The 46,233-nt window shown below is 71.4% G+C and carries 32 protein-coding genes, 5 tRNA genes and 1 riboswitch (1 of these 38 only partly in view); of the genes, 19 read left to right on the top strand and 18 right to left on the bottom strand.

What is annotated here, in order from left to right; translation table 11 throughout:
* On the bottom strand, positions 1-960 hold the start of the coding sequence (gene hrpA / locus ACFWM2_RS34305) for an ATP-dependent RNA helicase HrpA (RefSeq protein WP_383288060.1). 3,009 nt of this gene lie to the left of the window's left edge; only the first 960 of its 3,969 coding nucleotides appear in the window; it begins with the start codon at positions 958-960; the stop codon falls past the left edge of the window.
* A 169-nt stretch (positions 961-1,129) separates the two neighbouring features.
* On the opposite strand from hrpA, the gene ACFWM2_RS34310 reads away from it, so the two are divergent.
* Positions 1,130-2,182: an ABC transporter permease gene (locus ACFWM2_RS34310; protein ID WP_383288179.1), complete on the top strand. Its 1,053-nt coding sequence runs from the start codon at positions 1,130-1,132 to the stop codon at positions 2,180-2,182.
* Between the two features lie 87 nt (positions 2,183-2,269).
* Here ACFWM2_RS34310 and ACFWM2_RS34315 read toward each other — a convergent pair.
* The 4 genes from ACFWM2_RS34315 to ACFWM2_RS34330 form a co-directional block, all read right to left on the bottom strand.
* Positions 2,270-2,343: transfer RNA gene (locus tag ACFWM2_RS34315), tRNA-Phe, on the bottom strand.
* A 24-nt stretch (positions 2,344-2,367) separates the two neighbouring features.
* A tRNA-Asp gene (locus ACFWM2_RS34320) sits at positions 2,368-2,442 on the bottom strand.
* Between the two features lie 49 nt (positions 2,443-2,491).
* Positions 2,492-2,564 (bottom strand) — tRNA-Glu (locus ACFWM2_RS34325).
* Between the two features lie 147 nt (positions 2,565-2,711).
* Positions 2,712-4,295 carry a metallophosphoesterase gene (locus tag ACFWM2_RS34330; protein ID WP_383288063.1) on the bottom strand — a complete coding sequence of 528 codons (1,584 nt, stop codon included), beginning with the start codon at positions 4,293-4,295 and terminating at the stop codon, positions 2,712-2,714.
* Positions 4,296-4,379: 84 nt separating this feature from the next.
* On the opposite strand from ACFWM2_RS34330, the gene ACFWM2_RS34335 reads away from it, so the two are divergent.
* The 4 genes from ACFWM2_RS34335 (at position 4,380) to ACFWM2_RS34350 (ending at position 10,216) form a co-directional block, all read left to right on the top strand.
* Complete coding sequence (locus ACFWM2_RS34335; protein WP_383288065.1) at positions 4,380-4,730, top strand: metallopeptidase family protein; 351 nt, start codon at positions 4,380-4,382, stop codon at positions 4,728-4,730.
* A gap of 1,471 nt (positions 4,731-6,201) precedes the next feature.
* Entirely contained in the window at positions 6,202-8,367 is a 2,166-nt protein-coding gene (locus ACFWM2_RS34340; protein WP_383288068.1) for a DEAD/DEAH box helicase, read from the top strand.
* A 133-nt stretch (positions 8,368-8,500) separates the two neighbouring features.
* Positions 8,501-10,036 carry an amino acid permease gene (locus ACFWM2_RS34345; RefSeq protein ID WP_383288071.1) on the top strand — a complete coding sequence of 512 codons (1,536 nt, stop codon included), beginning with the start codon at positions 8,501-8,503 and terminating at the stop codon, positions 10,034-10,036.
* Between the two features lie 107 nt (positions 10,037-10,143).
* A tRNA-Lys gene (locus tag ACFWM2_RS34350) sits at positions 10,144-10,216 on the top strand.
* 278 nt (positions 10,217-10,494) lie between these two features.
* On the opposite strand, the gene ACFWM2_RS34355 is transcribed toward ACFWM2_RS34350, so the two are convergent.
* Entirely contained in the window at positions 10,495-11,265 is a 771-nt protein-coding gene (locus tag ACFWM2_RS34355; RefSeq protein ID WP_383288074.1) for an XRE family transcriptional regulator, read from the bottom strand.
* A gap of 454 nt (positions 11,266-11,719) precedes the next feature.
* Between ACFWM2_RS34355 and ACFWM2_RS34360 the strand changes: the two genes are divergently transcribed.
* The 3 genes from ACFWM2_RS34360 (at position 11,720) to ACFWM2_RS34370 (ending at position 13,649) form a co-directional block, all read left to right on the top strand.
* The gene (locus tag ACFWM2_RS34360) at positions 11,720-12,184 is read left to right on the top strand and encodes a glycine-rich domain-containing protein (RefSeq protein ID WP_383288077.1); all 465 of its coding nucleotides are present in this window, start codon (positions 11,720-11,722) and stop codon (positions 12,182-12,184) included.
* A gap of 77 nt (positions 12,185-12,261) precedes the next feature.
* Positions 12,262-12,936: a class I SAM-dependent methyltransferase gene (locus tag ACFWM2_RS34365; protein ID WP_383288080.1), complete on the top strand. Its 675-nt coding sequence runs from the start codon at positions 12,262-12,264 to the stop codon at positions 12,934-12,936.
* A 173-nt stretch (positions 12,937-13,109) separates the two neighbouring features.
* Complete coding sequence (locus tag ACFWM2_RS34370; RefSeq protein WP_383288083.1) at positions 13,110-13,649, top strand: NUDIX domain-containing protein; 540 nt, start codon at positions 13,110-13,112, stop codon at positions 13,647-13,649.
* Between the two features lie 138 nt (positions 13,650-13,787).
* On the opposite strand, the gene ACFWM2_RS34375 is transcribed toward ACFWM2_RS34370, so the two are convergent.
* The 3 genes from ACFWM2_RS34375 to ACFWM2_RS34385 form a co-directional block, all read right to left on the bottom strand.
* On the bottom strand, positions 13,788-14,342 hold the full coding sequence (locus tag ACFWM2_RS34375; RefSeq protein ID WP_383288086.1) for a DUF6817 domain-containing protein: 555 nt from the start codon (positions 14,340-14,342) through the stop codon (positions 13,788-13,790).
* A gap of 78 nt (positions 14,343-14,420) precedes the next feature.
* Positions 14,421-15,068 (bottom strand): GTP cyclohydrolase II, encoded by a 648-nt coding sequence (gene ribA, locus ACFWM2_RS34380; RefSeq protein ID WP_383288089.1) that lies wholly within the window; start codon positions 15,066-15,068, stop codon positions 14,421-14,423.
* A 175-nt stretch (positions 15,069-15,243) separates the two neighbouring features.
* A complete protein-coding gene (locus ACFWM2_RS34385; RefSeq protein ID WP_383288092.1) occupies positions 15,244-15,756 on the bottom strand; it encodes a MarR family winged helix-turn-helix transcriptional regulator in 513 nt (170 codons plus the stop codon).
* Between the two features lie 73 nt (positions 15,757-15,829).
* Between ACFWM2_RS34385 and ACFWM2_RS34390 the strand changes: the two genes are divergently transcribed.
* The 6 genes from ACFWM2_RS34390 (at position 15,830) to ACFWM2_RS34415 (ending at position 22,709) form a co-directional block, all read left to right on the top strand.
* On the top strand, positions 15,830-16,984 hold the full coding sequence (locus ACFWM2_RS34390) for a dihydrofolate reductase family protein (protein ID WP_383288095.1): 1,155 nt from the start codon (positions 15,830-15,832) through the stop codon (positions 16,982-16,984).
* 302 nt (positions 16,985-17,286) lie between these two features.
* On the top strand, positions 17,287-18,513 hold the full coding sequence (locus ACFWM2_RS34395) for an alginate lyase family protein (RefSeq protein ID WP_383288098.1): 1,227 nt from the start codon (positions 17,287-17,289) through the stop codon (positions 18,511-18,513).
* Positions 18,514-18,623: 110 nt separating this feature from the next.
* Positions 18,624-18,697: transfer RNA gene (locus ACFWM2_RS34400), tRNA-Met, on the top strand.
* 329 nt (positions 18,698-19,026) lie between these two features.
* A complete protein-coding gene (locus tag ACFWM2_RS34405; protein ID WP_383288182.1) occupies positions 19,027-20,154 on the top strand; it encodes a PP2C family protein-serine/threonine phosphatase in 1,128 nt (375 codons plus the stop codon).
* 255 nt (positions 20,155-20,409) lie between these two features.
* Positions 20,410-20,567, top strand: a riboswitch (cyclic di-AMP (ydaO/yuaA leader).
* An 11-nt stretch (positions 20,568-20,578) separates the two neighbouring features.
* Complete coding sequence (locus tag ACFWM2_RS34410) at positions 20,579-21,622, top strand: M23 family metallopeptidase (protein WP_383288101.1); 1,044 nt, start codon at positions 20,579-20,581, stop codon at positions 21,620-21,622.
* Positions 21,623-21,761: 139 nt separating this feature from the next.
* Complete coding sequence (locus tag ACFWM2_RS34415) at positions 21,762-22,709, top strand: aldo/keto reductase (protein WP_383288104.1); 948 nt, start codon at positions 21,762-21,764, stop codon at positions 22,707-22,709.
* Positions 22,710-22,916: 207 nt separating this feature from the next.
* Here ACFWM2_RS34415 and ACFWM2_RS34420 read toward each other — a convergent pair whose 3' ends face one another.
* The 4 genes from ACFWM2_RS34420 to ACFWM2_RS34435 all read right to left on the bottom strand — a co-directional run bounded on the left by ACFWM2_RS34420 (position 22,917) and on the right by ACFWM2_RS34435 (position 28,311).
* Complete coding sequence (locus ACFWM2_RS34420; RefSeq protein ID WP_383288107.1) at positions 22,917-24,272, bottom strand: PrsW family intramembrane metalloprotease; 1,356 nt, start codon at positions 24,270-24,272, stop codon at positions 22,917-22,919.
* A 66-nt stretch (positions 24,273-24,338) separates the two neighbouring features.
* A complete protein-coding gene (gene trmB, locus ACFWM2_RS34425; protein ID WP_383288109.1) occupies positions 24,339-25,178 on the bottom strand; it encodes a tRNA (guanosine(46)-N7)-methyltransferase TrmB in 840 nt (279 codons plus the stop codon).
* 336 nt (positions 25,179-25,514) lie between these two features.
* On the bottom strand, positions 25,515-26,729 hold the full coding sequence (lhgO, locus tag ACFWM2_RS34430) for an L-2-hydroxyglutarate oxidase (protein WP_383288112.1): 1,215 nt from the start codon (positions 26,727-26,729) through the stop codon (positions 25,515-25,517).
* A gap of 157 nt (positions 26,730-26,886) precedes the next feature.
* Positions 26,887-28,311, bottom strand: a complete 1,425-nt coding sequence (locus ACFWM2_RS34435; RefSeq protein ID WP_383288115.1) for an MFS transporter — start codon at positions 28,309-28,311, stop codon at positions 26,887-26,889.
* 712 nt (positions 28,312-29,023) lie between these two features.
* Between ACFWM2_RS34435 and ACFWM2_RS34440 the strand changes: the two genes are divergently transcribed.
* The gene (locus ACFWM2_RS34440) at positions 29,024-31,105 is read left to right on the top strand and encodes an asparagine synthase-related protein (protein ID WP_383288118.1); all 2,082 of its coding nucleotides are present in this window, start codon (positions 29,024-29,026) and stop codon (positions 31,103-31,105) included.
* A gap of 828 nt (positions 31,106-31,933) precedes the next feature.
* Positions 31,934-35,254, top strand: coding sequence for a BTAD domain-containing putative transcriptional regulator (locus ACFWM2_RS34445; RefSeq protein WP_383288120.1), 3,321 nt, complete (start codon positions 31,934-31,936; stop codon positions 35,252-35,254).
* Here ACFWM2_RS34445 and ACFWM2_RS34450 read toward each other — a convergent pair.
* Both ACFWM2_RS34450 and ACFWM2_RS34455 read right to left on the bottom strand, forming a co-directional pair.
* A complete protein-coding gene (locus ACFWM2_RS34450; protein ID WP_383288123.1) occupies positions 35,241-37,163 on the bottom strand; it encodes a sigma-70 family RNA polymerase sigma factor in 1,923 nt (640 codons plus the stop codon). The genes ACFWM2_RS34445 and ACFWM2_RS34450 overlap by 14 nt on opposite strands.
* A 332-nt stretch (positions 37,164-37,495) precedes the next feature.
* Positions 37,496-38,260, bottom strand: a complete 765-nt coding sequence (locus ACFWM2_RS34455) for a TetR/AcrR family transcriptional regulator (protein ID WP_383288126.1) — start codon at positions 38,258-38,260, stop codon at positions 37,496-37,498.
* Positions 38,261-38,637: 377 nt separating this feature from the next.
* On the opposite strand from ACFWM2_RS34455, the gene ACFWM2_RS34460 reads away from it, so the two are divergent.
* Positions 38,638-40,038, top strand: coding sequence for an NAD(P)/FAD-dependent oxidoreductase (locus ACFWM2_RS34460; protein WP_383288129.1), 1,401 nt, complete (start codon positions 38,638-38,640; stop codon positions 40,036-40,038).
* Between the two features lie 124 nt (positions 40,039-40,162).
* Positions 40,163-41,845 carry a SpoIIE family protein phosphatase gene (locus tag ACFWM2_RS34465; RefSeq protein ID WP_383288131.1) on the top strand — a complete coding sequence of 561 codons (1,683 nt, stop codon included), beginning with the start codon at positions 40,163-40,165 and terminating at the stop codon, positions 41,843-41,845.
* 102 nt (positions 41,846-41,947) lie between these two features.
* Here ACFWM2_RS34465 and ACFWM2_RS34470 read toward each other — a convergent pair whose 3' ends face one another.
* The 3 genes from ACFWM2_RS34470 to ACFWM2_RS34480 form a co-directional block, all read right to left on the bottom strand.
* Positions 41,948-42,559 carry a dihydrofolate reductase family protein gene (locus tag ACFWM2_RS34470; RefSeq protein ID WP_383288134.1) on the bottom strand — a complete coding sequence of 204 codons (612 nt, stop codon included), beginning with the start codon at positions 42,557-42,559 and terminating at the stop codon, positions 41,948-41,950.
* Positions 42,560-42,632: 73 nt separating this feature from the next.
* Positions 42,633-43,475, bottom strand: a complete 843-nt coding sequence (locus ACFWM2_RS34475; protein ID WP_383288137.1) for a helix-turn-helix domain-containing protein — start codon at positions 43,473-43,475, stop codon at positions 42,633-42,635.
* Positions 43,476-43,736: 261 nt separating this feature from the next.
* Positions 43,737-45,014 (bottom strand): MFS transporter, encoded by a 1,278-nt coding sequence (locus ACFWM2_RS34480; protein WP_383288139.1) that lies wholly within the window; start codon positions 45,012-45,014, stop codon positions 43,737-43,739.
* A 172-nt stretch (positions 45,015-45,186) separates the two neighbouring features.
* Between ACFWM2_RS34480 and ACFWM2_RS34485 the strand changes: the two genes are divergently transcribed.
* Positions 45,187-45,741, top strand: a complete 555-nt coding sequence (locus ACFWM2_RS34485; protein ID WP_383288142.1) for a MarR family winged helix-turn-helix transcriptional regulator — start codon at positions 45,187-45,189, stop codon at positions 45,739-45,741.
* Positions 45,742-46,233: the final 492 nt, after the last annotated feature.

The raw sequence follows: 46,233 nt of genomic DNA on the forward strand, positions 1-46,233 counted from the left end.
CGTGAAGCGATAGTTCTTCTTGGTCAGCGCGTCCGCGGTGTCGCGGATCTCGCGCTCGCCCGAGAGGAAGACGAGGATGTCGCCCTTGCCCTCGCCCTGGAGCTCCTCGACGGCGTCGCAGATCGCGGTGATCTGGTCGCGGTCGGAGTCGTCACCCTCCTCTTCGAGGAGCGGGCGGTAACGGACCTCGACGGGGTACGTCCGCCCGCTGACCTCGACGATCGGCGCGTCGCCGAAGTGCCGGGAGAAGCGCTCGGGGTCGATGGTCGCGGAGGTGATGACGACCTTGAGGTCCGGGCGCTTGGGGAGGAGCTGCGCGAGGTAGCCCAGCAGGAAGTCGATGTTCAGCGACCGCTCGTGGGCCTCGTCGATGATGATCGTGTCGTAGGCGCGCAGCTCGCGGTCCGTCTGGATCTCGGCGAGCAGGATGCCGTCCGTCATCAGCTTGACGAAGGTGCCGTCCGGGTTCACCTGGTCGGTGAAGCGGACCTTCCAGCCGACGGCCTCGCCGAGCGGGGTGTCCAGCTCCTCGGCGACGCGCTCGGCGACGGTGCGGGCGGCGATCCGGCGGGGCTGGGTGTGTCCGATCATGCCGCGGACGCCACGGCCCAGTTCCATGCAGATCTTGGGGATCTGGGTGGTCTTGCCGGACCCGGTCTCACCCGCGACGATCACGACCTGGTGATCGCGGATGGCCGCGGCGATGTCGTCCTTCTTCTGGCTGACCGGGAGCTGTTCGGGATAGGTGATGGCCGGCACACGGGTGCGCCGCTCGGCCATGCGGGACTCGGCCCTGGTCGCTTCCGCCTCGATCTCGGCGAGCACGGCGGACCGGGCCTCGGGCTTGCGGATCTTGCGCGCGCCTTCGAGCCTGCGCCCGAGCCGGTGCGCGTCGCGCAGGGACAGCTCGGTCAGGCGGGCGGCGAGATCGCCGAGTACGGGGGCAGGATGCGTAGACATACGGGGCCCAGGATCTCACCTCGGCGAAATGACTGGCGAACGCTTTTGCGCCCGCGGGTGGCAGCCGGGGCGGTTGTGCCTGCTGAGGCCTCGTCCGCGCCGCTGCTCCGGCCGCGCTTCCCGCTGAGAAATATCCCTTGTACGGCTTTAGCGTGGCCGTATGTCCGAGATGCCGCACGGTGCCCATGGCAAGCCGCCCACCCGTGGTGACCGGTGGGCGTCCTTCAGGGAGTCACCGTTCCTGCCCGCGACCGTGCTGCTGCTGATCATCGCCGCCGCGGCGGGCCTCTTCGCGGGCTCGTACACGTACGCCATGGCGAACCCGACGCCGCACCATGTGCCGACGGCGGTGGTGGGCTCGTACGACCGGGCGAAGGGCAAAGCCTTCCTGGCCGGCATGGAGAAGGCGCTCGACGCCTCGCTGAAGATCCACACCTACGGCAGCAGGGCGGCGGCCGTCGAAGCGGTGGACGAGCAGAAGGTGTTCGCGATCCTCGAGACGCGGGAGGACGGCCGCGCCGTCACGCTCGATGTCTCCGGGGCGTCCGGCGCGTCGGTCGCGGAACTGCTGGAGGAGGCCGGGCCGGCCGTCGGCAAGGAGACGGGGGTGGCGGTCACCGTCCGGGACATCAAGCCCCTGCAGAAGGGGGACCCGCGGGGCCTCGCGATCTTCTACATCTCGCTGGCGGCCGTGGTCATCGGATTCGTCGGCGCGATCCAGCTGAGTGTGCACGCGAAGGCGCTGACTCCGCTGGAGCGCATCGGGTTCACGGCCGCGTACTCCCTGCTCGGGGGGTTCGTGATCGCGGCGGTGGTGGACTGGCTGCTGGGGGCGCTGGATCTGCCGTTCGTGGAGTCCTGGCTGATCCTCGCCCTGACCATGTTCACCTCCGGCATGGTCTTCACCATGTTCAACACCCTCTTCGGGCGCTGGGCGATGATTCCGACCTGGGGGCTGATGGTGCTCCTCGGCAACCCGTCATCCGGCGGCGCGGTCTCCTGGCCGCTGCTGCCGTCCGTGCTGGGCCTCATCGGCCGCTGGCTGCCGCCGGGCGGATCGGTCAACGCCCAGCACACGGCGGTGTACTTCGCCGGTCACCAGCACGCGTTCCCGTTCCTGGTGCTGGCGGCCTGGACCCTGCTGTCCTGCGCGGTCTTCTGGTTCTGGCGCCACCGGCACCCCGGCGGCCGGACGGCCGAGCCGGCGCACGCGGCGCACTGACCGACGCGGCCCCGGTGGCGTGGCGCCCAACACCCCCTGAGCGACAAAAACCCCCTCCGGTCACCCGGAAGGGGTTTTCATGAGGTGTGGCTGGGGCCGGGATCGAACCGGCGACCTATCGCTTTTCAGGCGATCGCTCGTACCAACTGAGCTACCCAGCCACGAGATTCCTTGCGGAACCTCAGCGGTCCTGACGGGATTTGAACCCGCGGCCTCCACCTTGACAGGGTGGCGAGCACTCCAAACTGCTCCACAGGACCTTGCTGTTGTGCGCGACATGCGTGAAACAGTGTCGCACACGGCTTTGCGTGCCCCCAACGGGATTCGAACCCGTGCTACCGCCTTGAAAGGGCGGCGTCCTAGGCCGCTAGACGATGAGGGCTATCGGCCCGCCTGGGCGCTTCTCAGCGCGTCGGGGACGTGAGAAGCATATGGGATGGCGGGAGGTATCGCCAAAACGGTTTACGGAACCGTTCCGCCTGCCCTGGGAGAGCGGTTCCGAGGGGGTCAGAGGTGCCGGCCGCGGGGGTCACGGGGTGCCGCCGGTGGGAGTGGGAGTGCTCGGCGTGGGGCTGGGGGACTGGGGGGCACCCGGCTGGTTCTCCGCCGGAAGGTGGCGGCTGACCTCGGCCGTTGTCAGGCCCAGGCCACCCAGCTTGATCTCGTCCCAGGCCTGGAGATGGCGGGTGTCACGGTCCAGATAGAGGATCGAGGCCTCGATCGGGTCCGGGTACTTGCCCTCCACCGCGCGCAGACCGCTGCCGCCCGTCGAGCCCTCGATACGCAGCCGCGTGCCGTACTTCATGACCTCCGTGTCCTCGTGGTGGACGTGACCCGCCAGCGCGAGGGGCACGTCGCCGTCCGTCTGCCGGGCCGCGACCGGGTTGTGGGCGATCGCGATGTCGACCGGAGCGCCCGCGTTCCGCTGGTCGACGAGGGCCGACGCCAGCCGCAGGCCGGCCAGCCGCTCCGCCGGGTCGCCCGCAGCCTGCACCGCGCGGTCCGGGGTGAATTGCGGATCCCCGATGCCCGCGAAACGCAGGCCGGCCACCGACACGGCCTTTCCGTCGTCCAGTACGTGCACGTTCTTCATGCGCTCCAGGTAGTCCTGGGTGAGGCGGCTGTCGTGATTGCCGCGCACCCAGACGTAGGGGGCGCCGAGGTCCGGGATCGGGTCGAGGAAGCCGTTCTCCGCGGCACTTCCGTGGTCCATCGTGTCGCCGGAGTCGACGATCACATCGATGTCGTACTGCTTCACGAGCGACGCGATGATCTTCCAGCTCGCCGGGTTCAGATGGATGTCGGACACATGCAGCACCCGGATCGTGGCCGGGTCCGGCTCGTACGCCGGGAGCGTCGACGTGACGTCGTACAGCTTCGTCACGTTCGTCACCAGGCGCGCCAACTCCTTCTGGTAGACATCGAATTCGGTCACGATGTTGCGGGCGTCGCCGACGAGGGACGGCGCCGAGGAGAGCAGCCCGGAGAACTTCGGTTCCAGGACCGACTTCGGGTTCCAGGTGGCGAACGCGGTGGCCCCGCAGGCCGCCAGCAGGGCCAGCGCCAGGCCGCCGGCCGCGAGGGCCCGGCGGGGGCGGCGGTAGACCGCCAGGCCGAGCGCGGTGGCGCCCGAGACGACCGCGATGCAGGAGCGTACGGCCAGGTCGAGGGTGCCGTGCTCCACGTCCCGCGCGACCTCGTCCTGCAGTCCGGACAGCCGCTCCGGGTGGTCGACCAGGGCCTGGGAGCGGACCGGGTCCAGCTGGTCGACGTCCACGTCAAGGCGGATCGGGGCCTGATGGCTGCGCAGCTCCAGGGCGCCGAGCGGGGAGATGTTGATCTTCGTGCCGCCGGTCAGGGACGGGCGGAGCGTCATCGTGGTGTTCATCGGGCCGACCGGCGCGCGGACGTTGCCGACGATCAGCAGGCCCAGCCAGGCGCCGAGCAGCACCACGGCTATCAGGCCGAGGGCCCGGGTGTACGGGTGCGGTTGCTGGACCAGTTCGACCACCGGGCGCGGGCGGCGGGCGCGGTAGTGCCGGGTCAGGGCGCGGGGTGCCGTACGGGCGATGTTTCGCATGCGGTGCAGGGCTGCGGCGGGGTCGCGGGCCATTGGTCCCGTATGCCCAGGTGCGGAGACGGATATGCGGTGGGCCGCCGACTCTCGTACGGGGCGGTCGTGCCGGACAATGGGCGTGTGCTGGAGATGACGCGCGAGGAGTTCGAGGAACTGGTCGCCGAGGCGTTGGACCGGATTCCGCCGGAGCTGACCCGGCTGATGGACAACGTGGCGGTGTTCGTCGAGGACGAACCGCCCGCCGAGGATCCCGAGCTGCTCGGGCTCTACGAGGGGACGCCGCTCACCGACCGCGGGGAGTGGTACGCCGGGGTGCTGCCGGACCGGATCACGATCTACCGGGGGCCGACGCTGCGGATGTGCGCATCGCGGGATGACGTGGTCGCGGAGACCGAGGTGACCGTGGTGCATGAGATCGCTCACCATTTCGGGATCGACGATGCGCGGTTGCATGCGCTGGGGTACGGGTGACGGTTTAGCGGTCCAGGGCAGTTGGCGCCGGTTATGCCGGTTGTGCCGGTTTAGCGGTGTGGTGCGCCGGGTGCCGGTTCTGTGGTGTGCGGTGCGCCGGGGTCGGTGATGCTCGGTCGCGCGGTGCCGGTTGGGGATGGTTGCGCCGGGTTCGTGCGGGCGCCGGGGTGGGCTCCGGGTGGCTTGGTTCCGGTGGTTCGCGGGTGGGGGCGCGTGTCTTCTTGCGGGCGCCGGGAGTTGGGCATGGGACTCCCCGATCCGCCCTCGGAGGTGGCTGCCCGTGCGCGCCTTGTACGTATCCGTCCGTCTGGCCGCCGCGGTCGTCGCCGTCGCCGCGGCCGCCGGCTGTATGAGCGTCGGCGACGACGGGAACAGGCCCGGGCCCTCGCACTCCGCGGGGCAGCGCGGTGGGGAAGGACCCGAGGGCGGGTCGGCGGTGACCGGCGGGGGCGTGGGGTTCCGGGCCGGCGGTGGCGAGAGCGGGGGTTCGGCCCGGCCGGGGGAGTCCGCGTCGGCTTCCGCGTCCGCTTCGGGGGCCGGGGGGCGGGACGGGGGCGCGAAGCCCTCCGCCGAGGCCACGTCCAAGGACGGGAAGGGTGGCGCTGCCGGCGGTGGCAGCAGCGGGGGCGGGGGCAGGCCGTCGCCGCCGGCGCCCACGAAGGGTGAGCCGAGTTCCACGGGTACGGCGGCCGAGCCGACGCCTCCGGAGTCCTCGCCGCCGTCGTCCGATCCGTCCGCGGAGCCTTCGTCGTCGGCGCATGAGCAGAGCACGCAGTTGGTGGAGCGGGAGCCGGCGCCTCGGGCGGGTGCGCCGTTCTCTGGCGGGAGCGCCTGATCTGGCGGGGCGCCTTGAGTGGGGTCGTTCGCTTTGTGCCGGTGGGTGTCGGTCGTCTGGTGCCGGTGGGTGGGTGGGTCGCTGTCCGGCGGTGGGTGGGTCGCCGTCCGGCGGGGGGTGGGTGCTGGTTCGTCTTGCCTCGCGTCGCGTCACGCCGGTGGGTGGGTCGGGTCCGTGCCGGTACATCCGCCCGTCGCCCTACCGGCTGTGCTGTCTTCTGGGGGCGCTCGCTTGCCCGTCCTCACGCATGGCGACGGGCATTTGATGTACCGGCACGGCCCCTTCGGTGCGTGGGCGACTGCGGGTGCGCGCCAGGGCGGTTCCCGACGCGGCCCGTTCGGCCGGTTCGCGGCTGCGGGTGCGTGTGGGTTGCGGCGGCACTCGGTGGGGCCCCGGGCGGGGTTGTTTTGGAGGGGCTGGAGGGCTCTGGCCTGGGGAAATGGGGGGCGGTTTGCCTTTGGGGGTGGGGGGTGCGTATGGTGGTAGATCGTTTGATCCCATTGCCCGGCGCCAACGCAGAGAGCGCCGCGTGGCGCGTACTCTCCCTTGCCGTGGCCGGACCGCATAGAGGCGGTCGATTGCGACTTCACGGAGTTTGGGCGCGTGCCGAAGAACTCCGGAAGGTTCGCATTTCGCATGTCTGTTTCCAGTACTGATCACTTCGTCGTGCCCGAGAACGCTGATGAGGTCGTCGAGATCGTCGAGGTTGAGGAGACCGTGGAGTCCGCTCCCGAGATCTCCTTCAGTGACCTCGGTCTCCCCGAAGGTGTCGTCCGCAAGCTCGCGCAGAACGGCGTGACCAGCCCCTTCCCGATCCAGGCCGCCACCATCCCGGACGCCCTGGCCGGCAAGGACATCCTCGGCCGAGGCCGTACCGGCTCCGGCAAGACCCTCTCCTTCGGTCTGCCGCTGCTGACGCAGCTGTCCGGCGGTCACACCGAGAAGAAGAAGCCCCGCGGCATCATCCTCACGCCGACGCGTGAGCTCGCGATGCAGGTCGCGGACGCCCTGCAGCCGTACGGCGACGTGCTCGGCCTGAAGATGAAGGTCGTCTGCGGCGGTACGTCGATGAGCAACCAGATGTACGCCCTGGAGCGCGGTGTCGACGTCCTCGTCGCCACCCCGGGCCGGCTGCGCGACCTCATCAACCGTGGCGCCTGCTCGCTGGCGAACGTCCAGGTCGCCGTCCTCGACGAGGCCGACCAGATGTCCGACCTGGGCTTCCTGCCCGAGGTCACCGAGCTGCTCGACCAGATCCCCGGCGGCGGTCAGCGCATGCTGTTCTCGGCCACGATGGAGAACGAGATCTCCACGCTGGTCAAGCGCTACCTGACCAACCCGGTCACGCACGAGGTCGACAGCGCTCAGGGCAACGTCACGACCATGTCGCACCACATCCTGATCGTTAAGCCCAAGGACAAGGCGCCGGTCACCGCGGCCATCGCCTCGCGCAAGGGCCGCACGATCATCTTCGTCCGCACCCAGCTGGGCGCCGACCGCATCGCCGAGCAGCTCTGCGAGTCCGGTGTGAAGGCCGACGCGCTGCACGGCGGTATGACGCAGGGTGCGCGTACCCGCGTGCTCGAGGACTTCAAGAAGGGCTACGTCAACGCCCTCGTCGCCACCGACGTCGCCGCTCGCGGTATTCACGTCGACGGCATCGACCTGGTGCTGAACGTGGACCCGGCCGGGGACCACAAGGACTACCTGCACCGCTCGGGGCGTACCGCTCGCGCCGGCCGCTCCGGCACCGTCGTGTCGCTGTCGCTGCCGCACCAGCGTCGGCAGATCTTCCGGCTGATGGAGGACGCGGGCGTCGACGCCACGCGTCACATCATCAACTCCGGTACGGCCTTCGAGCCCGAGGTCGCCGAGATCACCGGCGCCCGGTCGATGACCGAGGTGCAGGCCCAGTCGGCGGCCGACGCCGCGCAGGCCGCCGAGCGTGACCTCAAGGACCTCACCAAGCAGCTGGAGCGCGCGCAGCGTCGTGCGTCCGAGCTGCGCGAGGAGGCCGACCGCCTCATCGCCCGTGCCGCGCGCGAGCGTGGCGACGACCCGGAGGCGGCCGTCGCCGCCGCCGCGGAGCAGATCGTCGCGGAGGCGACCGCTGAGGCCGCCGCCGCGGCCGAGCAGCCCGCCGAGCGTTCGTCCTCGTACGACGCGTCGCGTCAGCGTCGTGACGACCGGGGCAACTACGAGCGCCGCGACCGCGGTGACCGTGGCGGCTTCGACCGTGACCGTCGTGACAACAACGACCGCGGTGGCCGTTCCTTCGAGCGTCGTGACAACAACGACCGTGGTGACCGTGGCGGCTTCCGTCGTGACGAGCGTCGTGACGGTGACCGTGGTGGTCGTACGTTCGAGCGTCGTGACAACAACGGTGGTGACCGTGGTGGTTTCCGTCGTGACGAGCGTCGCGATGGTGACCGTGGTGGTCGTACGTTCGAGCGTCGTGACAACAACGGTGGTGACCGTGGTGGTTTCCGTCGTGACGAGCGTCGCGATGGTGACCGTGGTGGTCGTACGTTCGAGCGTCGTGACAACAACGGTGGTGACCGTGGTGGGGTCCGCCGCGACAACGACCGTGGTGGCCGTCCCTTCGAGCGCCGCGACGAGCGTAGCGGTCACCGGGGCAGCGACCGTCCCTTCAACCGCGACCGCCAGGACAACCGTCCCTCCAGCGGTTTCCGCGCCGGCAGCCACGACCGCCCGTACGGCCGTCGTGACGACCACCGTGGCACCGGCACCGGTTCCTTCGGCCGCCGTGACGAGAAGCCCCGCTGGAAGCGCAACGGCTGACCGTCGGTGAAGCAGTGAAGTAGTGCAGCAGCGTGGCCCCCATCCGGTTCGGGTGGGGGTCACGATGCTTTTTGGCCAACCTGGTCCCTGAGTTGGCGCATGTCATGCTCCCGGCGAGGGAATCGCTGGGGGCATGACAGAAGACGCCAAGGCGAGTGGGCTGTCGGACGAAGAACGGCTTGCCCAGCTCGGCTATACGCAGGTTCTCGCCCGCCGCATGTCGGCGTTCTCCAACTACGCGGTCTCCTTCACGATCATCTCGGTCCTGTCGGGCTGTCTGACGATGTATCTGTTCGGCATGAACACCGGCGGTCCCGCCGTGATCACCTGGGGCTGGGTCGCGGTCGGACTGATGACGCTGTTCGTCGGGCTCGCGATGGCCGAGATCTGTTCGGCCTATCCGACATCGGCCGGTCTCTACTTCTGGGCCCATCGCCTGGCCCCACCCCGTACGGCCGCCGCCTGGGCGTGGTTCACGGGCTGGTTCAACGTCCTCGGGCAGGTGGCGGTGACCGCCGGCATCGACTTCGGCGCGGCCTCGTTCCTCGGGGCCTATCTGAACCTGCAGTTCGACTTCGAGGTGACGCCGGGCCGCACCGTGCTGCTCTTCGCCGCGATCCTCGTCCTGCACGGGCTGCTCAACACCTTCGGAGTCCGGATCGTCGGCCTCCTCAACAGCATCAGCGTCTGGTGGCACGTGGTGGGCGTCGTGGTGATCGTCGGTGCGCTCACCTTCGTACCGGACCACCATCAGTCGACGTCCTTCGTGTTCACGGAGTTCGTGAACAACACCGGCTGGGGCAGCGGCGTGTACGTGGTGCTCGTCGGACTGCTGATGGCGCAGTACACCTTCACCGGGTACGACGCCTCGGCCCATATGACCGAGGAGACGCACGACGCGTCGACGGCGGGGCCGAAGGGCATCGTGCAGTCCATCTGGACGTCGTGGATAGCGGGCTTCGTGCTGCTCCTCGGCTTCACCTTCGCCATCCAGTCGTACGACAAGGAGCTGGGCTCGGCGACGGGGGCGCCGCCCGCGCAGATCCTGCTCGACGCGCTCGGTGCGACGGCGGGCAAGCTCCTGCTGCTGGTCGTGATCGGGGCCCAGCTCTTCTGCGGGATGGCGTCGGTCACCGCCAACAGCCGTATGATCTACGCCTTTTCGCGGGACGGCGCGCTGCCGTTCTCGCAGGTGTGGCACACGGTGAACCCCCACACGCGGACGCCGGTGGCGGCGGTGTGGCTGGCGGCGCTGGGGGCGTTGGTGCTCGGGCTGCCGTACCTGATCAATGTGACGGCGTACGCGGCCGTCACGTCGATCGCCGTCATCGGGCTCTACATCGCGTACGTCATCCCGACGCTGCTGCGGCTGCGGAAGGGCGACGCGTTCGACCGCGGGCCCTGGCACCTGGGGCGCTGGTCCCGGGCGATCGGCATCGTGGCGGTCACCTGGGTCGTCGTCATCACGGTCCTGTTCATGCTGCCGCAGGTCTCGCCGGTCACCTGGAAGACCTTCAACTACGCCCCGATCGCGGTCCTGGTCGTCCTCGGCTTCGCCGCGACCTGGTGGGTGGCGTCGGCCCGCCACTGGTTCCTCAACCCCGACCACGCCCGCACGATCGCCCGCGAGGCCGCCCGGACGGGGGCCCCCGAACCGGTCGATCCGTAACCGCCCCACCCATTCCGACCCCCCGGCGCGGCCGGGTCACCGATACCCGATCGGAGTCCCGGCCGCGTCCGGCTATGCTCGGGGATGCATCGGCGCGACCGATGCGTGGACCCTTAGCTCAATTGGCAGAGCAGTGGACTTTTAATCCATTGGTTGTGGGTTCGAGTCCCACAGGGTCTACGGGAGAGCCCCCACCTCAGAGGCAATCTGAGGTGGGGGCTCGAGTGCTTTCGGGGTCTCGTTGATCGTTGGCCGGCCCCCTGCCGGCGCGAGGGCAAGGGATCATGCCTCAGGCATGGAGAGGCCCCCGACCGGCTGAGACGACGTGGCGTATGCCGAGGGCGGGCGGGATGCCGTTGCCCGGACGGTCGCCGTCGTGACGGGCCGCATCTCGGCGGCCGAGTCGCGCGACGCCGGCGCCGGCTCAGCGCTTGAGGGCCGGTTCGTCGTTTCCGGGGTCAGGCCTCGGGCGGTCGGTCGTAGGTGAGCAGGGTGGCCTTGTTCGTCGACGCGTCCTGAAAGACGAGTTCCCACGGACCGGTGTTGATGTCGAACTCCTTGCCGAAGCCCACCCACTTGCCGGTCATACGGCGGCCGGTCGGTTCGACGAGCAGCTGAACCGCCCCGTGGTATCGGGCGCCTCGGTAGTAACCCTCGGAAGCGGTCTGCTCCGTCCACGTACCGGTGGCTACGTGTCCGTCCACTTCCAGATCCATCGTCAGTGGCGAGTCAGGATTGGACGATCCGTTGGGCAGGGACCGAACGCTGAGGCGGTTGCCGTGCTGCAGAACCACCACGTGGTGCAGGCCGATGAAAGCCGAGTCGCGGCCGCTGGAGAAGTACTCGTAGCGCGAGAGCCAGACTCCGGAGTAGTTCCGTCCCGTGGCCTGCGGTACGGCCTGCGGTGCGTTCACAGGGGGCGCGACGCCGTTCGCTCCGGGCTCCATGTCGTGTCCGCCTCGGCCGTCGTCGGAGACGCGTGCCATGGCCACGGCACCGTTGAAGCCGAGGGACTCGATGGGCAGGCCGGTGACGTCCTCCAGCGCGCGGGCGTACACGGGCCTGGGGAAGGTAGTGGTCCCGGATTCCCAGCGCTGGATGAGCCGCTTGTTCGCGTCGTTGGGGATGCCGACCCGGGCGCCCGCCTCGCGGACGGCACGGGCGAAGTCGTCTTGGGACAGGAGCATGCCCATACGGACTGCTCGCAGCGCGCTGTTCGGAGTGGCCATGCAAATCACGGTAGCCCTCGGGCCGACTCAATGACACCGGATTGACGCCCTCAATGACGCCGCTTTGACGCCTGAACTGACGCCGCGCAACCGAGCGTGACTGCGCCACCTTGATTCCGTGACCGATACGGACAGCGCGAGCATGCATCCCGGCCTGCGGATCAGTGTCTACCGGGTCGACCCCCGGACGATGAAGCGCACACCGATCCGCGCGGGCACGCTCCCGGCGGCGGACGACGTCATCTTCAACATGGCGTTTCCGCCGTGTGAGTGCCCTCGATGCCGCGGAACGGGGAACCGATGAGCCCGGACAACGAGCCTGAGCTGTCCGCAGAGCCCCTCCGGCCGGCCCGGTACGGCTCCGGTCACCTGAGACTCCCGTCTGCTCCCGCAGGTCTGGAGCGGCGGGTCAACGCCCTCGACCAGGGGCATCCGTCCACAACAGGAGGAAGACGTGACCACAGCGTTAGCGCGTCCCGCGGGCACCACCGATCCGATCACCCTGCTCAACCCCGAACTGGCGAACCGGCTGACCCGGCGTGTCATCACCGCCCACCCTGAACTCAACAAGGGGACGGCACGCCGTATCGTCGGCCAGGCCGCCGCATTCGTCGCTGCTTCGGGCCAGCGGCGCGGCGCACCCCTCGTACCGAGCGAACTGGTCGACTACGGGTGGCACGCGTTCATCCTGCACACCGTCGACTACGCCGTCTTCTGTGAGCGCATCGTCGGCCGCTTCGTCCACCACGTGCCGACCGACGAGGACGAGCAGGTGCCCGGCGGAGCGAGGCTCGCGCGCGAGCGAACCATGGCTGCGATCGACGCCGCCGGATTCACCGTTGACGCCGAGCTGTGGCATTCGGCCGCCGACTGCAACCAGTGCCATGCGGGCTGCCATGACAGTCCCAAGAGCGGCTGACAGCCGGCACCACATGTAAGACACTCCAGCCGTCCGGTGTCGGTGCCGGGCGGCCGGCCTTATGAGCGGAGCAAGTCGTGACAGATGCGAGCGTCGCGTGGGACACCTACTCCGCCCAGCGGCCTGAGCGCCGGGCGGTCAACTCCCGGGGCGACAGGACGTGGTTCAACTGGACCCAGTACCCAGACCACGGGCCGGGCGCCGAGGTGCTCGGCCTCTCGGTCGGCGAGCGCGGCCGCGTCCTCGACCTCGGGTGTGGGAAGGGCGGCAACGCCGCGCACCTGGCGGCGCTGGGCATGGACAGCGTCGGCATCGACATCTCACCGAAGCAGCTTCGTGCGGCTGAGGAACGCTGGCACAGCATCGACGGCTTGGCCTTCCATCAGGCGGAGGCTGTCGCCTTCCTGCGGGGCTCAGCGGACGTGTACGACGCCGTGTACTCGGTGTACGGAGCCCTGTGGTTCACCGATCCAGCCGTCCTCCTGCCCGCCATCCGCGGGCGTCTTCGCCCGGGGGGCGTGCTCGGGTTCTCGCAGCGGCCGGCTGTTGAGGGCTGCTACGGCTGCCAGGCCTCGTACATCCCGTGCGGACCGGACGAGGACCCTCTCGTCGTGAAGCGCTGGGACTTCGAAACGGACGTGTGGGAGCAGTTGCTGAAGGAGCACGGCTACACGGATGTGCGCACGCTGATGCTGGCCGCGCCGCCCGGCCCGCGCATGGTAGGCACGCTGATCATCCAGGCCCGCGCCTGAGCCGAGGTCCGCGGCGCCGGTCGGCACCCCCTCTTCGGTTGAGATCGCTTCATGTCCCTGGGTTGTTTGCTTGGCGCACTCGTAGAGGGCGCCCGGCTGCCCGAAGAGTTCGCGCCGGGTCTCCGCGACCATGGCATCCGCCCAGTCGACCAGTCGAATGGAAGGGGGCTGTGGTGGGGCACGTCGTGCCTGGCGTACTACTCGACTTGCCGGCTGCACGGCGAGCGGAGCAACGCCCTGTAGCCGTCGGCCAGTGGCGTCATGGCAACAAGCTGGGGGTGCTGGAAGCGCTGAGCAAGAATCGCAGCATGGATGACCGGCCCGACCAACTTGTAGCCCTGGCCGTGATCGTGAACGCCGGGCGAGTCCTCCTTGCCCGGCGTGCGGTCGCTGAGGACTCCCTGGCGTGGGTGTTCCCAGGCGGCAAGGTCGAGCCCGGTGAGACCGCAGAGGACGCGGCAGTGCGGGAAGCCCGGGAGGAAACCGGGGTCGTCGTCGAGGCCGCGGGCGTGCTGGGCGAGCGGATTCATCCCGACACCGGTCGGTGCTTGGTGTACGTGGCGTGCAGGCTTGTCTCAGGGACAGCCGCGCCCAGTAGTGCCCGAGAAGTCTCCGAGGTCGTCTGGGTCGGCAGTGACGAGCTCGGTGAGTTGGTTCCGAAAGGCCCGTTCGGGCCCGTGCAGGAGTACCTGGCCAGCGCATTGGACGAATGACCGTTCAGCTATCGGCTGGTCCCGCCTCGGCGTCCTTGCTCACTCTCCTCGGCCGGGCGGACGGCCGCTCCGCCCAGGTGCGGGTCGTCGAACTCGGGGACTTCCCACCACTCCTGGAGACGTGGTGTTCTCGCCCCCTCACGTCAGCGTCGCCTCGCAGTCCTGCCATGCCTCGACGGTCAGGAGTGGGCGGAAGCGGGTGAACAGGGGGAGGAGGTCCGCGCCGCCGTGGGCCTTCCAGGAGGGGTTCTGGTCGACCAGGTCCAGTTCGTTGGCGACGGTGAGTTCGGCGAAGTCCCGGAGCTGCTGGCGGGTGGGGGACGACGTGGTGTCCGTGAAGCGGTCGTGGAAGGACGGCGCCGGGTCACCGAGGGTCGGGTAGGAGGCCGTGCGGTCGCAGCTCGCGTAGAAGTGGACCAGTTCCTCGGCCTCGGTGCCGATGACGGCCCGCAGGTCGGCCCGGCGCCCGATGGGCAGCAGCGCGGTCGCGAAGCCGTCGGTGCTGTAGAAGGCGTGGCACAGTCCGGCGAGTTGGAGGGCGGGGCGTGCCTGCCAGCGGGCCAGCCGCTCGCGTACGCGCACCAGATGCGCCAGCAGGGTGCCGCCGGGGTGGTCGATCTTCTCGGCGCCCAGTTCGTGCAGCAGGGCGAGGGCTTCGGAGGTGCCGGGGGGTGCGTCGTCCGGTGCGTCCACGCGTGGCTTCTCCTGACGGGCCGGCCCGGAGCCATGGTGAGGGGCCTTGTCGGATCGTCGGGCGGGACGGGGGCCGCGTCAATCCCGCCGGAGCGTGGGCCGGGCCACGGTGAGTTCCGGCAGGGGCAGGGTGTGCTGGGTCTGGAGGACCTTCGCGCGGAGGTAGGGGACGTTGTGGGCCGTGGCGAAGACGCCGGTGGGAACGCGGGTCTGCACGTCGAGCCCCAGGGCGCGGAGTTGGCCGGCCTTGTCGGGGTTGTTGGAGAGGAGGTCCAGGGCGTCGATGCCCAGGGCCGCCAGCATCTGGGCGGCGGGCGTGTAGTCGCGGGCGTCCTCGGGGAGGCCGAGGGCGGCGTTGGCGGCGTAGGTGTCCAGGCCCTCGTCCTGGAGGGCGTACGCGTCGAGCTTGTTGTAGAGGCCGATGCCCCGGCCCTCCTGGCGGAGATAGAGGAGGACGCCGCCGCGCTCGGCGATGCGCTCCACCGCCTCGCGCAGCTGGGGGCCGCAGTCGCAGCGGGCCGAGCCGAGGACGTCGCCCGTGAGGCACTCGGAGTGCAGCCGGACCAGCGGGACCGGACCCGGGTCGCCGAGGACGACGGCCAGGTGTTCCCGGCCGTCGGTGAGGCCGTGGAAGGTGACCAGCTCGGCGTCGGCCGAGTAGCCGTCGGTGAAGCGCAGGGGCACGGGGACGCGGGTGCGCACCGTGGCGGTGGGAAAGTCGCGCATAGGGGTTCTCCGGTCCTGCGGGTGGGCGGACAGGCGGGTGCTGCACGGGCGGTACCCGGCCTGCGGCTCGTGCTTCAGATTTGAAGCAAGCCCTCGAACGGAGACTCTAACTCCTGCTTTAAAGTTCAAGCAACAAGAAAAAGACGGGGTCTGTGCCGCCGGAGTGTCTGACGCGTCACGGCGCCGACGAGCGGCGACGCCAGGGGACGTCGTCGGGCGTGGTGGCGGGCCGGTTCTGCTGGAGGGTCTCGGCGATCCCCGTGAAGATCTCCTCCAGCTGCCCCACCTGCTCCGGAGTCAGGTGATCGAAGACCGCCGTCCGGACCGTCTCGACATGGCCGGGCGCCGTCCGCTCCAGGACCGCCGTCCCGGCCTCCGTCAGGACCGCGATGTTGCCCCGCCGGTCCGTGGGGCATCCTTCGCGTCGTACCGTTCCGTCCTTCTCCAGCCGCGTCACGACATACGTCAGCCGGCTGCGCGTGATCTTCAGGGCCTCGGCCAGTTCGGTCATGCGCAGGCGCCGGTCCGGTGCGTCGGAGAGGGTGGCCAGGACGGAGTAGTAGAGGTGCGGCATGCCGGCCTCCTGCTGGAGCTGCCGGTCGATCGCGTCGTCCAGCAGCAGCGACGCGGCGAGGTACGCCTTCCAGGCGCGCAGTTCCTCGGGGGTGAGCCAGCGGGTCGTCGTCATGTCGTCCAGTCTAGGTATTGTTTAAAAATTGAACCACTAAGAGCCGTGAGCTCGGAGCTGGAGGGTGCGTCCCATGCCCCACCCCTACGTCCTGTTGTCCGCCGCCGTCTCCCTCGACGGCTTCCTGGACGACACCGGCCCCGACCGGCTGCTGCTCTCGGGCCCGGCCGACTTCGACCGGGTCGACGAGGTACGGGCGTCCAGTGACGCGATCCTGATCGGCGCGGGCACGATCCGCGCCGACAACCCCCGGCTGCTGGTCAACTCGGCCGAGCGGCGAGCGGCGCGGGTCGCCGCCGGGCGGCCGGAGTACCCGCTGAAGGTCACGGTCAGCGGATCCGGCGACCTCGACCCGGCCGCCCAGTTCTGGCACACGGGCGGCGAGAAGGTCGTCTATACGACGGACAAGGGCGCCGGCCGGGCCGCCGACGCCCTGCACGGTCTCGGCGTCGACGTCGTCGCGGCCGGCCCCGAACTGGACTGGCGCGTCGTCCTGGAGCACCTCCACGACGTACGCGGGGTGCGGCACCTCATGGTCGAGGGCGGCGGCCGCGTCCACACCCAGCTGCTGCGCCAGGGCCTCGCCGACGAGCTGCAACTCGCCCTCGCGCCACTGTTCGTGGGCGAGCCGGACGCACCGCGCCTGTTCGGCCCCGGGCCCTACCCGGCCGGACGGCTGCGCCTGGTGGAGACCCGGCCCGTCGGGGACATCGTCCTCATGCGGTACGTCCCCACGGCACCCGGCAGCGGGTCGCTCGCCTCCGCCGCCGACCGGCACTGGCTGGCGCTCGCCTGCGAGCTGGCGGAGCGGTGTCCGCCGTCGGAGACCGCGTTCAGCGTCGGGGCGGTCGTGGTGGCGGCCGACGGCAGCGAGATCGCCCGCGGGTACTCCCGCGAGACGGATCCGGTGGCCCACGCCGAGGAGTCCGCGCTCGCCAAGACCGACCCCGCGGATCCGCGGCTGGCCGGCGCCACGGTCTACAGCAGCCTGGAGCCGTGCGCGCGACGGGCGTCACGCCCCGCGCCCTGCGCGCGGTTGATCCTCGACGCCGGAGTACGGCGGGTGGTGACGGCGTGGCGGGAGCCCGACACGTTCGTCGCCGGTGCCGACGGAAACGGGGTTCTCGCCGCCGGGGGCGCCGACGTCGTCGTACTCCCGGAGTACGAGGAGTCGGCGAAGGCGCCCAATCGGCACCTTCTGCCGTCGGCCGGCGCCGGTCGGGCGTGAGGTCCCCCGGTCCCGCGCGTCCCCGGTCGGCCGGCGCCGGTCGGGCGTGAGGTCCCCCGGTCCCGCGCGTTCCGGGTCGGCCGGCTGCGGTCGGGCGTGAGGTCCCCCGGTCCCGCGCGTCCCCGGTCGGCCGGCGCCGACCGGGCGTGAGGTCCCGGCCCCGCGCGGCCCCGTCTCGCGCCCCCGTTCGCCCGAAGGGCCTGCCCCCGAACGCCGGACGGGCTAAGAGATTCTGCGGGCGTGCCGCCGAAGCACCAGGCTGCGAGTGAGTCGGTGCGGTGGTGGACCCGGGAGGCGGAGCGATGCGTTCAGTCGGGCGGCGTGTGACGGCGGTGCTGCTCGCACCGGTGCTGGTGGGGCTGGTGGCCTCGTGCGGGGCGTCGTCGCAGACGCGCACCCAGGCGCGGGCGCGGCCCAAGGACGCGGCGTTCCAGCACCCCGGGGTGCTGGTCAGCAAGGGCCAGCTCGACACCGTGCGCAAGCACGTGAACGCGGGCAACCAGCCCTGGCTGAAGGCGTTCCTCGACATGCGCGACAGCAAGTACGGCTCGTACAAGTACCAGGCGAAGCCGTACGCCAGCGTCGACTGCCCGGGCGGCGACAAGTCGGCCAAGCCCGTGCACGGCTGTGTCGAGGAGCGCGAGGACGCCATCGCCGCCTACACCCAGGCCCTGCTGTTCGGCATCACCGGCAAGCAGGAGCACGCGGACAAGGCCAGGGAGATCATGGACGCCTGGTCGGCCAAGGTGAAGGGGCACACCGAGGAGGACGCCGGGCTGCAGACCGCGTGGGCCGGGTCGACCTGGTCGCGGGCCGCCGAGCTCGTCCGGTACACACCGGGCGCGGGCTGGCCGGCCGACCGGGTGGAGCGGTTCCGGACCATGCTGCGCACCGCCTATCTCCCCGAAGTCACCAAGAAAGTCCCGGACTTCAACGGCAACTGGGACCTGGCCATGACCGACGCAGCCATCGGGATCGCCGTCTTCCTCGACGACCACCAGGCCTTCGACGACGCCCTGGAACGGTTCCGCCAGCGCGTGCCCGCCTACTTCTACCTCCAGAAGGACGGGCACGTGCCGCTCACGCCGGTCGGCAGCACCGTCGACACCCCGCAGAAGATGACCACGTACTGGTTCGGGCAGCAGCGGTACATGGACGGGGTCGCGCAGGAGACCTGCCGGAACTTCAAGCACGTGGGGTACTCCCTCGCCGCCACCGCCCATATCGCCGAGACCGCCTGGCACCAGGGCGTCGACCTCTACCGCGACGTCAAGGACCGGCTGAAGGCCGCGCTCGACTTCCACGCCAGGTACCAGATGGGGGAGGCGGCGCCCGCGTGGCTGTGCGGCGGGAAGGTCGACCGGAACATGGGGCCCGACGTGGAGGTCGCGCTCAACCACCTGGAGAACCGGCTCGACGTGCACGTCCCGGCCGCCCACAAGCTCGTCGAGCAGACGCGCCCCGCCGGCACGGACGATCTGTTCGTGTCCTGGGAGACGCTGACCCACGCGGGCAACCCGGCCGACTAGACGGCCCCGGGCCTCCCGGTGCCGGTGGGCGGAATACGCCCGGTGAAGGCCGGTGCACGTCAGCGTGTGTGCGAGGGGTCCCGCGCATGGCGTACAGTGGTGTTTACCGACGCGGGGTGGAGCAGCTCGGTAGCTCGCTGGGCTCATAACCCAGAGGTCGCAGGTTCAAATCCTGTCCCCGCTACTCAAGGCCAAGGGCCGGAACTCAGATCATTGAGTTCCGGCCCTTGGTGTTTGCCGTGAGGGTCCGATCAGGGTCCGGCGCCTGTGCGGCGGTCGTGTGGGGGTCCGATCAGGGTCCAGCGCCTTGTGCGGCGGTCGTCATCCGGTCGGCCCTCAGCGGTCGCCGCCCGCCCCCGCGCCGGGAAACCTGGACGGGTGGGGCAGCAGGGAGGTTCACAGCGGCCGGAGGAAGCGTCCGGCGGGGCCGGCCGCCGGGAACCGTCCCGTGAGGCCGGGGATCCCGTTCTCGACGGGTACGAGCGGGCCGGGGGTCGGCTGCCAAGCGATCCCGTGCCCGATCCGGGGCTCGGGGACAGTCCCCCGCCGGCCCCCGCCGAGCCCGCCACCCGGCGCATCTCGCGAGCCCGCACCTTCGTCCGGGCGCTGCCCGCGCTGCTCATCGTGGTCGGGGTCTTCTACGACTACTTCACGCCCTCGGACTTCACCGCTGTTCCCCTCTTCACCGCGGCGCCGCTGGTCGCCGCGCCCCTCTTCTCGCTGCGCGGCACGATCCTCACCGGGCTCGGTGCCCTCGTGGCCGTTCTCACCATCCGCATCAGGCTCGGCATCGCCCTGAACGTCGATGCGGTGACCGAACTGGTCACGGTGGCGACCGTCGCCGTCCTGGCCGCCCTCATCAACATCCTGGTCCGGCGCACCGACGAGCGGCTCGCCTCGGCCCGCGAGATCGCCGAGGCCGCCCAGCGCGCCGTACTGCCGCGGCCGGCCGAACGGATCGGCGGGTTCGAGTTCGCGGCCCGGTACGAGGCGGCGCAGGCCGACGCGTTCATCGGCGGCGACCTGTACGCGGTGCAGGACTCCCCGCACGGCGTACGGCTGGTGGTGGGTGACGTCCGGGGCAAGGGCATGAGCGCGGTGGCGGCCGTCGCGGTGGTCATCGGATCGTTCCGGGAGGCGGCCGAGCACGAGTCGACGCTGGAGGCGGTCGCCCAGCGACTGGAGCGGGCGCTGGCGCGCGAGGGGACCCGGCGCGACGGACTCGACGCCTTCGAGGGGTTCACCACGGCCGTCCTCGCGGAGATCCCGCACGGCGACGGCGTCGTACGCATCGTCAGCCGCGGCCACCCCCCGCCCCTGCTCCTGCGCGCGGACGGCACGCTGCGCACCCTGGAGGCCACGGAGCCCGCGCTGCCGCTCGGGCTGGGCGAGTTGGGCAGCCTGCCCGACCGCGCGGAGGAGGCGACCTTCCCGAGCGGGGCCACGCTGCTCTTCTACACCGACGGGCTGTCGGAGGCGCGCGACGAGCACGGGGAGTTCTACGATCCGGCGGTGCGGCTGGCCGGACGGGTCTTCCCCGGGCCCGACGCGCTGCTGGCGGCCCTCACGCGGGATGTGCGGCGGCACACGGGCGGCGGGACGACGGACGACCTCGCGCTGCTCGCCGTACGCCGGCCATGAGCGTCGTACGCCCTGTCCCTGATCGTTGTCACCAGGGGTGACCGGCTGACGCCCCTCCGCATAACAACTGACGAACCGTCAATTGAACTGGGGTTTATGAGGCGTGGTCAACTCGCCCGTTTTCCGCCCCTCATGACCCGTAAGTCCAGGCGGAAGACGTTAATGATCAGTCCGAACAGCTTGGAATCCGTAGCCCGGGTCTATTAACGTTCGATAACGCAGCGCGGTCGTCACAGCCGTCACAAGAGTCGGCTCCGTGCGCGAGCGCCGAATCCCGCAAGGGAACCGGGGAACCACCAACTTGGGGTGAATCGGGCGTCTTTCGCAGTGGATCACACTGTGGTTGACGCGCGTAGGAGACCTTCCTGCTCCGAACCCGTCAGCTAACCCGGTAGGCGAGAAGGAAGGAAAGGAGCGCGCCCACGTGGCGTCCAACCGGCCTGCACAGCCCACCTCGTTCGCGCCGACCGAGCAACAGAGCGACACCTTCGGCTACGGCGGCGGCACCGACGAGGGGCCCTGGGAGGAGTGGAATCCCACCGCGGATTCCGTCCGTCCCGTCCGCGGCCGGCACCGCGTCTCCAAGCAGCGCGGCGGAGGACTCGCCCGCAGCTCCACCGTTCTGGGCGTCGGCGTCATCGCCGCCGTCGGCGCGGGTGGCATGGCCACCGCGCAGACCGGCAAGCCCCCGGTGTCCATCTCGATGCCCGACCTGTCGTCGGTCGCCACCTCGGCCAAGGCCCTGATATCCGACGGCGAGGCCCCGGCGAAGGGCTCCGCCACCCCGCTCACCAGCGCCGGTCTGACCACCGACGACACCGCGCAGGGCACCACCGACGCGGGCGAGGCGCTGCGCGCGCGGATCATGCAGCAGGCCGAGTCGCAGCAGGACCAGGTCGACAGCGCGGCCCAGCGGGCCGCCGAGACCGCCGCCGTGAAGAAGGCCGCCGCCGAAGCGTCCAAGACGCAGGACGAGGCGAAGGCCAAGGCCGCTGCCGTCAAGAAGAAGGCGGAGGACGAGGCCAAGAAGAAGGCCGAGGCAGAGCGCCTCGCCAAGCTGGCCAAGAGCTACTCGCTGCCCACCTCCTCGTACACGCTGACCTCGCGCTTCGGCGAGGCCGGAGCACTGTGGTCCTCCGGGTACCACACCGGCCTCGACTTCGCGGCTCCCACGGGCACGCTGATCAAGGCCATCCACAGCGGCACCATCACGGAAGCGGGCTGGGCCGGTTCGTACGGATACCGCACGATCCTGACCCTCGACGACGGTACGGAGCTGTGGTTCTGCCACCAGTCCTCCATCAGCGCCAGCGTGGGACAGAAGGTGGCCACGGGTGACGTCATCGGGCGCGTGGGCGCGACCGGCAACGTGACCGGGCCGCATCTGCACCTCGAGGTGCACCCCGACGGCAACCCCACCGGAATCGACCCGATGGCCTGGCTGCAGAGCAAGGGCATCAACCCCTGACAGGTCCGGCACCCGGCACGCCTGACAGCTCTCCGGTGTGAGCGCCTCGGCTTCGTACGCGAGGCGCTCCACCCGTTTCGTACGGCTTTTCCGCGGCCTTGCGGAATACATGGCTCCGCCACCGGTGTTGCTGTGCAACATGACTTCTCTTCGCAAGCTGGGCCCGTCCGAGCTCGAGGTCTTCCCGCTCGCCCTCGGCGGCAACGTCTTCGGCTGGACCGCCGACGAGACGCAGTCATTCGCCGTACTGGACGCCTACGCGGCCGCGGGCGGCAACTTCGTGGACACCGCCGACACGTACTCCGCCTGGGTGCCGGGCAACACGGGCGGTGAGTCGGAGACGATCATCGGCAAGTGGTTCGCCGCGCGCGGCAACCGCTCCGACGTCGTCCTGGCCACCAAGGTGGGCTCTCACCCCGACTACAAGGGGCTGGCCCCGGACAACGTGCGGGCCGCCGCCGACGCGTCGCTGCGCCGGCTGGGCACGGACTACATCGACCTCTACTACACGCACCGCGACGACCCCTCGGTCCCCGTCGAGGACATCATCGGCACGCTCGACGAGCTGGTGCGGGCGGGCAAGGTGCGGGCCATCGCCGCTTCCAACATCTCGCCCGAGCGGCTCCAGGAGTCCCTGGAGTTCTCCGACCGCGAGGGCCTGGCGCGGTACGTCGCCCTCCAGCCGGAGTACAACCTGGTCTCGCGCGAGACGTACGAGGGTCCTCTCCAGGAGGTCGCCTCCCGCTCCGGCGTGGCCGCCGTCCCGTACTACGCGCTCGCCTCCGGCTTCCTCACCGGCAAGTACCGGCCCGGTACGACCGTCGACTCCCCGCGGGCGGGGGGCGCCGGCAAGCACCTGGAGACGGAGCGCGGGGTGAAGGTCCTCGCGGCCCTCGACGAGATCGCCCAGACCCATGACGTCCCGGTCGCCACGGTGGCGCTGGCCTGGCTCGCCGCCCAGCCGACGGTGGCCGCGCCGATCGCCTCCGCGCGGACGGTCGAGCAACTCCCCGCGCTGCTCGGTGTCGCCGACCTGACCCTGACGGACGGGGAACTGACGACGCTGACGACGGCGTCGGCCCAGTAGGTCCGTCTCGCGGGGGCCTTTTCCGCGGGGGACGAGGGCGTCTTTTCCGCCGGGGCGGGGCGTCTTTTCCGCCGCGGGGCGGGGGCTTCCTTGGCCCCGCGGGCCGGGACCTTTCTTGCGCTGCCGGGGCGGGAGTTCATGTCCGCCGCGACGGCGATCAGCCGTGACGGCGTTGTCCGGCGGTGCCGTACCCCCGTACCCCCGTATCTACGACCGGTACGGGTTGTACGCGGGATACGCCGCCGCCGGATCGGCATAAGGCGCCCCGCCCGGATAAGGCGTCGCCGACCCGGTGTACGGCCGGCCGTACAAGGGCGTATACATCGGCCACGGCGGCAACGCGACCGGTGCCGTCGCCCGGGCCGCGTACGCCAGGGCGGGCCGGGCCACCTCCCGGCGCCGCCACAGCTCGTGCAGCAACTCCCGTTCCCGGCCGCCGAAATCGGCGCCCGCACGGCCCCGGCGCGCGCGGTGCCGCAGAAACGCGAGCGAGGTCGCGTACGCCTCGTACTCGGCGACAGAGCGCGCGGCGCCCTTGCCGAAGTGCTGCCTGGCGTAGTCGCGGGCGAGCCGCCGCGCCCGCATGGAGCCGAGCACGAACGGCTCGGGCGGGGCCAGCCACCCGGCGACCGCGTATGAGGGCAGTTCGGCGCGCACCGTGCGCAGTTCCCGCTGCCGGGTCCAGATGACGAGCCAGGTGAGCAGCCCGAACGTGGGCACCATGAAGGCCGCGTACACGGCGAAGAACCCGTACTCCCCGAAGGACGACGAGCCGTTCCAGACGGCGTGCATGCCCATGGCGAGCAGCAGCCCGGACAGCGGCAGGAGTACCCGGCGCAGCTGCCGGCCCTCCGGCGACAGCGCGGCGATGCCGAAGCCGATGCCGGTCAGGACGGTGAACAGCGGGTGCGCGAAGGGCGACATCACCACGCGTACGAAGAAGGTGGCGGCGGTGACGGAGGCGAGCCCGCGCTCGCCGCTGAGCTGGTCGGTACCGAACGCGGTGCCGAGGTAGAGGATGTTCTCGGTGAAGGCGAAGCCGGTGGCGGTGACCCCGGCTATGACCACTCCGTCGACGATCCCCGTGAAGTCCCGTCTGCGGAAGAGGAAGATCAGCAGTACGGCCGCGGCCTTCGCGGACTCCTCCACGATCGGCGCTATGACGGTCGCGCCGAGGGTGTCGGCGCTGGACGGGTCGGCGGTGGCGGTCGCTATCCATTTCGTCGCGAAGCTGTTGGCGACGATCGCTATCAGCGCGGCGGCGCAGGCGCCCCAGGCGAACGCGAAGAGCAGGTTGCGCCAGGGGCCCGGCTCCACCCGGTCCAGCCAGCGGAACGCGGCCATGAGAAGCGGGACGGGCAGCACGGCCAGGCCCAGGCCCACCAGGAAGCCCTCGGTGCCGGTCTGTTGGCGGACCAGGGCGAGGATGACGAGGCCGGAGAGCGCGAGCAGGGTGATCAGCGCCCCGTAGCGGACCCACCTGCGCTGCCACCAGTGCGCGTGCCGCAGCGCACCGCCGGCGGGACCGCCGGGGTGCGTCGGGTACGGGGGACAGGTGGCCACGGCATTGACCCTAACGAGGGAGGGACGCTGCCTGCGACGGTGCCTGGTGGGGCCCGGGGGCCCGGCTCAGTCGCCGGCAGACGGCTGGTCTCGATGCTGTACGCGGCGGAAGAGCAGGTCATTCACCACATGACCCTTCTCCAGTCCCTGGCCCTCGAAACGGGTCAGCGGGCGGAAGTCGGGACGTGGCGCGTATCCGCCGTCGGTCCGGGTGTTCTCGAAGTCCGGGTGGGCGGTCAGCACTTCGAGCATCTGTTCGGCATACGGCTCCCAGTCGGTCGCGCAGTGCACGAGGGCACCGGGCCGGAGGCGGGTCGCGGCGAGCGTCAGGAACTCGGGCTGGATGAGGCGGCGCTTGTGATGCCGCTTCTTGGGCCACGGGTCGGGGAAGTACACCCGCAGTCCGCTGAGTGACTCCGGCGGGAGCATCTCCCGGAGCAGGATGATCGCGTCGCCGTTGGCGACCCGGATGTTGGACAGCCCGCTCTGGTCGGCCAGATTGAGCAGGTTGCCCTGCCCCGGGGTGTGCACGTCGACGGCGAGGATTCCGGTCTCCGGATCCTCTGCCGCCATCCACGCGGTGGCCTCGCCCATCCCGAAGCCGATTTCGAGGACGACGGGACGGTCGGTGCCGAAGAGCTCCGCGAGGTCCAGCGCGTGCCCGTCGATGTCCAGCCCCCACTTGGGCCACAGCCGCTGCAGGGCGTCCGCCTGCCCGGCCGTCACCCGGCTGCGCCGCGGCTGGAAGCTGCGGATCCGCCGCTCGAAGTGCGATCCGGCGGGGTCGGCCTTGGGGCCGTCCGGAAAGCGGGGCTCGCCCTTGGCCCGGGCATGACGCAGCGAGCCGCCGGCGACGGAGGGCCGGGACTCTGGGGACTCTTCGGAGGAGTTGAGGGAGTCAGACACAGTGGGGTCGATTTTACGGGCGTCCGGCGGACGCGCCTCCCGCGGCGATACGGAGGGTGCCCACGGGACGCCCACGAAGCGTCACGCGAGTGGGTTGGTGCAGGTCAGATGGCTTTCGGGGCCGGGTGACCCCGGCGCCCGTCGGGCGTCGACCCGGGAAACCGGTGCGTGCAGGTCGGGCGTCGCCCCGGGAAACCGGTGCGTGCAGGTCGGGCGTCGCCCCGGGAACCCGGTGCGTGCAGGTCGGGCGTCGCCCCGGGAACCCGTGCGTGCACGTCGGGCGCCGACCCGGGAACCCGGTGCCCGATTGGTGGCCGCCCGGCGGCCCGGCGCGGGTCAGGCGTTCGACAGCGCGGTCAGGGCCCTGCGGGCCACCTCGCGGCCGATCGGGAGGGATGCCGTGGCCGCCGGTGACGGTGCGTTCAGAACGTGGACCGTCCGGGGGGTCTCCTGGATCAGGAAGTCGTCCACCAGCGTCCCGTCCCGCAGGACCGCCTGGGCCCGGACGCCGGCGGCCGCCGGGATCAGGTCGTCCGGGGTCACCGCAGGCAGCAGCCGCCGGACTGCGTCCGTGAAGGCCGCCTTCGACACCGAGCGGAGCAGCTCCCCGCCGCCGTAGCGCCAGTGGCGGCGGGCTATCCGCCAGGAACCTGGCCAGGCCAGGGTCGCCGCCAGCTCGCGGGGGCGGACCGTCCCCCAGCCGTACCCCTCGCGGGCCAAGGCCGGGACCGCGTTCGGCCCGATGTGCACGCTCTCGTCGATGCCCCGGGTGAGATGCACGCCGAGGAACGGAAACGCCGGATCCGGGACGGGGTAGACCAGGCCGTGCACCAGCTCCGGGCGCGCCAGCGTGTAGTACTCGCCCCGGAACGGGACGATCCGCATCCCCGGGTCGTCCCCGCTGAGCAGGGCGATCTCGTCGCAGTGCAGCCCCGCGCAGTTGACCAGCACGCGCGCGCGGACGACCCGGCCGTCGGCCGTGCGGACGGCGACGCCGAGCTCGGGGCGGCGGTCGATCCGGACGACCCGCGCGCCGTAGTGGATCTCCGCGCCGGAGGACTCACCGAGCCGGCGGGCCACGGCGACGAAGTCGCAGATCCCTGTCGTGGCGACCTGGATGGCGGCCAGGCCCCGGACCTCCGGCTCGTACTCCCCGATCTGGGCCGCGCCCAGCTCGCGGACCGGAATGCCGTTCTCCCGGCCGCGCTGGACGAGGGCGTGCAGCCGGGGCAGCTCGGCCTTGTCCGTGGCGACGATCAGCTTGCCGGTGACGGCGTGGTCGATGCCGTACTCGGCGCAGAACTTGACCATCTCGGTGGCGCCCCGCACCGCGAAGCGCGCCTTCAGGGAGCCCGGGCGGTAATAGATCCCACTGTGGATGACGCCGCTGTTGCGCCCCGTCTGGTGGCGGGCGGGGCCCAGCTCCTTCTCCAGCACCATGACGCGCGTGCCCGGCGCGGCCCGCGTGATCGCATACGCCGTCGACAGACCGACGATCCCGCCGCCGATCACCAGTACATCGCAGTCGTACACGATGGACACCTGCACCACCTCCCGACTTCAAGAGTGCACTGCGCCACTGACAACGCCCTCAAACCCGGGGGAGGCCCCGGCGCCCCGGTAGGGGCGCGAGGAACTGCGCGATCAGCCACAGATCACCCGCAGCCCAAGGTGTGAGCAATCGGGCAGACGCGAAGGGGCCCGTTGCCTAGGCGGGAGCCATCAGCAGCGGTCGTGCGCGCTCCCGCAGCTCCACGACGCGCGGTTCGTCGCCGTACGGCTCCAGCCGGTGCAGCAGATCCTTCACGTACTCGGTGGTGCGCGCCGACGAGATGCGGCCGGCGACCTCGACCGCCCGGACGCCCTGTTCGCAGGCCGCGTCCAGGTTGCCCGACTCCAGCTCCGCGACCGCCGACACGACCAGGCGCAGCCCGTGCGAGCGTACGAACTCCTCCGTCGGCTTCGACAGTGCCTGCTCGGTGAAGCGACGGACCTGGCGCGGCGCCTTCAGGTCGCGGTAGCACTCGGCCGCGTCGGCGGCGAACCGGTCGTACGAGTAGAAGCCGAGCCAGGACGGGTCGTGGTCGCCGTCACGGGCCCGCTCCAGCCAGCCCTCGGCAGCCTTCAGGGCGCCGCCGGCCGCATGGGCGTCACCCGCGCGCGCGTGGGCACGTGCCTCGACGAGGCGGAAGAAGCTCATGGTGCGCGCGGTGGCCAGGCCGCGGTTGCGCTCCAGGGCCGCCTGGGCGAGGTCGACGCCCTCGTCGCCGAAGCCGCGGTAGGTCGCCTGGAGGGACATGGAGGCGAGCACATAGCCCCCGAGAGGCACGTCGGCGGCCGCGCGGGCCAGGCGCAGTGCCTGGATGTAGTAGCGCTGGGCCGCCTCCTGCTGGCCGGTGTCGAAGGCCATCCAGCCGGCCAGCCGGGTCAGTTCGGCGCTCGCCCCGAAGAGGGCTCGGCCCACTTCGTCCGAGTACGAGCCGAGCAACAGGGGTGCCGCCTCCACCCGTAAGCACTCGGGCACCATCGACGAACGCCAGTCGCCGCCGCCGTACTTGGAGTCCCAGCGCCGCGCGTCCTCCGCCGCCTCGCGCAGCTTCAGCACGTCGGTGTGGCCGACTTTCAGCGGTGCTCCGGAACCCTCGGCCGGGTTCGCGTCCCGCGCCACCGAACTGTCGGCCGGTGTTATCAGCCACCGTGAAGCGGGAGTTGCGTAAGCGCTCACGGCGAACGATCCGGCGAGCGACTGCCAGATGCCGCCGCTGCCGGCCCGGCGCCCGGCCAGGTCGAGGCGGTACAGCTCCGTCGCCGACCGCACCGCCTGCCCGACGTCACGGGGGAAGGCGAGGCCCACTTCGGGTGCGGGATCCGCGTCCGCCAGACCGATCTCGTGGAGCGGTACGGGGCGGCCGAGTTTCTGGCCGATGGCCGCGGCGATGAGATGGGGTGCCGCACCCTGCGGCACCATTCCCTTCGACACCCAGCGCGCCACCGACGTCTTGTCATAGCGAAGAGTCAGACCGCGTTGAGCGCCAAGGTCGTTGACGCGTCGTGCGAGGCCTGCATTGCTGATTCCCGCGAGGGCGAGAACGGTGCCGAGTTTTTCGTTCGGCCCGCGTTGCTCCCTGGACATGCGCCACCCCTCGACACAGACGGCTGCCGCGCTGGCATAACCACGCGGCATTCGTAAACCCAGCGTAGTTCGCCCGATCCCAAGCGTTAAGGGGCGTAGTTCCGTATGGCGGGATTGTGGTCCGTACGACAGTACGGACGGTCGCGGCGTGCTCCCGTTGTGTGGCCGTGCGCCTGTCCGTGCGCTCTTCTCCGGCCACCGGGGGAGCGCTTCCATGGATCGTGCGTGGGTCGGCCCGCTGTACTGGATCCAGCGGGCTGGGGGAACGCCGCCGCCTACATCCCCGCGGGCGGCGGACCGGTCCGGGAGGCGTACTCCGCCTCCCGGACTGTGCGTCGCCTGCGTTGCGCAGGCCTGTACAGAGCGTGTGCAGGGCTGGCCATCTGTCGCCGATTTGGCTGATTTTCGACGGTACCCCCAGAGGGCAATTCCCGTCCTCACCACGTCTCTTGAGGGCGCGTTAGGTGTTTTGGGGGAGCGCATCGGGGGCGCATTCGTATCGCCGTTTTCGCACGCCGTCCCGCTGATCGCCGTGCCCGGCGCGGCAGTTCGGCCAGCCGCCTGCCTCGCCCCGCGGCCCCGTGGGAGGCTCGCGGGGGCGCATTGCGGGGAGCGCGAGCAGTCGCACGGAGTCTCCTGTGTGCCTCCTTCGTGACAGCATGGTGCCGAGTTCGTACGGTGCACTGGTTGTCCACAGCCTGTGGAGGCGGCGATGCGGTGGTTGGTGGGGTGGAGCAGTACCGCCGCCAGAGCCCCTGAGATCGGCTCGGCAGGATCCACCGGAAGTGACGGCGAGACCGTGCACCCGGTGGGCTCCCAACTCCTGTGGGGCGACCCCGATCCGCTCTGGGCGGTCGGCGACTGGCGCCCCGACGAAGTGCGCGTCGTGCAGGCCGACGCGCAGAACCGGATCGCCGTCCTCGGCACCTGCGGCGCCTCCGACGAAGAGCTCCGGCTCGGTCTGTTCGCCGCCCGCGGAGGGGCACTTCGCCATCTGACCAACTGGTCCGGCAGCTACACCGCCGTCGTCCAGGTCGGCCGCCGCGTCATGGTCTGCGGCGACATCGCGGGCGCGCGGCCCGTGTTCTACACCCCCTGGGCGGGCGGTACGGCCTACGCGACCGCCGCGCTGCCCCTCGCCGACCTCATCGAGGCCAACCTCGACTTCGGGCACCTCGCCGCGCTCCTCGCCGCCCCCGACGTACCGGCCGCGGTGCACGACTCGACGCCGTACGACGGCGTGCGGCGCATTCCGCCGGGGCACGCGCTGATCCTGCGCGCGGGCGCCCGGGAGATCGCCGGGTACGAGCAGGTCGCCTCCCTCGCGGTGGCCGCGCCCATCGCCGACCCGACGAGCGCGGTGGACGCCGTCCGGGACGCCCTCGTCGACGCCGTACGCGCCCGGCTCGCCGCGCCCCGGCACTTTCCCGGTACCGACGTGGACCCCGGTCCGGTGCCAGGGATGGGGCCTGCCGAGCGGCGCGCGGCGCGCGGTATGCCGGTGCCCGGGATCGGCGCCGACCTCTCCGGAGGGCCCGCCTCGGGGACGCTCGCGCTGCTCGCGGCCGGGCTCCCCGGGATGCCGGGGACCGTCCTGGGGCACGGCACGGGCGCCGGCGAGCGGCTGCTGGCCGTCACCTTCAACGACCTCGCGGTCAGTGGGCGGGAGGCCGAGCTGCAGCGCGCCGGGTCGCTGGCCGCGAATCCCCGGCTGCACCATGTGGTCGTCGCCGGCGGCGAAGAGGTCCTGCCGTACGCCGACCTGGAGGGGCCGCTGACCGACGAGCCGGGGCCGTCGCTGGTGACGGCCGCCCGGCACCGGACACGGCTCGCCGCGGGCAGCGCGGACCACTTCACGGGGTACGGGGCCCGGCAGGTGCTGGACGCGCATCCCGCGCGCCTCGCCGACCTGCTGATGGACCGCAAACGGCGTCATCTGGTGCGGCCCGTGGCCGCGTTGGCGAAGGCGGACGGCTCGGTGATGGTCCCCGCGCGCGTGTACGGTGCGGCGCGGAAACTGGCCCGTACGCCGTACCGGGCCGGCGTCGACGCGCTCGCCGACCGGCTGCTGCACCGGCGGTTCGAGGAGCCGGGCGGCGCCGTCGGGGCCTCGCTCGCCGCGCTCACCTGGGCCCGGCCCGGGCCCGCCGCGCGCTGGCTGACCGGTGAGGCCCTTGCTGAAGTATCGGTTCGCCTCCAGGCGGCGGCGACGGGGCGGCCGGGGGTGGGGCCGGGGCAGCGGCCCGGTGACTTCCGCGCGCGTGCGGCGCTCGCGCGGCATGCGGCGGATCTGCGCATCCTGGAGCAGGCCGCGGAGGTCCGCTTCCAGCGGCTGCACGCGCCGTTCCTGGACAACCAGGTGGTACGCGCGTGCCGGGCCCTTCCCGAGGCGCTCCGGGTCCAGCCGGGGGCGCGGGCGGCGATTCTCCGTACGGTGCTGGAGGGGGCGGGTGTCGCCGAACTTCCGGCCGGGTGGGGGGCGCCGTCCCATGCCTCGTCGGCGGCGGCCGCGCGTACGGGGCTGCGGGTTTCCGTGGACTCCCTTGTCGCGTTGTTCGACACGCCGTTGCTTGCGGAGGCGGGGCTGGTCGAGGCGCGCGTCGTCCGCAAGGCGCTGCGCGCTGCGGCGGACGGTGAGCCGCTGCCCCTGGACGGTCTCGCCGATCTCGTCTCCCTCGAGCTCTGGCTCCGCCGGCTGCTGTCCCGCCGGGGCACGTGCTGGACGGGGACGCCTGCGCGGCAGCGAGCGGTTCCGGCGGGGATTGCGCCTCGGGGGCGGGCGTTGGGAGCGTGATCTGGCGGGGGCGCCTTGAGCGGGGTTCGCTTTGTGCCGGTGGGGGGGGGGGGCGCCGGGTGCCGGTGGGTGGGTGGTTCTCCGTCCGGCGGTGGGTGGGGCGGGGCCGTGCCGGTACATCCGCCCGTCGCCCTACCGGCTGTGCTGTCTTCTGGGGGCGCTCGGTTGCCTGTCCTGACGCATGGCGACGGGCATTTGATGTACCGGCACGGCCCCTTCGGCGCTTCGGCGCCTGCGGGTGCGTGGGGGTTGCGGGCCCATGGCGGCCCGCCGTCGCCGGCTTGTGCTGCGGGCGCCCGCCGCTATAGCTGCGGGCATGCGTGCCGCTAGGGGCGATGGGGGTCCCCCCGCTCGAGCGGAGCCGAGAGTGGGGGAGGGTGGGCGCAGCGACACCCCCGCGGCGCCTGGCTCGCCGACCCACCCCCACGCCGGCACCAGCGCGCGGTGCCCAGGCAGGTAGGGGAGTTTGCCCGCCTGGGCGGCACCCTGTGGGCGCCGGGCTCGCCGACCCACCTCTACGCCGGCACCGACGCAGGGTGCCTATGCGGGTAGGGAGGTGAGCCCACCCGGGCGGCACCCCCTAGGCGCCGGGCTCGCTGACCCGTCCCTGCGCGGCGCCAGCGCACGGTGCCCATGCGGGTGGGGGAGTGGGCTCACCCGGGCGGCACCGCGTAAGCGCTCCGCTCGGCTTGCCGACCTGCCGCTGGGACGTGGCGCCAGGGGCGGGTGCCGGTGGAGGTGGAGGTGGGGGAGACTGCCCGCCCGGGGCAGGGAAGGGGGCCGCCGGGCCGGGGGAAAGGGGGTGCTGTGGGGGGATGGGCGGGGAGAATGGGTGGGGTGCGGTACAGAATCCTGGGCGTTACCCAGGCGGAGGACGACCAGGGGACGCCCGTACCCGTAGGCGGCCCCCGCCTGCGCACCCTGCTCACAGTCCTCGCCCTGCACCCCGGCCGCACGGCCACCCCGGAGACCCTCATCGACGAGGTGTGGGCGGAGGACCCGCCCCAGGACGCACCGGCCGCACTGCAGGCCCTCGTCGGGCGGCTGCGCCGAGCCCTCGGCAAGGACGCGGTCACCTCGGAACCCGGCGGCTACCGGCTCGCCGCCGCACCGGACGACGTAGACCTGTTCTTGTTCGAAGGGCTGGTGCGGGACGGCAAGGCGGCCCTCGGCCGAGGAGATGCCGATGTCGCCGCCGGCCTGCTCCGCGAGGGCCTCGCCCTGTGGCGCGGCCCCGCCCTCGCCGACCTCCCCGACCGCGCCGCCGCGACCCGCCCGGAAGCGCTGCGCCTGGAGGCGACGCGCACCCGGCTCGCGGCGGACCTGCGACTGGGCCGCGCCCCCGACGCCGTACCGGAGTTGCAGGCGCTGACGGCGGACCACCCGTACGACGAACCACTGCACGCCCTGCTCATCCGCGCCCTGCGCGACACGGGCCGCCACGCGGACGCGCTCGCCGCGTACGAGGGTGTGCGCCGCGCCCTGCTGGACGGGCTGGGCGCGGACCCCGGGGCGGAACTGCGTGCCCTGCACCAGGAGTTGCTGGACCCGAGCCCGGGCCCGGGGGCCGAACCCGACGGCGCCCGGGGCGAGCCGCGGGGGAACATCCGGCGCCGGCTGAACTCGTTCGTCGGGCGGGAACCGGAGATCGAGGCCATCCGTTCGGATGTGCAGAGGGCACGCCTGGTCACCCTGACCGGATCGGGCGGCTCCGGAAAGACCCGCCTCGCCGAGGAAGCCGCCGCCGGGCTTCCGCAGGCCTGGCTGGCCGAGCTCGCCCCGCTCGACCGGCCGGAGGCGGTCGCCAGTGCGGTGGTCAGCGCCCTCGGCCTGCGTGAGACGGCGTTGATCACCAGCGAGATGTCGGCGGCGGTCGCGCAGGACGACCCCGTCGCCCTCCTCGTGGAGTACTGCGCTCCGCGCAGCCTGCTGCTGATCCTTGACAACTGCGAGCATGTCATCGGCGCCGCCGCCGCCCTCGCGGAGACGCTCCTGACCCGCTGCCCGGGGCTCACGATCCTCGCCACCAGCCGTGAACCGCTGGGCGTGCCAGGCGAGTCCGTCCGCCCGGTCGAGCCGCTGCCGCCGGTGTCCGCGCACCGCCTCTTCATGGAGCGCGCCGCCGCGGTGCGCCCCGCCGGGGACGCGGCGCACGACCCCGAGGCCGTCGACGAGATCTGCCGCCGGCTCGACGGGCTGCCCCTGGCCATCGAGCTGGCCGCCGCCCGGCTGCGGCTGCTCACCCCCCGGCAGATCGCCGACCGCCTCGACGACCGCTTCCGGCTGCTCACCTCCGGCAGTCGTACGGTGCTGCCCCGCCAGCAGACCCTGCGTGCCGTCGTCGACTGGTCCTGGGACCTGCTCGACGAGGGGGAGCGGACCGTGCTGCGCGAGGCGTCCGTGTTCGCGGGCGGCTGGGACCTCGCCGCCGCCGAGGCCGTATGCACCGGCCCGGTGTCCGACCTGGTCGGAGCACTCGTCGACAAGTCCCTGATCGTCGCGACCCCGTACGAGGACGGCGGCGCCGGCACCACCCGCAGCAGCGGCATGCGCTACCGCATGCTGGAGACCATCCACGAGTACGCCACCGAGCGCGCCGCCGAACAGCCGGACCGGCGCGGCGCGGCCGAGCTCCGGCACCGCGCATGGGTGCGCGCGCTGCTCGCGGAGGCCGAGCCCCAGATCCGCTCCGGCGGCCAACTCCCGTGGATCCGCCGCCTGGAGACCGAGCTCGACAACATCAGGGCGGCCCTCCACCGCGCGACCGCCGCCGGCGCCGAGGAGGAAGCGGGCGCTCTCGCCCTCGACATCGGCTGGTTCTGGTGGCTCCGCAACTTCCGCCGCGAGGGCATCGAGTGGACGAGCCGCGTCCTACAGCTCGGAGTGGTCCTGGACACCGGCGAGCCCCTGGGCGACGACATCCTCGACAGGCTGGCCACCATCGACGCGACCAGGTCGTACGTGGCCGGGGCCGACGCCGAGGAGACCCATCCGCTGCACGGCATGCGGATGAGGCTGCGGATGCAGCACCTCTTCCTCGTCTCGGAGGCCCAGCCGGCGGAGCTCCTGCGCGACGAGGTCTCGGAGGAATACGTCCGGCGGACGCGGGGCGCCTTCGAGAAGGGCGGCCCGGACGCGGCTCGGTTGCCCGGCCTCGCCTGGGGGCTGGCCGTCTTCTTCCTGGGCGGCAGCGAGGACACGCTGTCCGCCATGGACGCGACCGTCGCCAACTGCCGTGAGTTCGGCGGCGACTGGGAGATCGGCGTCAGCCTGATGTTCCGTACGCATCTGGTCGTCGACTCACCGGGCGGCCTGCGGGACGTGGAAGACGACCTGACGGAACTGCGCGCCCTCAGCCGCCGGGTCGGCGACCGCTGGATGCGCGCGCAGACCTCCAGCGCGGCCGGTGAGCGGGCGATGGCCCTCGGCGCGTTCGACGAGGCGAAGGACGAGTACGCGGAAGCCCTGCGCCTCGCCTACGAAGTGGGCGCCCAGGCGGAGACGCCGTTCCTCATGGCCCGTCTCGCCGAGATCGCCTACCGCACGGGGGACCGTCCCGGAGCCGAGGCGCAGCTGGACGAGGCGAGCGCGGCGGCCGATCGCTACGGGGTGATCGACTCCCGTGCCTTCGTCCTCCTGCTGCGGGCCCAGTTGGCGCTGGACGACGGGGAGACGGCCCGGGCGCGGGAGCTCAGCGACGCGGCGCGTACGGAGGCCGGGCGGGGGAGCCCGCCACCGCAGTTCGCCGCCGTCCTGAACCAGATGGACGCCCTGGCCGCGGCCGCCGAGTCCGGTCCGATGCGGGGTCTGCGGCTGATGGCCGACGCCCTGCGCGAGGCGGTGGACTCGCGCTGCGCGGAGTGGGTGACGGGCGCGCTCGCCGACCACGCGGCCCGGCTGCTGGCCGAGTCAGGCGATCTGCCGCGCGCGGTCCGGCTGCTCGCCGCATCCGGACGCTGGCGCGGCGGTCATGCCCGGCCGAGGCGGGAGCGCTCCGACGCCGAACGGATCGAGGCCGACGCACGCGCGGCCCTCGGCCGCCCCCGCTACGAGTCCGAGCGGGCCAGGGGCGCGGACTCCACCCCGGACGACGTGCTGAAGGACCTGGCGGACGCCCTGCAGGACGCCGCCGGCGTCACCGGCACATGAACTTCGACTCGGCCCAGTCCGCCAACGCGACGGAGTCGAACGCGGTGTGGGGTTCGACGACCAGGCGGATCGTCCTGCGGCCGTTGAGGTTCACATGGACGGGAACCGCCGGGTCGCCGCCCCTGATCAGCGGCGACTGCCACTGACGGGATCCGTCGGCGTACACGGAGAAGCGGAGCCTGCCCAGTCCCAGCATCATGTCGTCGACCCCGACCATCGCGTCGTACGCCGTGCAGCTGCGGTTGAGGTCGATGGTCACCGAGGACCTGCCGTGGACGGTCACGCCGTGCGCGTACTGCCGGTCGGCGATCGAGACACCCCACCGCTGCCACACCCAGCTGCTCTCGCCGAGCCGCATCTCGGGTGCCGTGCCGTCGCCGGTGATGCCGTACTTCAGCTCGTTCCACTGGTAGACGGCCGGGGCGGGCGGCGGGGGCGGGGTGGGCTTCGGGGCCGGCCGGGGCGGCGTGGGCTTCGGCTTCGCCTTGGTGGGCGCCGGCGACGGCTTGGCCTTGGACGGGGTCGCCTTCGGCGGGGGAGTCGGGGCCGGCGTGGGGGCGGCGATCGGCAGCGGCCGCTGCGCGGGTGCGTCCTTCGGCGGGTTCGGGGTCGGTGCCGGTGGTTCCGACTCGACCGCGTGCGAGGTATCCGGCTTGGCCTCGGGCTTCTTGGCGGCGCCGTCACTGCCCGCCAGCGCGAGCGCCAGCGCCGCGGCGGCCACCGCGACGACACCCGCCGCGATACCTGCCTTCACCGGTGCGCCGAGACCCTCCGAGGCCGCCGCGCCACCACCGGCGCTCGCCCCGCCTGAGCCGCCCGCCGCGGAGGCCGCGCCCGCGGCGCCCGCCGCACCCGCGCCGGCACCGCCGGCGATGAGCGCGACCGCCTTCGCGTACCCGGCGGCTCCGAACCAGCCGATGACCGCGAGCGGTACGACCGCGGGAATCCCGCTGGCAACTTCCTTGATCTGGCCCGCCGCGAGGCGGCACTTGGCGCACTCCTCCAGGTGCTTGCGCAGCCCGCGCTCGGCCCGGGTGCGCAGCCCGCCGCGGGCGTAGGCGCCGAGCCGGTCCGCGTAACGCGCGCACTCCTCGTCCATGATCAGCGTGGCGCTGACATGCGCCTGGAGATAGGCCTGCTTGAGGCCTTCACGGGCCCGACTGGCAAGGACGCGCGTGCCGTTGGCGTCCAGACCGAAGAGCGTGGCGACCTCGCTCGGCGACTCGTCCTCGACCTCCGTGTGCCACAGCACGGCCTGCCAGCGCTCCGGAAGCGAACGGAACGCCTGCATGGCCATGGACTGCTCGGCCTCGTGCATCGCCCGTACGTCCGCGCCCAGGTCGAGGGTGTCGTCGTCGGAGACCTCGGAACTGCGGACGGCCTGCGCGGCGAACACCGCGAAGTCGTCCACCAGTTGCTCCCGCTTCGCGGTCTTCGTCCAGTTCGCGGCGACGCGCCGGACGGTCGTCAGAAGATACGCGCGTACGGCGTGCTCGGGGCCGCTGCCGCCGCGTACCGCCTGGAGCATGCGGGCGAACACCTCGGCCGTGAGGTCGTCCGCGGTGTGTCCGTCGCGGCAGCAGGTACGGGCATAGCGGCGTACGGCATCCGCGTGCCGGCGGTAGAGGGCCTCGTACGCCGTGTCGTCGCCCGCGCGCATGCGGGCGATCAGATCGGCGTCGGAGGGCGGGAGTTCGACCGGTGGCGGCAGTACGCCCTCGTCCCGTCGCTCGCGCTGGGGAGGGACGCTGGGATCGGAACCGCCGTCCTTGCCGGGGCCCGCGGTGGGGGGCCCGACCGGGCCGCCGCTCCTCGCGGGGCCACCCTGACTGGGCACATGCCGCGGAGCCGGCCCGCCGGCCTCCGCGCCCCCGTCACCGAGTGACTCGTCCCGCCCGTCAACGCTCATTGCGGAATGCCCCCGCCTGCACACTCGGACCCGGATACCGGGAAAGCGTGCCACACGGGACCCATTGCGGGCCCTGTAGTACGGACCAACCACTCGTCCGTGGGGACTTCCCATACGGCAGCACTAGCGTTCACCCGTTCGGGGAAGACTCAACGGACTTCCCCGGAACGGGAGTTGCTCATGGCATGAAATGACCGGAATGCCCGGCGCTGGAGCCGGTCACCGATCCCGCACCGGCCGCCGCCCCCATACCGGCAGCGGAGACGTCCGTCGCGCGTCCGGTGACCGTCGCCCACACCCGAGGCCTCCGTCACAAGCCCGGTGACCGTCGCCTACAGCGGGCGCGACCGCAGTCCCTCCAGCAGGATGTCCAGCAGTCGGGCCGAGGCCGCGGCCTGCTGGGCGGCGTCCGGCAGCGAGGGCGCCGCCGTGGCGATCACCAGCAGGACGTCCGAGACCGTCACGTCCGGTCGCAGCTCGCCCGCCGCGCGGGCCCGCTCCACGAGCTGCCCGACGACCTCCAGCAGGGCGGCCGCACCGGTGTCGTCAGCGATGTCGGGCTCCGCGTCCTCGACGAGCCGCAGTTCCGCGGTGGACTGGGACCGCTGCTGCGGCACCCGCGCCTCGTCCACGAGAAGACCCTCGGCCTCCTCGTCGGAGACTCCCACCCGCAGCACCTGCGGCGGCAGCAGCCGGCCGGCGCCGGAGGCCACCGACGTCCGCAGGAAGCGCGACAGCGCCGACCACGGCTCGTCCTCCTGGCCGAGAGCCGAGCGCGCCTGGCCGGTCAGCCGGGAAGTCTCCTCCTCGGCTATCCGGCGCACCAGGACGTCCTTGCTCGGGAAGCGCCGGTAGACCGTGCCGACACCGACCCGGGCGCGCCGCGCGACGTCCTCCATCGGCGCGCCGTACCCCAGCTCGCCGAAGACCTCGCGCGCCGCGCGCAGTACGTGTTCGAGATTGCGCTGTGCGTCCACGCGCAGCGGGGTCGTCCGTGAAGCGTCCCCCGGACCGCGTCCGTTGCCGCCTGCCGCGCCGACCGCACCACTCGGTGCGATGGCAGAAGCGGAAGCCCAATGAGAGTCCTGAATGTGCATAAGCGTTCCCCCGGTAATGACGTCTCCCCCCGGAGACTCTCCCCGTCATCGGTAGCCGGAGCGTGTGGAACGAGCGTGTTTCACGAGCCCGTCTCGCGGACTCGCCGAGCGCATCCCCCTACACCCCGTCGACACACGAACATAGTTGAGAGGGGGTCAATTCAGAAGGGGCAGGTTCCGCACAGAGCGCCCCCCGATCGGAGTACGGGTCGGTTACGTCCCGATTGCTTCCCCTCTCGGCCCTTCGTTCGCCCCACCTGACCTGCGAACTTCTCTCGCGCTCCGGCAAATCGGCCAACCCTGGGCGACGACGGCGGCCGGTCACACAAATTGCCGGGCCTGTGGACAAACTCCTGAGTCGGGTGCGTCATGGTGTGGTGACGGCTGCGATCAATCAGGGGACGACCCCCGAAGCCCGGAAGACTGCACGCATTCTCATCGTCGGCGGCGGCTACGTGGGGCTGTACACCGCGCTGAGTCTGCAGCGGAAGCTGAAACGGGAGCTCAAGGGAGGCGACGTCGAAGTCGTCATGATCTCCCCCGACCCATATATGACGTATCAGCCGTTCCTGCCGGAGGCGGCCGCCGGCTCCATCTCGCCGCGCCACGTCGTCGTACCCCTGCGCCGGGTCCTCGGCCAGTGCAAGGTCGTCGTCGGCGAGGTCAAGTCGATCGACCACGCCAAGCGCACGGCCACCCTCGTCACGCTGGCCACCGAGGAGGAGGGCGCGGGCGCGGAGCAGATCACCTACGACGAACTCGTCCTCGCGCCCGGCTCCGTCTCGCGGGCCCTCCCCGTCCCCGGGCTCGCCGAGCACGGCATCGGCTTCAAGACCGTCGAGGAAGCCATCGGCCTGCGCAACCACGTCATCGAGCAGATGGACATCGCCTCCTCGACCCGCGACCCCGCGATCCGTGACGCGGCCCTGACCTTCGTCTTCGTAGGGGGCGGTTACGCGGGTGTGGAGGCGCTCGGCGAGCTGGAGGACATGGCCCGCTATGCCGCGCGGTACTACCACAACGTCCAGCCCGAGGACATGAAGTGGATCCTCGTGGAGGCCACGAACCGCATCCTCCCCGAGGTCGGCGAGGAGATGGGCAAGTACGCGGTCACCGAACTGCGACGGCGCAACATCGACGTACGGCTGCACACGCGGCTCGAATCCTGCGTGGACCGGGTCGCCGTCCTGAGCGACGGCGCACGCTTCCCCACACGTACGGTCGTATGGACCGCCGGAGTGAAGCCGCACCCCCTGCTCGCTGCCACCGACCTGCCGCTGGACGAACGCGGGCGCCTCAAGTGCACCCCCCAGCTGACCGTGGACGGCGCCCCGCACGCGTGGGCCGCCGGAGACGCCGCGGCCGTCCCGGACGTCACGGCCCAGGAGCCCGGCAAGGAGACCGCGCCCAACGCCCAGCACGCGGTGCGCCAGGCCAAGGTCCTCGGCGACAACATCGTCCACTCGCTGCGCGGCGAAGAGCTGGAGACGTACTCCCACACGTACGTCGGTTCGGTCGCCTCCCTCGGGCTGCACAAGGGCGTAGCGCATGTCTACGGGCGCAAGCTCAAGGGCTACCCTGCCTGGCTCATGCACCGCGCCTACCACCTGAGCAGGGTGCCCACCTTCAACCGCAAGGCCCGTGTACTGGCCGAATGGACGCTGTCGGGGCTCTTCAAGAGGGAGATCGTGTCCCTCGGTTCACTCGAACATCCCCGTGCGGAGTTCGAACTCGCGGCCGGTGGAAAGCCTCCTCAGGACCCGAAGGGGTCGTCCTGACCGGACCCAGGAACTCCCCCGGACAGGCCGGCGTCTGACGGATGCCGGTCCGGTCGGCCAGACTGGTCCCCTACCTTGGGCGGGCCCACCGCTCGCTCTTCGAACCCCATGAGGCTTTTCCCAGGTGAACTTCACGCGCTGGAGCGCCCGACTCCCCGGAACGCAGCGCCGCGCCGCAGCGCGGACCGAGCATGCGGTCTCCCCGGACCGGCGGGGGGAAGGGGCCGTGCCCGCGGCCCGGGCCGAGCAGCTGACCGGCGACGCGCCGGTGCCCGCCGTCGACGAACTGCCGGTGCGCGAGGTCCTCGACCGCGTACCGGCCCTCGTCGCCCTGCTGCACGGCCCCGACCACCGCGTCGCGTACGTCAACGACGCGTACGTGGCGGCCTTCGGTGTACGTCCCGCAGGTGAGCCCGCGCGTGCGGCGCTGCCGGAGCTGGACGAGCTGGGGCTCCTGCCGCTGCTCGACCAGGTCCTGCGCAGCGCCAAGCCGCGCACGGTCAAGTCCCGCAAGGCCCCCGACGGCCGGTCCTACACCTTCACCTGCACTCCGGTCGACGTCCCCGCCGGCCCCGAAGGCGACGAGGTGTCCGACGGCAAGGGCGGGGACGGGGGCGTACTGATCTTCGCGACCGACGTCACCGACCACGCCGAGGCCGCCGAGCGGTTGCGCGCCAGCGAGCGCAGCCAGCGCGAGACGGCCGTCACCCTCCAGCGCTCCCTCCTCCCCCAGGAGCTGGAGGAGCCCGACGACCTGCGCATCGCGGCCACCTACCAGCCCGGCGGCACGGAGGCCGCGGTCGGCGGCGACTGGTACGACGTGATCACCCTGGGCGGCGGCCGCACGGCGCTCGTCATCGGCGACGTCATGGGCCGCGGGGTGCGCGCGGCGGCCGTCATGGGCCAACTGCGGACGGCCGTACGCGCGTACGCCCGTCTGGATCTGCCCCCGCACGAGGTGCTGCAACTCCTCGACGGACTCGCCACGGAGATCGACGCCAACCAGATCGCCACCTGCGTGTACGCCGTCCACGACCCCAACGAGGGGCGGCTGGTGTACGCGTCCGCGGGCCACCTGCCGATCCTCGTCCGGGACGAGAGCGGCGTCGTGCTCCGGGCGGACGAACCCACCGGGCCCCCGCTCGGCACGGGCGGCTGGATGTACGCGTCGGGCTCGGTCCCGCTGGGCCCCGGTGCCACGGCCGTCCTCTACACGGACGGTCTCGTCGAGCGCCGCAACGAGGACCTGGACGAGGGGATCGCCGCGTTGCAGCGGGCGCTGGCCGGTGCCACGGGGACGCCGCAGGTGGTCTGCGACCGGCTGGTCCGCTCGGCCGGCGTCACCGCCGACCACGACGACGACGTGGCCGTCCTCGTCCTTCAGCACCCGGCCCGGACCGGTCCCGACAGTGAGCTCTTCCGCAATGCTGCGCTGGAACTGCTGGGGGGTGTGGAGGCGACGCCACGCGCGCGTGCGTTCGCCTCCGGCGTGCTCACCAGTTGGCGCTTCTCGCGTGAGCTGCATGACCTCGGGGTTCTCGCCGCCAGTGAGCTGGTCGCCAATTCGCTTCAGCACGGGACGCCGCCGATGCGGTTGCGGCTGCGCCGTACCGACCGTCGTCTGATCATCGAGGTCACCGACGGGGACGATCATCTGCCGCGGCGGCGGCGGGCCGATCCCGCGGACGAGGCGGGGCGTGGGATCGCCATCGTCGCCACGATCGCCTCCGGCTGGGGGTCCCGGCGTACGCCGGGAGGCGGCAAGGCGGTCTGGTGCGAGTTCGCACTGCCGCGCGCGGGGCAGTGACCGGGGGCGCCCCAACCGGCGGCGGCTCGGTGGGTGTCGCTCGCCTCGCGTCGCCGACCGGGATCGACTTCCGACTGCCGTGACCTCAGCCGCTGAAGATCTCTAGCGGCGTACCTTGAACCTCAGGTGCAGCACCCTGTCGCCTTGGATGACCACGTGTGGATCCTCCAGCAGATGCTGCCCTTCGATGCCGCCGAAGTAGCGTCTGCCCGACCCGAACACCACCGGGACCATGTCCATCGCCACCTCGTCCACGAGACCGGCCGCGAGGATGTGGGCGCCCGCTTCGCCGGCATTCACAGCGACGATCCGCTCGCCTGCGAGCTCCCGGGCCTTTTCGATCGCGGCCGCCGCGCCATCGACGAAATGGTAGGACGCCTCGGGGTGCCACCCCTCGGGCTTGGGCCGGTGGGACACCACGACCACGTGATCGCCCGCGGGTGGCTTGCCCTCCCAGCCGTTCACCTGGTCGAACAGGTTGCGGCCCATCACAATCGTGCCGATCGACTCCCACATCGAGCGGACATAGTCTGCCGACGCACGCGAGACCCTGATGCCGCTTCCGGCTCCGGAATGGTCGTACTGCTCGTCCCCACCTACGACGATCGGGACGTCCCCGCTGAAGTACCACTCGTGAAGGGGACCGACCTCGCCCTTCTCGTCGGCGATGAAGCCGTCCACCGACACCACGCTGTGCATGATCACCGTGCCCACGGGCCCTCCTCGGAGTCTCCTTGCGGGTTCTCCGCAATCCTTTCGCGCCGTGGGGATCCGGGCATGTAAGAAATCAATCGGCGGGCATCGGGCCGGTGTCCTGCGGACGTCCCCGCTCGGTGGGGAATCGACGCCGCAGGGCCAGGTACTCCGTGGGAGTGTGGCCGGTGAAGTCCTTGAACTCCCTGCTGAAGTGAGCATGGTCGAAGTAGCCCGCCGTTTGGGCAAGGTCGGCCCAGTCGACCGGGCGCAGGGCGTCCACGGACACGATCAGCCGCGCAAAGCGGTAGATCCGCGCCACCCGCTTCGGGGTGACACCCACATGAGCCTTGAACAGGTTGGCCAGGTGATTGCCACTCACCCCGGCGGCATCGGCCAGCGCACCGACCGGGATCGTGCCGTACGAGGTCTCCAGACACCCACCTGTGTGCTCGACCAGGTCGAGCCCGCGCGCCGGGGCCCCGGCAAGTCGTGACCGCAGCTCCTCCTCCAGCACCCGCAATGTCTCGGCGGCCGACGCGACCTCGCCGACCCGGTTTCGAATCCGGTCCACAGAGCGTTGCCACACGGCATCGACCGGCGCCCACCGGTTACGCAGCTCGGCCGCCGGCATGTCGACGAACGGCGACATGCCCCAGGGTTTGAAGTGCACTCCGACGAGCCGCACCTGCGTGGGGTACTCGAAGAGGAAGCGCCTGGTCCATACGCCCATGAACCACCCGTCCGTGAACACCGCCGGCGGCACCGAAGGGTCGGAGTCCCACAGGCGGACGGGCCCGCCCAGGTGCAGGAACAAGTGCGCCGACGGCATCGGCGGGACATTCATCAGCCGGTGGTGCGGCACCCCGGTCAGACAGTAGATGTCGTCGATGAACCGGTCGAGCGGCGGAGCGGGCACTCTGCCGACGTATTCCATGGACCCAGTGTGGCCGCCTGACAGTTCAGTTCGCGAGGGTGGGGGAGGGTGGGCGCAGCGGCACCCCCGCGGCGCCGGGCTCGCCGACCCACCTCTACGTCAGCACCCGCGCCGGGTGCCTATGCAGGTGGGGGAGGGGCTCACCCGAACGCCAGCACCCGCGCCGGGTGCCCAGGCAGGCACGGGAGTGTGCCCACCCGGGCCGTACCCCGTGGGTGCCGGGCTCGGCGGGCCCGCTGCCGGGGGCCCGGCGTACGGCGGTCAGGCCGCTGGGGAGGCGTCTCGCGCGGGGTGCCGCGGCGCGCCTTGCGCGACGACGCGGCTCTTGGCCAGGGACGGCTGGTTCTGTACGGGCGTGAGCTCGCGGCCGAGGCGGATGGCCAGGTACGTGATGCTGAGGGAGAAGAGCAGGAACGTCACCACGTACGGCGCGTGCAGCGACGCCCCCATGGGGCCACCCACCGCGGGGCCGACCGCCAGGGCAAGCTGCTTCACCAGAGCGAAAGCGGAGTTGTACTGCCCCGCCATACCGCTTGGCGCCAGATCGGCCACCAGCGGAGCGACCGTCGGCGACAGCATCGCCTCCCCGAGCCCGAACAGCGCGTACGTCGAGACGAACGCAGCCGTGGCCATCGTCCTGCTGCCGTGCCCGAGCCCGGCATACCCCGCGACGACCCACGCGACGGCCCAGATGAGCCCGACCGCCGCGATCACCCGAGACCGCTTCCGGCGCTCGACGAACTTCAGCACCGCGAACTGCGCGACCACGATCATCGCCGTGTTCGCCGCCAGTGCCGTACCGAGCGCGGAGGTCGAGATGCCCGCCGCCTCGACGCCGTACGCGCTCAGCCCGGACTCGAACTGCCCGTAGCAGGCGAAGAACAGCACGAAGCCGAGCACGCACAGCTGCACCATGGCCCGGTTCCCGAGCAGCCGCTTCCAGCTGCCGCCCGCGGCCTGCGGCGCGTCCTCCACCTTCGGCGCGTGCGGCATCCGAACCGTCGCCATGATCCCGGCGAGCAGCAGGAACATCGCCGCCTCGATCGCGAACAGCAGCGTGAAGGAGCCGACGCGCGTGGTGTCGACGAGGTGGCCACCGATCAGACCGCCGACGCCGAGTCCCAGGTTCTGCAGGAAGAACTGCGTCGCGAAGGCGCGCGACCGCGTGCCCGCGGACGAGCAGTCCACGATCATCGTGGCGAGCGCCGGCTGCATCACGGCCTGCCCGGCACCGAGGGCCGCGGCCGACAGCAGTACGGAGGTGGCGCTGCCCGCGAGCCCCAGGCTCAGCGCACCGACGGCGGCGGTGATCAGGGCGGCGATGAGGACCGGCCGCGGACCGCGCCGGACGATGGCCCGTCCGGCGAACGGAAGCACGACAAGCGCGGCCACGGCGAAGACGGCGAGTACAAGACCCGCAGTCATGGCTCCCAGATCCCGTACCTGCGCCACATAGACGTAGAGATACGGAACCGTGAAGCCGAGCCCGAACGCGCTGAGTGCGTTGCCCACGTGGATCCGGCGCATCGCTGCGCCCATCGCCCTGGTCACTTTCACCTGCCTTGGAACGCGGACCGGCCGACCCCCCGAGGGGGAGCCGGTCCGAGGTGTACGAGGAGTTAGCTCTGAAGACTTCAAAGCTAAAGTTCAGAGCTAAACAGTACACCCCGAAGGACTTCGATGCCAAGCGAAGGCGTGCCATACTGCGGCCATGGGTGACATCCCCGGCGTCGGCGTCAGCGAGCCGACCCTCGAAGAGCAGATCGAGGCCTACCAGCGCGAGTTCCAGGACCTCGATCCCCAGGTCGAGAAGATCGTCTCGGCGCTGGGCCGGCTCAACCGACGGATGCACGTCGCGTACGGCCGGCAGACCGCCACCCTCGGCATCAGCAACGCCGAGTGGGAGGTGCTCAAGGCTCTGGTCCTCTCCGGCGCGCCCTATCGTCTGGGCCCGAGCGACCTGGCCAAGCGGCTGGGCCTCACGCCGGCCGCGATGACCCACCGGATCGACCGCATGGTCACGGAGGGGCTGGTCACCAGGGAGCGGGACGAGTCGAACCGCGTCCGCGTCATCGTGGCCCTCACCGGTGAGGGCCGCGAGAAGTGGCTGGAGGCGATGCGCCTGGCCACGGTCTTCGAGGAGGACCTCCTCCAGGACCTCTCCACAGAGGAGCGCGGTGTCCTGGGCGAGATGCTGACCCGGCTGTTGCGTCGGGTGGAGCACGCCCAGCCGGACGCCGGCGGACGTCTCACTGATCTGGACTGAGGCCGCCGCGCGGGCCCTAAAAGATCTTGACAGAGCGGCTTGACACCCCCCTGCCGGATCCGTAAGGTTCTTCGAGTTGCCACGGAGCCGTAACGGTTCTGCGACAGCACATCCCGCCGCAGGAGCGGCACCAAACCACCAGCACGATCTCCCTACCGGGTTGAATTTCGGCGTGCCCGAATTCAATTCGATTTGGGTTCGGCGGCTCCGATTAGGAACCGCCGAGCGGATCCGCTAAAGTTTGGGACGTCGGAACGGCCCAACGGCCGGGAAGACAACCCCCGCTGACTGGGAATCAGGCCCGAAAGGATCTGATAGAGTCGGACTCGCCGGAAAGGGAAACGCGGAAGCGGAAACCTGGAAAGCACCGAGGAAATCGGAACCGGAAACGGTCTGGTAGAGTCGGAAACGCAAGACCGAAGGGAAGCGCCCGGAGGAAAGCCCGAGAGGGTGAGTACAAAGGAAGCGTCCGTTCCTTGAGAACTCAACAGC

Origin of the sequence: Streptomyces sp. NPDC058371, from assembly GCF_042723265.1 — a bacterium.
Classification (GTDB): Bacteria; Actinomycetota; Actinomycetes; order Streptomycetales; family Streptomycetaceae; genus Streptomyces.

Coding starts and splice junctions, on each gene's coding strand:
- ACFWM2_RS34310 (WP_383288179.1), top strand. CDS start 1,130: ATGCCGCACGGTGCCCATGGCAAGCCGCCCACCCGTGGTGACCGGTGG.
- ACFWM2_RS34330 (WP_383288063.1), bottom strand. CDS start 4,295: ATGGCCCGCGACCCCGCCGCAGCCCTGCACCGCATGCGAAACATCGCC.
- ACFWM2_RS34340 (WP_383288068.1), top strand. CDS start 6,202: ATGTCTGTTTCCAGTACTGATCACTTCGTCGTGCCCGAGAACGCTGAT.
- ACFWM2_RS34345 (WP_383288071.1), top strand. CDS start 8,501: ATGACAGAAGACGCCAAGGCGAGTGGGCTGTCGGACGAAGAACGGCTT.
- ACFWM2_RS34355 (WP_383288074.1), bottom strand. CDS start 11,265: ATGGCCACTCCGAACAGCGCGCTGCGAGCAGTCCGTATGGGCATGCTC.
- ribA (WP_383288089.1), bottom strand. CDS start 15,068: ATGCGCGACTTTCCCACCGCCACGGTGCGCACCCGCGTCCCCGTGCCC.
- ACFWM2_RS34385 (WP_383288092.1), bottom strand. CDS start 15,756: ATGACGACGACCCGCTGGCTCACCCCCGAGGAACTGCGCGCCTGGAAG.
- ACFWM2_RS34390 (WP_383288095.1), top strand. CDS start 15,830: ATGCCCCACCCCTACGTCCTGTTGTCCGCCGCCGTCTCCCTCGACGGC.
- ACFWM2_RS34395 (WP_383288098.1), top strand. CDS start 17,287: ATGCGTTCAGTCGGGCGGCGTGTGACGGCGGTGCTGCTCGCACCGGTG.
- ACFWM2_RS34415 (WP_383288104.1), top strand. CDS start 21,762: ATGACTTCTCTTCGCAAGCTGGGCCCGTCCGAGCTCGAGGTCTTCCCG.
- ACFWM2_RS34435 (WP_383288115.1), bottom strand. CDS start 28,311: ATGTCCAGGGAGCAACGCGGGCCGAACGAAAAACTCGGCACCGTTCTC.
- ACFWM2_RS34440 (WP_383288118.1), top strand. CDS start 29,024: ATGCGGTGGTTGGTGGGGTGGAGCAGTACCGCCGCCAGAGCCCCTGAG.
- ACFWM2_RS34445 (WP_383288120.1), top strand. CDS start 31,934: ATGGGTGGGGTGCGGTACAGAATCCTGGGCGTTACCCAGGCGGAGGAC.
- ACFWM2_RS34450 (WP_383288123.1), bottom strand. CDS start 37,163: ATGAGCGTTGACGGGCGGGACGAGTCACTCGGTGACGGGGGCGCGGAG.
- ACFWM2_RS34455 (WP_383288126.1), bottom strand. CDS start 38,260: ATGCACATTCAGGACTCTCATTGGGCTTCCGCTTCTGCCATCGCACCG.
- ACFWM2_RS34475 (WP_383288137.1), bottom strand. CDS start 43,475: ATGGAATACGTCGGCAGAGTGCCCGCTCCGCCGCTCGACCGGTTCATC.
- ACFWM2_RS34480 (WP_383288139.1), bottom strand. CDS start 45,014: ATGGGCGCAGCGATGCGCCGGATCCACGTGGGCAACGCACTCAGCGCG.
- ACFWM2_RS34485 (WP_383288142.1), top strand. CDS start 45,187: ATGGGTGACATCCCCGGCGTCGGCGTCAGCGAGCCGACCCTCGAAGAG.